General features: G+C 39.6%; 46 protein-coding genes and 1 tRNA gene (2 of these 47 running past the window's edge). 20 read left to right on the top strand and 27 right to left on the bottom strand.

Annotated elements, in window-relative coordinates; genetic code table 11:
- A protein-coding gene (locus JM64_RS07785) for a GH1 family beta-glucosidase (protein WP_082868409.1) crosses the window boundary here: on the top strand, positions 1–229 show its final stretch. Its footprint begins 1,085 nt before the window's first position; only the last 229 of its 1,314 coding nucleotides appear in the window; the start codon falls outside the window, past its left edge; its stop codon occupies positions 227–229.
- 59 nt (positions 230–288) lie between these two features.
- Here JM64_RS07785 and fliY read toward each other — a convergent pair whose 3' ends face one another.
- The 15 genes from fliY to JM64_RS07710 all read right to left on the bottom strand — a co-directional run bounded on the left by fliY (position 289) and on the right by JM64_RS07710 (position 16,700).
- Entirely contained in the window at positions 289–1,389 is a 1,101-nt protein-coding gene (fliY, locus tag JM64_RS07780; RefSeq protein WP_064012153.1) for a flagellar motor switch phosphatase FliY, read from the bottom strand.
- A 2-nt stretch (positions 1,390–1,391) separates the two neighbouring features.
- Positions 1,392–2,387 carry a flagellar motor switch protein FliM gene (gene fliM / locus JM64_RS07775; RefSeq protein WP_064012152.1) on the bottom strand — a complete coding sequence of 332 codons (996 nt, stop codon included), beginning with the start codon at positions 2,385–2,387 and terminating at the stop codon, positions 1,392–1,394.
- Between the two features lie 36 nt (positions 2,388–2,423).
- On the bottom strand, positions 2,424–2,948 hold the full coding sequence (locus JM64_RS07770) for a flagellar basal body-associated FliL family protein (protein ID WP_064012151.1): 525 nt from the start codon (positions 2,946–2,948) through the stop codon (positions 2,424–2,426).
- Positions 2,949–2,977: 29 nt separating this feature from the next.
- Positions 2,978–3,850 carry a flagellar motor protein MotB gene (locus JM64_RS07765; protein WP_064012150.1) on the bottom strand — a complete coding sequence of 291 codons (873 nt, stop codon included), beginning with the start codon at positions 3,848–3,850 and terminating at the stop codon, positions 2,978–2,980.
- The gene (locus JM64_RS07760; RefSeq protein WP_064012149.1) at positions 3,850–4,638 is read right to left on the bottom strand and encodes a motility protein A; all 789 of its coding nucleotides are present in this window, start codon (positions 4,636–4,638) and stop codon (positions 3,850–3,852) included. The genes JM64_RS07765 and JM64_RS07760 overlap by 1 nt, the downstream gene beginning before the upstream one ends.
- Complete coding sequence (locus JM64_RS07755) at positions 4,638–4,841, bottom strand: flagellar FlbD family protein (RefSeq protein WP_064012148.1); 204 nt, start codon at positions 4,839–4,841, stop codon at positions 4,638–4,640. The genes JM64_RS07760 and JM64_RS07755 overlap by 1 nt, the downstream gene beginning before the upstream one ends.
- 38 nt (positions 4,842–4,879) lie before the next feature.
- Positions 4,880–7,195, bottom strand: a complete 2,316-nt coding sequence (locus JM64_RS07750; protein WP_064012147.1) for a flagellar hook-basal body complex protein — start codon at positions 7,193–7,195, stop codon at positions 4,880–4,882.
- Between the two features lie 12 nt (positions 7,196–7,207).
- Entirely contained in the window at positions 7,208–7,864 is a 657-nt protein-coding gene (locus tag JM64_RS07745) for a flagellar hook assembly protein FlgD (RefSeq protein ID WP_082868355.1), read from the bottom strand.
- Positions 7,836–10,592, bottom strand: coding sequence for a flagellar hook-length control protein FliK (locus JM64_RS07740; protein WP_064012146.1), 2,757 nt, complete (start codon positions 10,590–10,592; stop codon positions 7,836–7,838). The genes JM64_RS07745 and JM64_RS07740 overlap by 29 nt, the downstream gene beginning before the upstream one ends.
- Positions 10,589–11,530: a coiled-coil domain-containing protein gene (locus JM64_RS07735; protein ID WP_064012145.1), complete on the bottom strand. Its 942-nt coding sequence runs from the start codon at positions 11,528–11,530 to the stop codon at positions 10,589–10,591. Before JM64_RS07735 ends, JM64_RS07740 begins: the two co-directional genes overlap by 4 nt.
- A gap of 127 nt (positions 11,531–11,657) precedes the next feature.
- Positions 11,658–13,715, bottom strand: a complete 2,058-nt coding sequence (fusA, locus tag JM64_RS07730; RefSeq protein WP_064012144.1) for an elongation factor G — start codon at positions 13,713–13,715, stop codon at positions 11,658–11,660.
- 72 nt (positions 13,716–13,787) lie between these two features.
- Positions 13,788–14,315 (bottom strand): dihydrofolate reductase family protein, encoded by a 528-nt coding sequence (locus JM64_RS07725; protein WP_064012143.1) that lies wholly within the window; start codon positions 14,313–14,315, stop codon positions 13,788–13,790.
- 110 nt (positions 14,316–14,425) lie between these two features.
- Complete coding sequence (groL, locus tag JM64_RS07720) at positions 14,426–16,042, bottom strand: chaperonin GroEL (protein ID WP_064012142.1); 1,617 nt, start codon at positions 16,040–16,042, stop codon at positions 14,426–14,428.
- Between the two features lie 28 nt (positions 16,043–16,070).
- Positions 16,071–16,340, bottom strand: a complete 270-nt coding sequence (gene groES, locus JM64_RS07715) for a co-chaperone GroES (protein ID WP_064012141.1) — start codon at positions 16,338–16,340, stop codon at positions 16,071–16,073.
- 283 nt (positions 16,341–16,623) lie between these two features.
- Positions 16,624–16,700, bottom strand: a tRNA-Ala gene (locus tag JM64_RS07710).
- Between the two features lie 260 nt (positions 16,701–16,960).
- On the opposite strand from JM64_RS07710, the gene JM64_RS07705 reads away from it, so the two are divergent.
- From JM64_RS07705 to JM64_RS07695, 3 genes are all read left to right on the top strand, one after another.
- A complete protein-coding gene (locus JM64_RS07705; RefSeq protein ID WP_064012140.1) occupies positions 16,961–18,598 on the top strand; it encodes a hypothetical protein in 1,638 nt (545 codons plus the stop codon).
- Positions 18,599–19,217: 619 nt separating this feature from the next.
- Positions 19,218–21,902 (top strand): PQQ-binding-like beta-propeller repeat protein, encoded by a 2,685-nt coding sequence (locus JM64_RS07700; RefSeq protein WP_064012139.1) that lies wholly within the window; start codon positions 19,218–19,220, stop codon positions 21,900–21,902.
- Positions 21,903–21,931: 29 nt separating this feature from the next.
- Positions 21,932–22,549, top strand: a complete 618-nt coding sequence (locus JM64_RS07695) for a hypothetical protein (RefSeq protein ID WP_064012138.1) — start codon at positions 21,932–21,934, stop codon at positions 22,547–22,549.
- 74 nt (positions 22,550–22,623) lie between these two features.
- Here JM64_RS07695 and JM64_RS07690 read toward each other — a convergent pair whose 3' ends face one another.
- From JM64_RS07690 to JM64_RS07680, 3 genes are read right to left on the bottom strand one after another with little or no spacing between them, the layout of a single operon-like run.
- On the bottom strand, positions 22,624–23,724 hold the full coding sequence (locus JM64_RS07690; protein WP_231882328.1) for an MFS transporter: 1,101 nt from the start codon (positions 23,722–23,724) through the stop codon (positions 22,624–22,626).
- 6 nt (positions 23,725–23,730) lie between these two features.
- Positions 23,731–25,434 carry a sigma-54 interaction domain-containing protein gene (locus JM64_RS07685; protein ID WP_064012136.1) on the bottom strand — a complete coding sequence of 568 codons (1,704 nt, stop codon included), beginning with the start codon at positions 25,432–25,434 and terminating at the stop codon, positions 23,731–23,733.
- A 22-nt stretch (positions 25,435–25,456) separates the two neighbouring features.
- Complete coding sequence (locus tag JM64_RS07680) at positions 25,457–25,867, bottom strand: secondary thiamine-phosphate synthase enzyme YjbQ (protein WP_064012135.1); 411 nt, start codon at positions 25,865–25,867, stop codon at positions 25,457–25,459.
- 125 nt (positions 25,868–25,992) lie between these two features.
- On the opposite strand from JM64_RS07680, the gene JM64_RS10075 reads away from it, so the two are divergent.
- The 6 genes from JM64_RS10075 (at position 25,993) to JM64_RS07650 (ending at position 34,102) form a co-directional block, all read left to right on the top strand.
- The gene (locus tag JM64_RS10075; protein WP_064012134.1) at positions 25,993–26,943 is read left to right on the top strand and encodes a DDE-type integrase/transposase/recombinase; all 951 of its coding nucleotides are present in this window, start codon (positions 25,993–25,995) and stop codon (positions 26,941–26,943) included.
- A gap of 144 nt (positions 26,944–27,087) precedes the next feature.
- The gene (locus tag JM64_RS07670) at positions 27,088–29,037 is read left to right on the top strand and encodes a CHASE2 domain-containing protein (protein WP_064012133.1); all 1,950 of its coding nucleotides are present in this window, start codon (positions 27,088–27,090) and stop codon (positions 29,035–29,037) included.
- Between the two features lies 1 nt (position 29,038).
- Positions 29,039–29,995, top strand: coding sequence for an HD-GYP domain-containing protein (locus tag JM64_RS07665; protein ID WP_064012590.1), 957 nt, complete (start codon positions 29,039–29,041; stop codon positions 29,993–29,995).
- Positions 29,992–30,630 carry a DUF3307 domain-containing protein gene (locus JM64_RS07660; protein WP_064012132.1) on the top strand — a complete coding sequence of 213 codons (639 nt, stop codon included), beginning with the start codon at positions 29,992–29,994 and terminating at the stop codon, positions 30,628–30,630. Before JM64_RS07665 ends, JM64_RS07660 begins: the two co-directional genes overlap by 4 nt.
- Positions 30,627–32,801 carry a FecR family protein gene (locus tag JM64_RS07655; protein WP_064012131.1) on the top strand — a complete coding sequence of 725 codons (2,175 nt, stop codon included), beginning with the start codon at positions 30,627–30,629 and terminating at the stop codon, positions 32,799–32,801. The genes JM64_RS07660 and JM64_RS07655 overlap by 4 nt, the downstream gene beginning before the upstream one ends.
- Before the next feature lie 38 nt (positions 32,802–32,839).
- Positions 32,840–34,102 (top strand): HD domain-containing phosphohydrolase, encoded by a 1,263-nt coding sequence (locus JM64_RS07650; RefSeq protein WP_064012130.1) that lies wholly within the window; start codon positions 32,840–32,842, stop codon positions 34,100–34,102.
- Positions 34,103–34,163: 61 nt separating this feature from the next.
- On the opposite strand, the gene JM64_RS07645 is transcribed toward JM64_RS07650, so the two are convergent.
- The 9 genes from JM64_RS07645 to dnaA form a co-directional block, all read right to left on the bottom strand.
- Entirely contained in the window at positions 34,164–34,439 is a 276-nt protein-coding gene (locus JM64_RS07645) for an HU family DNA-binding protein (RefSeq protein ID WP_064012129.1), read from the bottom strand.
- Between the two features lie 303 nt (positions 34,440–34,742).
- Complete coding sequence (locus tag JM64_RS07640) at positions 34,743–35,141, bottom strand: secondary thiamine-phosphate synthase enzyme YjbQ (protein WP_014450643.1); 399 nt, start codon at positions 35,139–35,141, stop codon at positions 34,743–34,745.
- Positions 35,142–35,168: 27 nt separating this feature from the next.
- Positions 35,169–36,128, bottom strand: coding sequence for an ABC transporter permease (locus tag JM64_RS07635; protein WP_014450642.1), 960 nt, complete (start codon positions 36,126–36,128; stop codon positions 35,169–35,171).
- Positions 36,125–37,159 carry an ABC transporter permease gene (locus JM64_RS07630; RefSeq protein WP_064012588.1) on the bottom strand — a complete coding sequence of 345 codons (1,035 nt, stop codon included), beginning with the start codon at positions 37,157–37,159 and terminating at the stop codon, positions 36,125–36,127. The genes JM64_RS07635 and JM64_RS07630 overlap by 4 nt, the downstream gene beginning before the upstream one ends.
- Before the next feature lie 11 nt (positions 37,160–37,170).
- Positions 37,171–38,685, bottom strand: a complete 1,515-nt coding sequence (locus JM64_RS07625) for an ABC transporter ATP-binding protein (RefSeq protein ID WP_064012589.1) — start codon at positions 38,683–38,685, stop codon at positions 37,171–37,173.
- 244 nt (positions 38,686–38,929) lie between these two features.
- Positions 38,930–40,030 (bottom strand): BMP family lipoprotein, encoded by a 1,101-nt coding sequence (locus JM64_RS07620; protein WP_064012128.1) that lies wholly within the window; start codon positions 40,028–40,030, stop codon positions 38,930–38,932.
- Positions 40,027–41,901: a hypothetical protein gene (locus JM64_RS07615; protein WP_064012127.1), complete on the bottom strand. Its 1,875-nt coding sequence runs from the start codon at positions 41,899–41,901 to the stop codon at positions 40,027–40,029. The genes JM64_RS07620 and JM64_RS07615 overlap by 4 nt, the downstream gene beginning before the upstream one ends.
- Before the next feature lie 289 nt (positions 41,902–42,190).
- A complete protein-coding gene (locus JM64_RS07610) occupies positions 42,191–42,373 on the bottom strand; it encodes a ferredoxin (RefSeq protein ID WP_064012126.1) in 183 nt (60 codons plus the stop codon).
- 98 nt (positions 42,374–42,471) lie between these two features.
- The gene (gene dnaA, locus JM64_RS07605) at positions 42,472–43,806 is read right to left on the bottom strand and encodes a chromosomal replication initiator protein DnaA (RefSeq protein WP_064012587.1); all 1,335 of its coding nucleotides are present in this window, start codon (positions 43,804–43,806) and stop codon (positions 42,472–42,474) included.
- Positions 43,807–44,235: 429 nt separating this feature from the next.
- Between dnaA and JM64_RS07600 the strand changes: the two genes are divergently transcribed.
- The 10 genes from JM64_RS07600 to JM64_RS07555 all read left to right on the top strand — a co-directional run.
- Positions 44,236–45,069 carry a M55 family metallopeptidase gene (locus JM64_RS07600; RefSeq protein WP_064012125.1) on the top strand — a complete coding sequence of 278 codons (834 nt, stop codon included), beginning with the start codon at positions 44,236–44,238 and terminating at the stop codon, positions 45,067–45,069.
- Positions 45,070–45,107: 38 nt separating this feature from the next.
- On the top strand, positions 45,108–45,989 hold the full coding sequence (locus JM64_RS07595) for a bifunctional enoyl-CoA hydratase/phosphate acetyltransferase (protein WP_064012124.1): 882 nt from the start codon (positions 45,108–45,110) through the stop codon (positions 45,987–45,989).
- 36 nt (positions 45,990–46,025) lie between these two features.
- A complete protein-coding gene (gene arcC / locus JM64_RS07590) occupies positions 46,026–46,961 on the top strand; it encodes a carbamate kinase (protein ID WP_064012123.1) in 936 nt (311 codons plus the stop codon).
- 240 nt (positions 46,962–47,201) lie between these two features.
- Complete coding sequence (gene rsmH / locus JM64_RS07585; protein WP_064012122.1) at positions 47,202–48,095, top strand: 16S rRNA (cytosine(1402)-N(4))-methyltransferase RsmH; 894 nt, start codon at positions 47,202–47,204, stop codon at positions 48,093–48,095.
- A gap of 231 nt (positions 48,096–48,326) precedes the next feature.
- A complete protein-coding gene (locus JM64_RS07580) occupies positions 48,327–48,596 on the top strand; it encodes a hypothetical protein (protein ID WP_064012121.1) in 270 nt (89 codons plus the stop codon).
- Positions 48,593–50,383 (top strand): peptidoglycan D,D-transpeptidase FtsI family protein, encoded by a 1,791-nt coding sequence (locus JM64_RS07575; protein WP_064012120.1) that lies wholly within the window; start codon positions 48,593–48,595, stop codon positions 50,381–50,383. Before JM64_RS07580 ends, JM64_RS07575 begins: the two co-directional genes overlap by 4 nt.
- Positions 50,384–50,641: 258 nt before the next feature.
- Complete coding sequence (rplJ, locus tag JM64_RS07570) at positions 50,642–51,190, top strand: 50S ribosomal protein L10 (RefSeq protein WP_064012119.1); 549 nt, start codon at positions 50,642–50,644, stop codon at positions 51,188–51,190.
- Between the two features lie 67 nt (positions 51,191–51,257).
- Positions 51,258–51,647 carry a 50S ribosomal protein L7/L12 gene (rplL, locus tag JM64_RS07565; protein WP_014452530.1) on the top strand — a complete coding sequence of 130 codons (390 nt, stop codon included), beginning with the start codon at positions 51,258–51,260 and terminating at the stop codon, positions 51,645–51,647.
- A 282-nt stretch (positions 51,648–51,929) separates the two neighbouring features.
- Entirely contained in the window at positions 51,930–55,478 is a 3,549-nt protein-coding gene (rpoB, locus tag JM64_RS07560; RefSeq protein WP_064012118.1) for a DNA-directed RNA polymerase subunit beta, read from the top strand.
- A gap of 53 nt (positions 55,479–55,531) precedes the next feature.
- Positions 55,532–57,671 carry the 5' portion of a DNA-directed RNA polymerase subunit beta' gene (locus JM64_RS07555; protein WP_064012117.1) on the top strand. The gene runs 2,813 nt beyond the window's last position, so only the first 2,140 of its 4,953 coding nucleotides appear in the window; it begins with the start codon at positions 55,532–55,534; its stop codon lies off the right edge, out of view.

Raw genomic sequence — 57,671 nt, 5'->3', positions numbered from 1 at the left:
TCATGATAATTACCGAATTGAATATTTGGAAAAGCACTTTGAAAAAGCACTTGAAGCAATCAATGCAGGTGTTGATTTGAAAGGTTACTTCATTTGGTCTTTGATGGACAACTTCGAATGGGCGTACGGATACTCAAAACGTTTCGGTATAATCTACGTAGATTACAATACGCAAAAAAGGATATTGAAAGATTCAGCGTTGTGGTTGAAGGAATTTCTAAAATCTTAAAAGTTCGAAAGAAAAGAAGCCCCGGAAGGGGCTTCTTTTGTTAGATGGGCTTAATGTTCTTATTTTAAGCTGTAAAGCCTTTCCTTAGGATTCACTATCTCTGTAATACGCACACCAAAATTTTCATCGATGACAACAACTTCTCCACGTGCAATCAATTTGTTGTTTACGTAAATATCAACAGGTTCTCCCGTAAGTTTATCCAGTTCTATTAGAGACCCCACGCCAAGTTCCATAATTTCTTTCAAAGTGAGCTTCGTACGTCCGAGTTCTACGGTAACATTTAACGGCACATCAAATAGCAACTGGAGTCTTTCATCCAAAATTTGTGGTTTTTCGGATGGTTGTTGGGTTCTGCCGAAATCTTCAAATTGGACAGGTCTTGCTGCAACCGTTTGCTTTTCTTCTCTCTTTGGAGTAGGTGGAACAAAACTCGTAGGTTTTGAAGCGGAAGTTTGAGCTGACTCTGGAGCTCGTGCACTTGCTTGCTTTTGCTCTACAGTCGGTGTGCCGAATATTAATTCATATAGTTTTTTGACAAATGAAATAGGCATTGCCAAAAAGAACTTCGCAGGTTGTAAGCCTTCGATAGTCATTGTAAAAGTTGCTTTTGCAACTTTGTCGTTTTCATCACCTATAGGTGGGAATTTCACGCTCTCGTCATCGAAGTTCAGAATCTCCGTCGTTGGTGGAGTAATACTAACGGGTTTTTTTATCATATCGGAAAGTGAAGTAGCAGCCGAACCCATCATCTGGTTCATGGCTTCACCAACGGCACTGAGTTTGAACTCGTCAAGTTCATCACTCTCTGGCTTACCAAGACCGCCCATCATTATATCAGCGAGTTCAGCTGCTAACTGTTTTTCAATAACCAGCGCATTTAAGCCCTCAACTTCGCCTTCAAAGTGTATCGTTACACAAACCTTCTCGCCGCTTATACCTTTTCTTAGTTCGCGAAGTGTCATAACTTCAACTTCTGGTGTTGAAATGTCTACTTTTCTACCCAGAATGTTAGACAGTGCAGTTGCACCTGCACCAAGAATTATATTTCCAACTTCGCCGACCATTGATATTTCAATATCTGAAAGTTCCTCATCTTGCACAACTTGTTTAAGTAAAGCATCCAATTCTTCTTGGCTTAGGAAGTCATCAGCTATCATGCCTATTCACCTTCCTCTTTAGGTTCTTCTATCACTTCGGTAATCTTTACAGCATAGTTCCCTTTGTACTGACCAGGTTTACCTAGGAATTTTGTACGACCGTTTACTTCTACTCTTATCGGTTCGTCGTAGTGTTCTTTCAATCTTATCACGTCGCCTACCTCAAGTGTTAAAATTTCACCTAAGGTTAGCTCAGTTTCTCCAATAATTGCGATAACATCTATCTTTGTTCTTTGCAAGTTTTCTTTGAGCTTCTCGATATGCTCTTCCGTTATTTCTTTTTGCTTGACTTTGAACCAACTCTGTGTTGTGAGCTTTTCTCCTATCGGCTCTATAACAGAAGATGGCCAGCAAAGGCTCATGTAACCCTCCACTTTTCCGAAACTCACAAAAAATGTGATTGCTAAAACCATCTCGCTACTTGGGACTATTTGGACGAATTGTGGGTTTGTTTCTGTGGATTCAACAACAGGGATAAACGGGTGAACAGACATCCAAGCTTGAGAAAGTGCGGTAAGTAAATTTACAACCTCTTTCTTAATTATCCCCATTTCGATTTCTGTTGGAATTCTTTTGACATCACCAGGTTCACCAGGTCCACCAAGTAGAACATCCAAAACCCCATAAAATATTTCTAAGCTCATGTTGAATATTGCGCTACCTACCAATTCTCTTGCCGTGAATATGGTTATGAACGACGGGTTACCTATGGATTTCATGTATTCATCATAGGTAAGTTGGTCTATACCAACAACGTTTACTGAGGTGAAGGATCTCAATTTACCTGATAAATACGTAGATACACTTCGTGCAAAGTTTTCATGTATCATCTGAACAGTTCGAATTTGTTCTTTCGAAAATTTTTGAGGGCGCAAAAAATCATATGTGCGAACCTTTTTCTCTTCGCCCTCTTTTTTCACTTCCTCTATATTAACTTCTCCCTGCGAAAGTGCCGCCAACAATCGGTCTATTTCTTCTTGGCTCAGTACATCCGGCAAAACTAACAACCTCCCATGAAAGGGATTGTGATATTGTTACTGGACAGTACTTATCGCTTTTATGTATATATAAACATTTAAAACCCCAAGTTTTTCTTTCTCGCCAGTAAATCCGGTAATCTCATTCACAGCTTCCCTGATTTGCTTTTTTAATAAGTCTAAACCCGCTGGAGTTACGAGGGCAAACCGCTCTTTGCTCAAGAATATCGTAGCAAGTGCGTCCATTATTTCATCGTTTTTTTCAGCTACAGCTGCTCTGCAAGGTTCACTACCGACAAGCAAGGTTAAAGAATCGACAACCGCAACATCTCTTCCACCTTTAAGCATGAAGGTTTGATACTTACCTTGAGCAATAACAACTGCCTTTATCTGGACCGGCGCCGCAGCAGTTGCTTCTTCTTCCTTAGGCTGGCTTGGTTGCTTATTCGAACCAAGCATGAAGAAAACAACCAAACTTACAACAAGTGAAATAACTAACGGAATTACTAACATCTTTATTAAGTCCATCAAGTTACCTTTCTTCTTAGGTTGCTCTTGCTGTTGTTCAACTTCTTCAGGCATACTTCGCCCTCCTTAACTTTCTCGATTTATCAGTATCCCTTAGTTTCTCTCTTTATTACGATTTCTATTTTCCTATATTTTGCACGTGTTTGTTCAACGTCTCTATAGTATTTCTGGGTAAATTCTGCACCCTGTCTTTGGTACTCTTCTATAGATATTTTACCACTTTCGTAGTCACTTTGTAGTTTCGACATGTCGTAATCGTAATTCGCCTTTATGGATTTCAGTTCTTTGTTTACATCAACATCTCCTTTTCCTATCGGTACGAACCTATCAGGCGAATAGAAATAATCGATATCGAATAATCCAGACCTTATCTCTGCATACCTCAACGCATACCTTTTTTGCTTCAACTCCGTTAGCATGAAATTCACTACCGAAGATGCCCGAGCACTACTAAGGTGCCAGTTCGATGGATATATAGAGTCTGGAGTTGTTGGTCTGTCATCAGCATATCCTCTAACCTCAATTATGTTCGATGTATGCTCTAAAATTATAGCCCCCAGTTTCTCAATTATTTCTTTGGCTTCAGCTGTTAGTCTTGCGCTTCCTGTTTCGAAAATCTTAAAATTAGTCAGTGTGATAAGTGTTCCTTCGTCTCGTTCTTCTATTGTTACCTTACCCTGGTATTCCTCGGATATTCGTAACAGTTCCTGATAAACACCAGGCTTTGAAGATATAAGCGCTTCTTCGCTCATAGTCTGCCCACCGGTTAAGACACTTGGTGGATTTCCACTCAAAGCCAAGCTCATCCCAACTACTATCTGTTGGAATTTTCCAGGACTCAAGCTCGACATTGAGAACAATAAAACGAAGAATGTAAGGAGCAAGGTAACCATATCTCCGTAAGTATTTAACCATTCCGGTACCGATGGACAGACACACTTTTCCTTCTTTGCCATTAGGCACCAGCTCCCTGAACCTGTGCTTCGTACTTAGCTTTCTCAGCGCTTGGTAGATAGGATTTCAGTTTTTCCTCAAGTACCCTTGGATTTTCTCCAGCCTGAATAGACAACACACCTTCCAGAATCATTCTTCTCGCAAGCTCTAAATCTGCCGCACGTTTTGCTATTTTTTCGGCTACTGGAAGACCTACGATGTTAGCAAGAATAGACCCGTACAATGTGGTTATAAGTGCAACTGCCATAGAGGGACCTAATGTCTCTGGGTTGTTCAAACTTTTAAGCATCTGAATAAGCCCGACAAGAGTTCCTATCATTCCGAACGCTGGACCAAAGGTTCCAAGTGAGTCAAAGAATCCCTTCTGGTCCATCATTTCCGCTGTTGCCATCTCAATTTCTATCTCCATCATGGACCTCAAAACTTCCGGCTCTGTTCCATCAACAACCAATTGCACAGCTTTTTTTAAGAACGGATCTTGAATTTCTTCCAAATTCGCTTCAAGCGATAGTAGCCCTTCTCTTCTTGCCTTTTCTGAAAACGACACAAGCGTTCTCAGAGTTCCAACATAATCAATCTTTGGTTCTTTGATAGCGTTCATTATAACCTTAACAATACCAAAAACCACGTTCTTTTTGTTTGCAGTTATAGCAGAGGAAATAGCACCACCAACAGTAATGATAACAGATGGTATGTTGATGAATGTAGCAAAATCACCAGAACCACTTATGATACCATATATCATCATACCAAAACCTAAAATAACGCCGAGTAAAACGGTAATATCCATTATTCCTCACCTACCATCGGGGGTAAGAATATCTTCTTCTTGTATTCCATAACACGATTAACGACTTCTTGGACAGGTTCAAGCACTATGTACTTTTTCCCATTGTATAAGGTTATAGTGGTGTCCGGATTGGCTTCAATTTTTTCTATGTATTCAGCGTTCAGGTAGAACTCTTTCCCGTTCAGTCCTGTCAGTTTTATCACTTTTTTCACCCCTATGGGTTCTAGATTATTTTATCCGATTATCTTCTGAGGTTCACCACTTCTTGGAGTATTTGGTCAGCTGTTGTTATCGTTCTTGCGTTTGCCTGGAAACCTCTCTGGGCTATTATGAGTTTTGTGAACTCTTCGGAAAGGTCTACGTTGGACATTTCCAGTGCACCTGCAACAAGAGAACCAAATCCACCCTTGCCCGGCTGACCAATGCGTGCTGTCCCACTGTTCGCGCTTTCTCCATACAACGAATTGCCAAGTTCAAGGAGACCTGCTGGGTTATTGAACGTTGCAAGGGCAACCTTCCCAAGCACGTCAACCAAACCGTTGGTGAAGGAACCGATTATATCTCCGTTTTCAGAAATGGAGAACGATTCTAGAACACCTTGAGCATTCCCATCTTGTGATTTAACAAATGCGTCTGCCAAAGCAGCAAATTGCGTCATACTGTTCATATCGAGCTTGATTTTTACAATCCCATCACCATTTTCGCCTGCGTTGAACATGATTGCATCAATGTTTTCTCCCTCTGAGATTCGCCCAGTGTTTGGATCAAAGGAATTAACACCGAGTAGTCTTCCTGTTTTATCGAACCTCAATACTCCAAAGCTACCACCGGTAATCTCTGTTCCTGTATCGTAGTTTGAAAGGTATTTTATATTCTCCCCGGTTGCACTTCTAATTCTGAACGCCCAAACATTCTCTTTATCACCGTAAACTGATGCTAGCTTGACAAAATCGATGTACAACGTGTATGGATTTCCAAGAGAATCGTAAACCTGGGTTGATGTTGTGTAGAATGGTGACTTGAACGAAACAACAGAGAAGTTGGTTGGATTATCCGCTTCGTAGAACCTTGGTTCACCGGCACCAGGGATAGTTAGCTGGTCAACTTTCGATGGCTGATAAACAACGTCTTGATATGAATTCCCACTTAAAAGATTTGCATCGTATACCGTGTTGTCACCATTAATCAATAGAACATTATAAGTGCCAATCGCATTACCGGTTACTGAATCTCTAATCACTCTTACGACCCCATATTTTCCCTGTGTATATTCAAAGCTTATTTTACCATTCCCACCATCGTCAACTGCTGTCACAACTTCTGAACCAAGTGTCTTTCCATTGACAACTACTCGCACTCTGTATTGTCTACCCGCGACAAGATTTGCACTTGTTAAACTCTGTGTTCCTGCACTGTTTATGTCTTGCGGACTAATTCCAGTAACTAATGTTCCATCAAGGTTTTCAATAACATATTGAACTGTATAGTTCCTTGTAAGTTGGCCTGCAGTGGTTGATGCAACGTTTGCACTATCAAGTTCTAAATCAAGTGGAGCAACTTCTTGGGTAGAAGCTGCTATTTCCACAAAGTAAGTTTGCCCATCAACAAGTTTTTCACTTGAGATAGCCTCTGTGACGCTTCCATTGAGCACGTTTCGAGAAAGCGTATCAACTATCCTTCCTTGGCTATCTCTTATAATGAACAAGTAATTTCCATCTTGTTGTTGAATAGGTTCTGTAAGTGTAATAGCACCACTTGAAGCTGTTCCGGAAAGTTTTTGTTTAATGGCACCAGCACTTACAACATTCCCAAATTTGTCGAATTTTATGTATATCTTTCCATCAATCTTATCGTCCAAGTTCGCATCTATCTTACCAAGATATATTTGATAATCACTGAACGTATCCTGGAGTCCTCCGAAGTCTCTTTCGAATGTAACCTTTGTGTTGATTGTCCTGCCACCGTATCCATTTATCGCAATAACAAACTTTTCAGGTCCCACCCTTGCATCAAGGTTCCCTGCCAATGTCATTCTCGATGTTTGTTTCGCTGCCATGCTGAGACCTGCTGATATTTGGATACTGCCTATTGGTTTGTTGGTGTCGACATACCTTCTTCCGCTTGTGGGGTCTACTTCTGCAACCCATCCTTGGAGTTTCAAACCTGTTGTTGGCTGGACAATGGTTCCATTGAGGTCCAAGTCAAAGTTACCTGCCCTTGTGTAAAAATATCTCTGACCATTGGAGAGGATAAAAAATCCTTCACCTTGGATTGCCAAATCTGTCTTCTTTCCAGTGTTTTGGAAACTACCTTGGTTCATTATCTTGTCAATGGATGCAACACGTATACCGTACCCAATTTGTTTTGGGTTCGTTCCACCTGTTCTATCGGTTGCCCTTCTGGACATATCAAGAATCTGAGAAAAGTTAGTCGCATAGGTGACTCTTGCACCTTTGAAACCTATCGTATTAACGTTCGCAATGTTGTTGCTTACAACGTCAATCTCTTGCTGGAAGCCCTGAAGTCCAGAAACACCACTGTAAAGAGACCTCATCATATATCCTCACCCCTACGCATAGATTTCTGATATTTCTGAAATTTCGTATATCTTGCTATTTACAACAACGTTGATTCTACTTCCATCAAACTGGACACCTGAAACCACGCCACTTTCAACACTTGGAATTTCTTCGTAATCTCCGTTACCTGTCAGCTTAAGTATTTTAAAAGTGTATTTTCCATCCTTTACCTTTATTCCGTTCTCACCTTTCCCATCCCATGCAATCAGTTGCATTCCAGCATCAACGTTTCCTAGCTTTTGTTCTTTTATAAGCTTACCGTTTTGGTCGAAAATTCTAACAACTATCGTTGCTGGAGCGTCCAATTTGAAGACCTTTGTTTCCGGAACCCCGTTTGACACTGTGATTGTGTTTGTCTTGACAACAGCAGTCTTTCCTATCATGGAAACTGCTTGTGTTCTATAAAGCTGAGCAGCAGTATCTACGAATTGTTGGACCGATTTACTCATGTTCATTATCTGTTCGAGGGATGAAAGTTGAGACATTTGGGCTATGAAATCCCTATCTTTCATTGGTTCAAGGGGGTCTTGGTTTTTAAGCTGTGTAATAAGCAATCTCAAAAAGGCTTCTTTGTCCATGTCTTTTTTTGTTGTTCTTTCAGTCACTTTAGAGAATAAATTAGCCGTTGCGTTTACGTTCATTATCATCTTCCATCACCTCTTCACTGAATGCCTTTCTTTTATTTTCATGATTTTGTTCTCCATGTTTTTGGTTTTGCTGGTTCTGGTAGTGTCTTGCGTCTTCGTGATAGCTACTTTCTTCTTTCATCTTCACTTCCATGTTCCTCACATCGAAATCTAAAGCTGTTAATCTATCTCTCAGTATGCCGATGTTTTTCTCGAGTAACTCTTTGCTTTTCTCGTTTTCCGCAACAAAGACGATGGTTATCGCTTTTCCTTCTTTTCTGAGTTCAACATCGATGTTTCCCAGTTGCTCAGGATATAGTTTCATCCTTACGTTTTCTTCCAATCTATTCGAGAATCCGAAATCTCTAATTTTTTTATAAATTTCTTCGAGGTTCTGGGAATGCTGTAAACGTTCTACAAGTTCGAACCTGTTATTAGTTTGGTAGGTCTGATCGGTTTTAGCCTCAGATGATTTGTAAGTCAACTCTGCAAGTCTTTCTAAGAACTTGTTTGAGATATTTGGGCGTTCTTGAAATTCTTCTTTCTTACTTTCTTCTTTCATCTTGTACTCAATTTCGAATGACTTTATTTCTAATTTATTCTTCGACGCCTGGGCTATTCCATTCCTAAACTCTCGAGCATCGTATTCTTCCTTAGCTAAGCTTTCTGTATTTCGGGAATCACTTTGCCAGTCACTATGAACTTGCTCTACCACATCTTTTTCAATCTTCGATTGAAACACGTTTGTAAGGAGCGTTTTATCCCCAACTTTTAAAGAATTTTCGCTGTCGATGCTTTCAATGTTCTCCATGGTTTGGTTGTCGTATATTTTAGGTTTTTCTGCTACAATATTTTTAACAAGTTCAGCTGCGAAAATCATCTGACCATTGGTGAGCTTTGGGTCAGCTGAGTTTACCGTTTCTACAACTGGGGCTTTTTCATTTTTGTTTTCCAAATCACCAATCGTTCGTAAGTGCTCAGAAGTGATTACCTTTATGGAATTAATCATTTGCAGGATGTTATCATCTACACCTTTATTAGAGCTCTTCTTGCTACTATTATCATTCAAAACTTTCTGTGAATTTGTTTGAACTATTGGGAAAGATAATACCTCTTGTGAACTGACTTTTTGCGTTCTTTCAGAATATCCTTTTTCAACAACGGTCAGTGGTATATCGGCTTGAATCTGAAATGTGAAATTCTTCTTTTGCTCTGTCTGAACCTGGACTATTTGATGAAAACTTAGAGCGTTTTGTCCAGCATGGTTTACGTTTGATAAACTCGCGCTGACTGCTTGTTGTTTTTGGATAATACGTGAAATCTCAACAGTAAGAGCGTTAAGTATCTGTGATTTGTTACTCAAATCAGTTCTAAAGTTATCTTTATTAGTTGTTACTATAGTTGTAACTCTGTTCGGGATTCCAACCTCTCTTTTTTCTCTTTCCTCGGTCCCTGCATCAACGAACTTAGCTCCAGACCTCAATGAATCTTTTTGAATATTCGCTCCAGGTATGTTTTGAGGATTATTAACCACCATCCCAGAACTTGAACTTTGAAAAGCTAAGCCTTTCAAAACATTTTTTGTTTCCATCGATTCGTTCTCAACACCGAAATTTTGGTGAATATTTAATGTTTTGTTGCCATCCTTTGAAGTGTTTGGAACATTGTTGGCATTGTTACCCTTTGCTTCAGCTGTGTTTTCGATTACCTGCTGCGGTTGTTTTGATTGCAGAGCTTGGTATGATTTCACATCTTGGAAGGCTCTTGATGCTTGAGACTGAGATGATATACGCCATTCGTTATACGTTTTGCTATTAGGCGATTGTTCACTCAATTGACTAACTTGCCTTTTCCCAGTTAGTTCCCCTGTCGATTTACTTGCTCGAATTGACAGGTCTGGTTGGTTTGGTTGTAGAGAACTGTTTGGTTTAGTTGTTTGTTCTTGTTTGTTTGATGCTATAGTTGGTTCTACAAGGGCATTTTCAGTGCTGAACGTCTTTTGTAAGTTAGAGAGATATTCAGTACCGTCGTGAACAATAGCATTTTCCTTTCCATTGTTGTTTTGAATTTTCGCACTGGCATCCACAACGGTAATTTTCTTTTCATTTTCTTTTGGAACATTCGGAGAGAATTTTTCTATAAACTTTTGTTTTAGTTCTGAAGCCGTTTCTTTGTTCTCTTTGTTGAGAACAAGAGACTCATTGTTTTCTTGCGTACCTCTTATAACTTCCGCATTCTCCGTCACAGTCAGTGTAGTATCTCCATAATCCTGTGTGCTTTTCTTTGAATCATCATAACTTGCTTCCACAATTGCTTCTGCTGGCTTCAAACTGTCCAGTGGCTTATCCTCTTCATGTTTAGTCATTAACTGTGTTTTGTTTAGCAATTTAAAATTGTCCTTTTCTATTTCTGCTTCTTTCAATTCTCCTTTTACATTATCAAGCCCTCTTTCAATTCCATCACCGGCAGTTATTTCTTTAACCTTTCTTTCGCTTAGACCGTCCACATTTTTAAGCGCTTCTTCCGACCTTTTTACATCCTGTTTTGGTAGTCCGTTTGTAGATTTTTGTGTTGAACTTTCGTTGATCGGATTACTCTCTACTTTGCTTTTTGAAAGCTCTTCAATAACTCTTTGGAGAATCTTTTCAAAAGATTCTCCATTTTGGGAATTTTTGTTTATTTGAGAGAGCACATCTTGTATCTTTTCAGAATTGCCGAGAATCTTCGTAAGGTTAATCAGATCTATCAAAATCTCGCCCCCAAGTTCAATACTTCGATAAAGAGCTCTTCATTTTTGTCTTTTATATCTTTCAACAACCTGATTCGTGTCTGATCATCAACATTTGACAAGATGTAAAGCACCAAATCTGGTTTCTTGCTTATCTTTTCAACCATACTCCATATCTCTTCGTATGGCATGTCAGACAGATACGCTGAGAGTCCTTTCCTAAAACCATCAACGGTTATTATCTGAGCTTCATATGAAACCAATTCGTTTATTTTTTGCTCTAAATCTTGTATCTTGTTCTCTATGTCACTGATTATTTGGTCCACACCACCCATTTTTTCAATAACTTGAGCTGCTTTCACAGGGTTAACTGATGTAAGTTCTTGGACTAACTCTGCTCTTGTGTCCGCTGGTAGTTTGGAAAATACCAGTGCAAGCGTCTCGACAGACATGTTATCTGCATTCATCAATCTTCTAAGTTGCGCTGGTTCAGAGTTGAGGAATGTATCCACAATATCCTGTAAACGCTTCAACGTCGTAGTATCTTCGACTTTGTTAAGTTCTTCTTTTAACCTTTGTTCTTTCCAATTGTTCTCAACGGTTCTTAAAGCTTCCAAGAGCTTATCGATTTGAGCTTCTTTTTGGGCTAAGAGCCTATCTTTTTCTTCAAGTTCTTTCAATTTGGCATCTAATTGTGAAGCGTATTCTTCGTATGCTTTTTCAAAATACTCCTTTGCAGTGAAAACACTAATTGGTTCATATTGAATAAAGTTCTTTAAAAAAGGGACTTTAGAAAATAGGTAGCCAAAATAATTCCTCCATGCCTGAAAAGTAGAGGCTTGCTGACCGTATATCTGACTTACGAGAAAGGAAGAATAACCGTAAAAAAATAACAGACCCACTAAGAGTACTCCAAAGATTATGCCTAATATAATAAACAAAGCCTTTTTTGATTTCATTACTCCACCTCCAATTCAATATTTCTCTCGTTTTGTACATTTTTCCTAAGTGTAAAAAGTTTTTATTAAAAGCAAAAGGGTCGGCGTATTAGCCGACCCTTTTGTTTCTCTTTGCGAGGATAATCTATTACTCTTCAGCTTGCTGTTCGAGATATTTCTTGCGTTCTGCTATTATCTTTTCCTGGATGTTTGGTGGAACGATATCGTATTTTGCAAACCTCATAGTAAAGTAACCTCTACCACTTGTGATGGATGACAATCTACTCTGGAAGTCGAGCATTTCTGCCAAAGGAACTTCTGCTTTAACAACGGTCATACCTTTTCCGGCAGGTTCCATACCCATGGGTCTACCTCTTCTGGAGCTAATATCACCCATGACATCCCCTGCGTTTTCATCCGGTGTGAAGACTTCAACATACATAACGGGTTCCAGAAGAACAGGTCTTGCTTGTTGCATACCTTTCTTGAACGCCTGAATTGCAGCAATCTGGAACGATATATCTGAAGAGTCAACTTCGTGGTATGAACCATCAAAGAGCGTTACCCTGACATCAACAACAGGATAAGCTGCAAGAACTCCTTTCTTCATAGCTTCGCGAATACCCTTTTCAACAGATGGTATGAAGTTTCTTGGAATGACACCACCAACGATTTTGTCGACAAATTCGAAACCAGCACCCCTTTCGAGCGGTTCTATTTCAATTTTGACGTGACCATATTGACCGTGTCCACCTGTCTGCTTTTTGTGTTTGTGCTCAGAAATTGCTTTTGTCGTTACTGTTTCTCTGTAAGCAATCTTCGGTTTTCCAACTTCAACATCAACACCAAATATGTTCTTCAGCCTTTCAACCATAACATCGAGGTGCATGCCACCGATACCAGAGATAACAGTTTCGGAAGTTTCTGGGTCAAACTCCCACGCAAACGTTGGATCCGAATCCGCCAATCTGCTCAAGCCGTTGCTAATTTTGTCGATATCTGATTTCGATTTCGGATTGACGCTCTTTGAAATCATCGGTTCTGAATAGACCGGTGGAACTATCGTGAGTTTTCTGTCTTTGTGTGTCAATGTATCTCTGACGGAACTTTCCTTGAGTTTTGGTAGAACTACAACATCACCACAGGATACTTCTTCAACTTCGTACGTTTCCTTACCTTTCGCAAAGTAAAGGTGACCAACCTTTTCCTGAGAACCTCTGGTCACATTAACAAATGTGTCTCCCGGTTTTAGAACACCAGAGATTACTTTGATGTAGCTTAATTTTCCAACGAATGGGTCGACAACTGCCTTGAACGTATATCCAACAAATGGGTCTGTTTCAGAAGCCACAACTTCCACTTCATCTCCGCTTTCAAGTCTTGCTTTGTAAGGTCTTGCATCGAGCGGCGATGCTCCTATGTTGTTTATTGTTCTAAGCAATATATCGACACCTATATTCTTTTCGGCGGAACCTGCCAAGACAGGGACTATTTGTCTTTCGATAAATCCCTTTCTGAGAGCTGCCCAGAGTTCTTCAGGTGTGATAGGTTCTTCCGCGAAGTATTTTTCCATAAGGGTATCGTCAAGTGAAACGATGTCCTCCATTATGGACATCTTTATTTCTTCAACTTTATCCTTAACTTCCGCTGGAATTTCTGTTTCCTTCGCTTTGCCATTTTCGTAAACGTATGCTTTTCCGGAGACGAGGTCAACCACACCTCTGAAGCTTGCTTCCGCACCAATCGGGTAAACTATTGGTACAATCTTCGCCTCAAAGCGTTCTTTAAGAGAGGCAAGTGAATTATCAAAGCTCGCCCTTTCTTTGTCCATCTGGTTGATGAAAACCATAATCGGTTTTTCCATTTCTGTTGCAATTGCCCAGGTTCTCTCCGTTTGGATTTCCACACCAGCAGTTGCATTAACAACACTTACAACGTTTTCGGAAACAAAAACAGCACTAATCACTTCACCAATAAAGTCGCTGAAACCTGGAGTGTCAATCAATGTAATCTGTTTGCCTTCGAACTTGAACGTTCCAACGTGCGAATTTATACTTGCACCTCTCTGTGCTTCTATTGGATCAAAATCAACCTCTTTCTTTGTTACGTTCATACCACCAAGGTTAAGAGCTGTTACTATCAAAGCAGATTTTCCTGAACCGTTGTGGCCTACCAAAGCCACCGTGCGTTTGTCCTTCGCAACCATGTCCCCACCTCCGTATATGATAAAAAATGTCACTGTGGTATATTTTACCAGAATATTTCGGATTTTCAAACCCTATATTTTGCTTTCAACTTTCTCAATCCGATAATGGATGTAGATACTTCCCTTAGAATTCAAAATATGCGCTTTTTCAAGGTGTAACGAGAATTGCTTATCTATATTCGAAAAAAGGTTCAATCCGTCGGGTAGAACCATAGGTTCTACTGTCAGATGCAAATCTGTCACCATTCCAGATTTCAAAAATTGCGAGAAAATCGATTGCCCACCGATAACGCATATGTCCGTGAAACCTCTTTCGAAGAGTATTTTCACCACATCGTTTATGCTCCCACTTAGTACCAAATCCGGTGCTTCGCAGCTAAAATGACCTTTCGAACTCAAAACAACATTGTATCTCCCTGGCAACTTTCTGCCTATTGTCTCGTATGTTTTTCTCCCCATCACGACAACACCAGACTCGGTTGTTATTTCTTTGAAAAGTCTTTTATCTTCCGGACTACCCCATTCAATTCTGTCATCCTCAGCAATAGCGATTGTGCCGCGTATATCTGTTACCGCAAGTAACCTTATCTTCGTATCCATCACCAATCCCTTATAGTTATTCCTAAGCTAAATTTTAACACAGGAATGCGAACAAAAAAAGCGGTACCCTTTTCGGGTACCGCTCTTATTTGCTTTATTTAGCGAACAGATTAATATTCTGGCATTTCTGGGACTGAAGATTTCTTTTCTTCCGGTTTTTCAACTACGAGCACTTCCGTTGTCAAGAGCATTCCAGCAATTGAAGCTGCGTTTTGGAGTGCGCTTCTTGTAACCTTTGCTGGGTCAATTATACCGCGTTCATACATGTTGCAGTATTCACCTTTGAGAGCATCGAAACCGTATGCTACATCATCTTTGCTAAGGACGTTGTGGATAATGATTGCACCATCGTAACCAGCGTTGAGAGCTATCTGCTTAATTGGTGCCTCGAGTGCATTGTAGACAATTTGTGCACCAAGTTTTTCATCGCCAGTTAGTTCGTTGAGGAGTGGTTCTATTGCTTTTCTTGCTCTCAAGAGTGTAATTCCACCACCAGGGACGATACCTTCTTCAACAGCTGCCCTTGTTGCGCTAAGTGCGTCCTCAATTCTGTGTTTCTTTTCTTTGAGTTCTGTTTCTGTTGCAGCACCAACTTTGATAACTGCTACGCCACCAGCAAGTTTTGCCATTCTTTCTTGGAGTGTTTCTTTTTCGTATTCACTAGTTGTCTGCTCGATTTGGGCTTTAATCTGAGCGATTCTCTTTTTGATTTCTTCAGGTTTACCTTTACCACCAACAATTATCGTTTCATCTTTCTTCACTCTGACAACGTCTGCTCTTCCAAGATCCTGGAGTGTGAGGTCTTCGAGATTAATTCCTACTTCTTCGCTTGCAACGATACCACCTGTCAAGATAGCAATATCTTGGAGCATTGCTTTTCTTCTATCACCAAAACCAGGAGCTTTAACTGCAACCGTATTGAGCGTTCCCTTAAGTTTGTTGAGAACAAGTGTTGTAAGAACTTCTCCTTCTACATCTTCAGCGATGATTACGAGTGGCCTACCTGTTTGAGCAACCTTTTCAAGGATTGGGATAAGTGGTTTTACGTTTGAAAGTTTTCTGTCTGTGATGAGTATGAATGGTTCATTGTATACAACTTCCATCTTTTCTGGGTCTGTTACAAAGTATGGTGAGATGTAACCCCTATCAAATTGCATACCTTCTGTGAATTCAACGTATGTATCTATTGTCTTGCTGTCTTCAACTGTGATGACACCATCTTCTCCGACTTTTTCCATCGCTTCTGCGATGAGCTTACCTATTTCTTCACTATTTGCACTGATAGCAGCAACATGTGCAATGTCCTCTGTACTAGAGAGTTTCTTAGATATCTTTTTTATTTCCTCAACGACCTTTGCTACAGCCTTATCGATTCCGCGCTTTACAAGGATCGGGTTTGCACCCGCTGCAACCATTTTGAGACCTTCTTTAATCATTGCTTGAGCAAGGACTGTAGCTGTGGTTGTACCGTCACCAGCAACATCGTTTGTCTTACTTGCAACTTCTTTAACAAGTTGAGCTCCCAGATTTGCGAATTTGTCTTCAAGTTCTATTTCTTTTGCAATAGAAACTCCGTCATTCGTAATTGTTGGGCTTCCCCAAGATTTTTCAATAACAACGTTTCTACCTTTTGGACCAAGTGTAATTTTCACCGCATTTGCAACCGCATCAACACCAGCTTCGAGTGCTCTTCTTGCTTCCTCACTGTATTTCAACAACTTTGCCATATCTCACACCTCCTCTAATTTTTTTATTTTACTCTTCTATTTTTGCTAGAATATCGTTCAAATCGATGATGATGTAATCCTCATCGTCAATTTTTATCTCTGTTCCTGAGTATTTGTTGTAAATTACCTTGTCACCAACTTTAAGTGTGCAATCTTCTGGAAGTTTGCCAACTTCAACTATCTCTGCCTTCATAGGTTTTTCCTTAGCAGCATCTGGAAGAACAATTCCACCTGCTGTTTTCTTTTCTTCAATGATGGGCTTTATCAAAAGCCTTTCACCGAGTGGTTTTACCTTCATAATCTAACCCCCTCCTGTCGCGTTTTTGTGTTTGATTATCACTCTTATATCCTGTGTGCTAATTTTAGTATAACAGAAAAATGGAATATGTGAATAGCCATAATTGGCATTTAGTAGCTTTTAACCGGATTTAATGGCGAAAAAATGTAGTTTTCTTATTCTTTCTCATCATTTTACCAAACTTGCATTAAATAAAACATTACCTAGAGTTGGAGAGCGAAAAAAGTCATTCCAGAAAAAAGAAAAGCCCTGGTTTATTTCCAGGGCTCAAGAGGATTAGTTTTGGTGGAGCCGATGGGACTTGAACCCACGACCTCTACCGTGCCATGGTAGCGCTCTCCCAAGCTGAGCTACGGCCCCACGCGTACATTTGCCTTCACAACTGCATTACGCATCAGAATTATACCATTCAAGTGGCAAAAAATCAAGAAGGTTTTTTCCAAAGGATTTCTTCATAAAATGTTAAACGAAATTCTGTAATCGGAGGTCTGAATATATATAACAGTGCGAGCAAAACTGCAAACGTGATTTAGGAAGAAGCACGCCTCAGACAGAATAAAAAGATGGAGAAATCTACTTTCCAGAAGAAAAATAAAAAAACATAGAGTGGAGGTGTGCATATGAAAGTTCTTGATTTTAAGAGATGGTTTGGGTTGTTTGTGAAAAAGACGTCCAATCATTTTCAGCAATTAGCAACTCATAGCTTTTATTTATTGTTTCTACTTGTTGTGTTTATTATTATACTCCTATCTTCCTGCACCTCAAACCAATCAACATCAAATGTTCCAAAGTTCAGTATTGTATACCCTGAAAAAACCTTCGCAAATACGAACGTTACGATCTCGGTCCAACCACTTGAACCTGGGCTGACAAATATCCGTATCAAATTAAAAAATGCCGATAGCCAAGTCTATGAAGAAGAGATTCGTGTTTACAAATACCCTTATGAAATTCCTTGGGTTTTCAAAAAACCTGGCATTTATTCGTTGGTTGTCGAAGGATATTCAATTAGTGAGAATAGATGGTATACAGCAAACGGAACGATAACTGTCTACGATGTGATTCCACCTATAATCGAGGAAGTGCGGATTTTGCCAGAACGTCCTTATGTTGGTGATGAAGTAATGTTACAAATGAAAGTCAAGAGTCAAAATCCGATTGTGAATTATTACATAGATGGCAAAACCAGTGACAGTCTCTGGATAAATCAAACACTTGTTGAAAAAGCAGGATATGTGTACAAAAAACTCTCTCCTATCAATTCCGCTGGAAAAGTGGAGCTTTTCTTAAAGACCGCTGCATACAACATGGAAGATGCCACCAAAGTAACTTTCGAAGTTAACCAAGTTGATAGAGTGAAACCTGTTATCAATGTCTTTACAAAGACCTTCTATCCAGAAAACTCTGACATCAGTTTCGAAGTTAAATTCTTCGATGACCAAGAGTTAAGCAGTTACCAAATCGAATTTGACGGCGAAGTAATTGAAGAAGGGTCTATAAGAGGTAAGACTTTCGAAAAAGCTGTGCGGATAGGAAAAAGGGAGCTTGGAACTCACACTTTAAATATTAATGTGAGAGACAAAGAAGGTAATCCAGCTTACTATTCAAAAAGAATCTACGTCGGTTCTGCTGCACTTAGCTTTGATGTTGAGGTTAGTCCGGCAAACCTTACCGCAGGTGGAACGGCTGTTATAGCACTTGTGTCTCAAGAAACAAACGTGAAGTATACAAAGATTGTCTTTTTTGTGGACGGTAAAGCAATTGATACAAGCATTGCGTCTGAAGGGAAAGAAGCAAAGCGATTTACACTTTGGGATGTAGAAGAAGGGTCACATATCATTACAATTTACGCGGAATCGGACGATAATAGAGGTGGGATAGCAGAAACAATCGCAAGCGTACCTGATTACAACGGTCCGAAGTTCATATCTTTAACAGCAAACGATGTTGAACTAAAAAAGGATAAGCCCGGATATGTCTTCCCAGGGCTTGTTACTTTTAAGATAAAGGTATACGACCCAGGTGGGGTTAACACGGGTGTGAAACCGAGGTTATTGATAAGGGAAAATAATTTTGATTACTACTACAAAGACCTGCTAATGGAGGCAGAAGAGATTTCTTCAGACGGGAAAACAGTGGTCTTTTCGGTAACAACAACAATGGGACTTGGGTATTATTACATAACCGTTTTGAATGTCCAAGATCTATCCGGAAACGTGATGCGTGACATTGGTACTTTCCTGTTGTATGTGCAATGATTGTTGCTGTGTCTACTCAACATGAGGAAAAAAGACACAAGGAGGTGGTTAGCAGTAAGAAAGTGCTTTACTTGCTATGGGAGAACCGGGGAACTAGGTGTGTCCGTGGTATTGTTGTCGGATTTTTTGTAGGTACTCTATTACGACCGAAAAGTTTGAACGCTTCTTTAAAGTACGATAGTGTTAAATTGTAGTGATGAAAGAGTGTAAGTGTGAAAGAATGAGATTGATATTACCATTGTGCGTTTTCCAAAGATTCTTCACTACACAAAGCCCTTAGACTTACCACAAGAAGTGCATTTGGGATAAGGGAAAGGGAAGTTTTTGCGTTGATACTGTTAACTTGTAGTGATGAAAGAGTATAATCGTAAAAGAATGCGATTGATATTGCCATTATGCATTTTCCAAGGATTCTTCACTACACAAAAACCTTTGAATATATATCACTAAATTCTTCGTATTCTTCTTAGGCAAGAAAGCATTGGGTTATGCATTTTGGGAAACCTGCTTTTGTTAAGAGTTGGTTGGGGGGTGGTCCCTATTTAAAGGATAATGCGGTTTTTGGAAAGTTTCAATACTTTTAGTTAACATTATCTAAAGTACACAAGGAGGTGTTGTTATGAAAACTCGAATAATATTTTGGTTAACTTTGTTGTTTTTAGTTTCCGCAATAGTTGAAGTTGGTTTTTCGGCGCTTAACATTTCTGGACTATGGGCAGACACTATATTCACCAAAAATATCCCCGACAAATCTGGTCCAGCAATCATAGCGAAAAACGGCGGTAACTTACTTTTCCTTGCAAAAGACGGTGCACTCTATGAAATTACGATGGCAGGAGCAGTTATCACAAAAGGTCAGCCAAGCGGAGTCGTAAACATCGTCGCACCACCGGCATATATCAGTGCCGGTAGTAATAACTATTACATTATATATACCACAGCGCAAGGAACAGTACAAAATAAACTAGTTGTACATAAATTTAATTCTGGTTCAGGCGGAGTAGTAGTAAAATCAACAGGTATTGATAACGCAGCTTACGGTGTGAATGCGTATTTAGATGGTAGTAACATAATTATTTTCTTCGGAACAATGAGCGGGAAATTGTACAAAACAACGTATAGTACTTCGAGTAATGATTTTACTACTACAGACACTGCAAACCTTGCTGGACCTATCAAAGTTCCTCCTGTTCTGAGCCCATCAAAAACCGAATTGTACGTTCTTACACAAAATGGTAAGTTTTACACGGTAGATACGACCTCGATGTTTGCTTCCTTGAAGATAGAACTCGGAGGCGATTTCACAACGCCTATGGCAATGGATGAATCAGGGTTCTTGTATGCTCTCAACATGGAAGGAATTATATACAAAATCGACCCATCTGGTAGTGAAAACCACGCAAGATTTTTGTCTTCTGCAAACTCATCCGGACCACTCATTGATGGCGACGGGATTATATACATATTCGGAGATAACGGCAAGGTTGTTGCTTTGAACAGCAATTTAGTAAAACTTGGAGAATACACAATAGGTCAGCAGATAACAACAACACCTGCTATTGTTAAAGGTGTTGATGGTGTTACTTACCTTATTGTTACATCATCTACAACTGCGGCTGGAAAGATAACGATTCTGTCGTTTGATGCCCTTACTGGTGTGTTTACAAAGGTATGGGAATACACTGTTCCAAGCACCTTCCCGCTAAGTGCTGCAGTAAACGTTGCACCACTTGGTGCACTATACGGTGATAACTACTATTTCGTGACAGCTACAAATAACGGCACCGTTTACGCATGGCAGTTCAATGCAAGAGGTCCATACGGAATTTGGGCAAAGTATGGTCAGAACATAAATAACACAGGTTTTATCGATTCGACTGCAAACGCGTTCAGAACCAGGATTTACTTGATAGCAAAAGAAGGTTACTACGGAAGAGAACTTTCTGATGCGTTGTTTGGTTCTACAACTGATTATGGTTTGCTTTACGATGCAACAGTCGTTGATGCCAATAATAATCTTGTAAGTACTTACAGAAATTACAGAACAAACGAAAGAAACCTTGCTAAGGTAATAGAGGGAATACCTGGTTCATACAAACTTATAGTCAACTTCGCAACACCAACTGATGCAAAACTTCTGATAGGAAGATATATCACTCCTAGCGGTGGTACTCCGCCTTCAACAGATTCAAGATTTAGATTCAGATTCTGGAAAACAGGTCCAAATGATTACGAAGGAAGTGAGGGCGATAATCCAGCTACAATAACGTTCCGCTACAACGACAGAAGACTGGAAATTTTTACCGACGCTACTTATACGTTCTATTTGTATCACAAATACCCCCTACAATCTAACGCCGAAGCAACGCAAATCGATTATGGTTTCTTCGATTACAACTCTTTTAGAAATAATCCTAATACAGCTATTAAAACAATAAACGCAAGTCCTACACACGCTGGTAAGACTTTCTTCGCATATAAGTGGAACGTCTACACCTGGAATCCGAGTGAATCAACCGGATACACGAAAAAAGTGTATTATGATCAAGACAGTGTAACACTACCTCTTTCTGGTCCTGCATATCTTGAAATCTTCTATGCCGAGCTTAACGCAACTGTAACACTATTGCTGCCAGAATTCGCCTATGGAAAAACTCGCGCTTACTTGTTCCTCGATGCAGCAACGAATTCTGTAGCGGAAACGATAAAACTGAAAACGTTGCAAGGTATAACTATAGATGGTATCGTTTCGGAAGAATACGCACCAGACGTTTCTAAATTGGGAAATTTGAGTTCTGTGACGTCAAACCTTTTACAAATAGTGTTAAGAAGTTTCGAAAGACCGTTAACAAGTACTACAAGGGTTGCAACAATAGCCCTTAACTTAATGTTCCCAGAAAGGGTCCGGTTTACAGGTGTAGATAATAGTTATTACATGAATTTCTTTGACCTGTATGGTTACGCGCAAATGCTTGGTCAAGAAGTTGATCCTGACCAATTGGGAGCTAAAAAAGTCTTTAGAACAAACAAATTCTTGTATGTTGTTGGTGACTTCGACGAAGATTTTGATGTAGATATAAACGACTGGAATAAGTTTGTTCTCAAGCTTGGAACTACTGTAAGTGGAACAGATATCATTTATAATATAGGTCCTCGTGAAGATTTTCGCCAACCATATCCAAATTACAACAGTTATAGAGCAGGTTATCTAACAGATAATACAAACGCTGTAAATGTAGAAGATCTCTACATATTCGCAAGTATGTTCGGCTTTGCTGTTCCTGATTCTGAACGGGTACGGTAACCACACATCAGTAAAGAGAGGTGATAAGTATGAAGAAAACCATAATTTTGATAGGTGTGCTTTCCTTGTTGGTTGTAATTTCAAGTTGTAATATATTCAATCCAGGGTCAAACTCTTCATCGCCAAAGGTAAAAACTCCTGTTAATATATTTGACCCTTACGGAAATAAGCTATTTGTTGACGGAACAATTAATAATTTCCCGTTGAAAGCCGATAAAGATGGCGTTTACATCGAAGCAAAGATAAGCGCTGTGGAAAAGTATTCGTTCAAAGAGCCAATTGACCAATTGTTCGTTGTGAAATCAGTGGAGTTCGACGGTAAAGAAGTTAACATCGTTCTCGAAAAGAAGGCTTCAAAAGGTTATGGAATCTTCAGAACAGCGGATGGTGAACTCATGTTCTACGCATACGGCTATGCAGATACACCTTACTTTCAAATTTGGCTCAAAGATAGGCTCTCGAGTTATACGTACGTTTATCTCAACGAAAATCAAACGCTTCTGGCAGGTGGCTGGCTCATTGGTATTGGAAAAGGCGTAGGTGAAAAAGGGCTGAACAGGTCACCAGATGAAATCTATGTTAAGCTACCTATCGCTGCAACTTCCGCACCAAGGATTGAAAGATTTGAAAAAATTGATGTGAAATAAGTTCACATAAACGTGCGAGGAAATCGTTAAGTTAACAAAAGCCCCCAGGTTCTTGCCTGGGGGTTTTTTACTTTTCACTTTATTTTTCCTGTTTTTAAACTTATCAATTCCATCGAAGTAAGGATGACTAACGGCACAATCAAAGCCAAAAAGATGTTTCGTTCTATTACCATTCCCATGAGCATGCTAACAACACTACCTCCAAGCGAGGTGAAGGCATACGTTGCACCATTGAATAATGTGAGATGTTCTTTCTTTATCTTGCCAAGTGCGTTCTTTTGCATGTAAGGAAAAAGTGGACCGAAGAAAAAACCAGAAAGAGCAAAGAAGAGAGGATTTCTTAACCAAAAGAAGAGAAACACGGTAAACCCCAAAATTATCGCATTGGTTCTTAAAAGTGATGACATAACCTTTTCTAAGAAATCTGTAAAGAACCTACTGAGTGTAAATGCGAGCCAAAAGAGCGCGTAAGCAACATAAGAAGAAATGATGACATTTTTCATAACTATCCCAGCCCACGTTATCACACCTATTTCAACAGAGGAGTACAGTATGAGAAGTAACAAGAATGTTGAAAAATGTGTATCCCTGAACGCATTTGATATGCCTTTTAACGAGAACCCACCTAGCGAATTTTGAAGTATAGGGAAAGTTTTTATAACTGTGTATAAAGTCAACAGCAGAAACATTATCGCATACATTAGATAAACGTTTCTGAAATCACCAAAATTTTTCGTCGCCCAGGATATACAAAACGGCGCAAGTATACCTCCAATTCCATAAGCTCCATGGTAAAATCCAAAATTAGGATTTTTAGCTTGCGAAAGAAGTGTTGTCGAACCTGTGAATCCAAATCCAGTTGAAAGTCCGAATATAAAGAGTCCAAGGATTGAAAGTAAATAGTTACCGGAGAAAGCAACTATAAGAGCTCCTACAATTGTTAAAAAGTAACCTGTAAGCAACGCTCGTTTGATGCCCAGTTTGTTGAGAAAAATACCTGTGAAGATGTTGGAAATTACAGTACCTGCCAAAGAAAAGAATGGCAAGAAAGAAGATAACGCTATCGAAATGTTAAACAGTTCCCTAAACGAACTTAACAACGGCGGCATTGAGTTTAAGACAAGTGAATAAGAGAATATGACGAGCATGGGATAAAGATTCTCCAAATTCCTCACTCCTTTCTAACCATCTATTCCATACCGCTCCATTTTGTAATACAACGTCCTAATACTTATATCAAGCATCTTTGCGGCTTTTACTTTATCTCCACCTGTTTGTTTTAATGCCGAAAGGATAATCTTTTTTTCGTATTCCTCAACTAAGTCTTTGAGAGACTTTTCACCTATGTCCGAAAACTCTTCCTCTTTCTTTTCAACCTTTAAGCCGCTATCTTCTGGAAGATGTTTGAGTTCGATATATCTTTCCTCAGGTCCCATGTTTATCATAACCCTGCCAAGGAAGTTTTCAAGTTCTCTCACATTCCCGGGCCAATCTTTTGAAACGATGTACTTTATCACCGCTGGGCTTATGCCTTCTACCATTCTTCCGTATTGTTGATTGAGCTTTTTCACAATATGGACAGCAAGCTTGGGAATATCTTCTTTTCTATCTTTTAGGGAAGGTAGATATATTGGGAACACATTGAGTCTGAAATACAAATCGGGTAAGAAGTCCCCGTTTCTTACCATTTTCTCGAGTTCCATATTCGTTGCAGCAATGATTCTCACATCAACCTTTTTCACGTTTCTTCCACCAACAGGGACATATTCTTTCGTTTCGATAAATCTCAGCAATTTGGGTTGCAAAGACAAAGGCAATTTTCCAACTTCATCGAGGAACAACGTACCACCATCGGCTTCTTCTACAAGTCCCTTTTTACCACCATGTAGTGCCCCTGTAAACGAACCTTCTTCGTACCCGAAGAGCTCTGATTCCAAAATGCTTTCTGGTATAGCTGCACAGTTCACACTAACAAATGGCTTGTTTCTTCTCGGACTTGCGTTGTGAATCGCATGTGCAAAAAGCTCTTTACCTGTTCCACTCTCTCCCCTTAGAAGCACTGTTGCCGGTGTTTGGGCAACTTTCTTTGCTTGCTCTTTCGCGATTTGAATTAATTTACTATCTCCTATGATATCATCAAATGTATATTGTGCACGCATATGACGGATTAACCTTTTCACTTCTTCAAGTTCGTTTGTTAGTTTCAATATCTCTGAAACGTCATGGACAACCGCAACACTACCTTTGAACTTCCCTTTTACAAATAATGGAGTAGCGTTCACGATTACTTCTTTCTTTGCAGGACCAACCTTTAACCTTGCGTTGTATATTGGTTGTCTGAGTTTGGCGATGAGCATATGTATGCTCTCGCCTTCCGCTATATCGACTGTGGCAGGCTTACCGATAACATCCTCTGGTGAATATCCTGTAATTTTTGTGTACGCTTTGTTGACCAACCTTACTATTCCATTTTCGTCGGCGACACTTATTGCATCGTTGGTAGAATCAATTATCGCCTTGAGCTGGGCTTCTATTTCTTTCAAATTTGTTATCTCTTCAGCAAGTTTCCTGATACTTGTTATATCCCTAAAGACTGCAACCGCGCCTACGATTTTTCCATTTTCATCTTTGATGGGTATTCTCGAAGTGATAATCACCGCGTTCTCCGTATGTTGGACTTGGTCAATCTCAGGGATACCAGTTTGGACAACGATATGTAGACGTGTGTTCTTAACGACCTCGTCAACTTTTTTGCCGATTATGTCTGAAGGTAAGTTCAAAAGTTTTTGCGCGTTTTTGTTGATGTAAAGCACTCTTGCATCTCTATCAACGATGATTACACCTTCAATTATTGAATCAAGGACTATCTTGTAAATCCTTTCCATTCGCTCATCTCCATCGCATTTATTATTCACCAATCACCTTGACGACGACCCTTTTTCTTCGTTGACCATCGTATTCTGCATAGAATATCTCTTCCCAAGGACCTAAGTCTAACTTTCCATTTGTTACAGGCAGGATGACTTGATGGTGGGTTAGTATTCTCTTCAGATGAGCATCTCCGTTCGTTTCACCAGTCCAGTGATGTTTGTAATTGCCCGCTGGTGCAAGTTTTTCGAGCCATTCCCAGATGTCTTGGTGTAAGCCTGACTCGTTGTCGTTCACAATTATCCCAGCGGTGATATGCATTGCAGAAACCAAGCAGAAACCTTCTTTGATGCCACTTTTTTCAACAATTTCCTGAATTTTATCAGTTATGTGGACGAGTGCTCTCTTCTTACTGGTGTTAAACCAAAGGTATTCAGTGTATCTCTTCATATAAAGACCTCCCTTTATGATTTTGATAATGTTAACTAAAAGTATTGAAACTTTCCAAAAACCGCATTATCCTTATAAAGAGGGGACACCCCCCAACCAACTCTCGACAAAGGAGGTATCCCGATATGAACAACTCAACGCTCTCTTGTCCAAAATGCGGTTCCACCAGCTTATACAAAAACGGTCATGACAAATACGGTAACCAACAATTCCTTTGCAAACTCTGCCATCATTCTTTCAAACTCTCCCATTCTCACAAACGCAAAAACTTCTCTTTCCCTTATCCCAAATGCACTTCTTGTGGTAAATCTATGCAAATTTACAAAGTCCATCGCTCTTTCGTTGTCTTCCGTTGTAGAGCTTGTCGTACCAAAGATAGAGTACCTTTTAACCTCCCCGAACCAGTCACCCTTATTCCTGAGAAATTTAAATATTTCCGTTTTCCTCTATTTTTCATCTTAAAAGCTTTCGTTTTGTATATGAAACACAATATGTCTTATCGCTCTCTTGCTCATTCTCTTAATATCAAAGTATCTCATGTCACCATATATAAATGGGTTATTAAATTGTGTACTTTATTCTCTGTACTTTTTCCAACATTTACCATCGAAAATGTTTTCTCAGTTCATGCTGATGAAACTGTTCTTGTGTTCAAAGAACAAAAGTACTATGTTTGGCTATTAGTTGATCACGAAACTAACTTAATTCTTTGTTGGCATGTCTCAAAGTATCGTGATATGGGACAAGTCAAAGTATTGCTCGAGAAGTTCTTTGGTAATTCAAAACCTAGAAACATTGAACTTATTACTGATGGACTTGGTGCATATGAAAGTGCAGTAAAGCTGTTGTTCAGAAATATCAATCACGTAGTGGTACCGCTCGGTAAAAACAATCAATGTGAATCTAAGTTTTCATTGTTGAAAGACTTTTTCCGACTCAAGCGAGGGCTGAAGAATACGAAGAATTTAGCGAAATATATTCAAGTATTTTGTGTAGTGAAGAATCTTTGGAAAACGCACAATGGTAATATCAATCTCATTCTTTCACACTTACACTCTTTCACCACTACAAGTTAACACTATCATGATTTTTTTAAATTACTCAACGTTTTTGACTGTCCCGTGGTCTAATTAGTAGAGACTTCTCATAAAATTATACTAGATAAACTTACTTTTTGAAACCATCAACTGACAATTTGAGACAAAACCACAGGGGGACGCATGAAAAAGCTACACATTCTGAACATACTGCTGACACTCTTTATGTTGTGGGCAATCATGTTTAAGTTTGAAATGACAGAAGTTTTAGACCTCAAAATCTCCGATTTATTTTACAAAATGCGTGGTGAGGTTGTTATCTCCCCTCAAGTTATTGTCGTTGGAATTGACGAGTATTCACTAAGTACTCTGGAAATCGAGGGTGATACTTGGCCATGGAATCGTGATGTTTACGGAAAGTTACTCCAAAAAGTCTTCGAAGATGGAGCAAAAGTCGTAGCTTTTGATATCTCGTTTACCGAACCAATGGACGAAGAAACAGACGCTTACTTTGCCAGCACGCTCCTTATGTACGGAAACGTTGTTCTTGGAACTTATCTTATAAATGATAAAAAAACATACGAACTATTCAATCGAAAGCTTAGGGAAAAGATAGAACAAAATCGTACGTATCTTGACTACGCATACAAAATGAAAAACTTTCGAGAATTTTCGTTGATGAAACCATTTAAGGTTTACAAAATACGCCCTGTTTACGAACCTTTTGCGGTAGCTGCTTACAGTGCAACCTACGAAATAGGCGCCTTAGATTCGGATGGGACTGTGCGGAGAATACCACTACTCATCGTTGAGGAATGGTCAAGTGAAAATGGAATCTCTTCCGGTATTTTACCACACATGAACGTTATAGCTTGCGCTCTTTATCTTGGGGCAAACCCTGAAGAAATGTTACTTGATTTTTCAAAACGTTTTGTGGAGTTGAATGGTAAAAAAGTCCCCTTTGATAATTCAGGATACATGCATCTGTGGTATTATGGTAAATCATCCAGCGTATTCAAAGAAGTTCCGTTTTACGACGTGATAACAGGAAATTTTGAAAAAGGAATGTTTAAAGACAAAGTTGTGCTTGTTGGATACACGGCAACTGCAAAGGGACTTTATGATTTAAGGATAACCCCTTTTTCAAATGAAGAAGCAGGGGTTTTCATCCATGCAACAGCGATACAAAACATACTGAGAGGTGATTTTTTAAAACTTTTGTCACCTTTCTGTAATGGTGTACTGTTAGTTTGTTTAATGACGTTACTTGGAATCTTGGCGAATTTTAAGAACAGGTTTGTTAACGTAGTAATTCCAACTATACCGGTTTTGTTTGCATCAATATCGTACATCCTTTTTTTAAAACATGTTTACGTATCAACCTTCTACCCAGTATTTGGATACATCGTCGTTGGTTCCGTTAAGCTGGTAAGTGACTTTCTCTCAGAAAGTGCTGAAAAAAGAAAGATGAAGGAATTTCTTTACAGGTACGTTCCAGATAGAGTTGCGCAAGAACTGGTGAGTAAAGGTGAACTGAAACTCGGTGGGGAAACGAGAAACGTTGTGGTTTTGTTTTCGGATATAAAGGGATTTACAAGTATTTCTGAAAAGATGAAACCAGAAGAAGTAGTTGCATTCTTGAATGTTTACTTAACAAGAATGAGCGAGATTATACGTTACAAGTACGATGGAACAATTGATAAGTTCATAGGCGATGCGATAATGGCAATATTCGGGGCACCAGTTTCTTACGAAGATGATATCGAACGTGCTCTTTCTTGTGCCTTGGATATGAGAATTGCTTTGAAGGAACTTAACAAAGAGTACGGATTCAATCTTGACAGTGGGATTGGTATACACTATGGACCGGCAATTGTGGGAAATATCGGCGCACCTTTTAGAATGGATTATACATGCATCGGAGACACGGTAAATACCGCTTCGAGGATTGAGCATCTCACACGAGAACTTAATGCGGAAATTATAGTCTCGGAAGAAGTTGTAACTCGCACTGACAAGTTTTCATTTGAATACCTCGGTGAATTTGCCGTGAAGGGAAAAAGCGAGAAGCTGAAACTTTACAAACTTGTGGGTAAAAAACATGCAGAAAACAAAGAAGATAGGGGGAGTTAAATTGAAAAGCTCCAGTGAGTTGATTATTGAGCTCAGTAACACTAAGTTCTTTCTTAAAAACGACGGTACATTCCGAATATCAGGTAGCTTACCAACTCAAGACGAGATTTATGAGTTAGCGATGAACTATAGTTTGCCAATAAATGAGAAACTGTTCGATATGGTGTACGAATTATTAAAGGCGGAAGATTTAACTAGTGTAAAAAAGAAAGTTGAGAACTTTTTCAAATCAAAATTGCACAAAGACGTTAAGGTAATCTATTCAGAAGAAGGTTCGCAGATGGATATTCAAAATAACTATGCCTCTTTACCAATAGTGAGCAAAAATTCCGGCGATTTAGGGATGATAACTTTACAAGGTTCTCTAATGCTCGATGAGGTCTTAGGTTTACTCGCATTTTACGATTCTTTCGTTTCGATTGTAGAAGGCATAATAATAAACTACCGTTTAGAACAACTATTAAAAAGTTCACTTGATACGTTGTTCGTCGCTCTGAACAAACGCGTTCGATTAAATAAAGGTGACTTAGATAGAATGGAAGCTATAGCATCGAAAATTGCGCAACTAGAACAATTAAGTCAAGAAGAGGTACGTCTTGCTCTAAGAATAGCCAATGTCGGCTTTGTGGGTTTAAGGGACGAACTATTTGAAAGAATCTTCACCGGAGATTTTACAAATGAGGATTACAGAGAGTTTCTGAAGCACGTTGATTTCGGCTATGAGATTCTCAAAGAAATGGATGTTCCCCACTTTATTTTGGACGCTTGTGTGTATCATCACGAGTTTGTAGACGGTTCTGGTATAACGGGGTTGAAAGGGTATGAAATTCCAAAAATAGCCTTAGCAGTCGGTTTCGCTGAACATGTTGTAATTTTAAAGTGGGATGTTTCAAGGCTACAAGGCAAATATCCAGATACTTACTTAGCTGTAATAGATTCCAGAGGTGAATTACAATGAGTCTTATTTTCCCATACCTTTTCCTAGGACACCTTTTTGGAGATTACTTTCTTCAAATAAGTTATATAGCAGCTAACAAGTCGAAAAACTTAAAAGTTCTTGGACTTCACATAATTTTAGTATTTCTTTCTCAAGTTCTATTCATTGTGGGTAAAAATTTCGATGCTCAAAGTTTAACCATGATTGGAATTCTTTCCGGTATTCATTTTTTGATTGATTTACTCAAGTTTTTATGCAAAAAGAAATTTTGCAATACTTGGTATTATTATCTCTTTGACCAATCTTTACATGTGGCATCTTTACTTTTAATAAGCTCGCAGTTAACCTATTTGGAACCTTTTCTTCCAAGAACTTTAGCGGTTCTCCTATCAGTGATGATATTCAATGGGTATTTTGTAAGTATACTTGTACACCTTATAACATCCCGTGGTAAGTACCAACGAGACTACATCGGATATGCACTACGAATGATAGCACCAATTGTTTATCTGCTGAACCCACTCTTTTTAATAATCTATGCACTATTTTGTTTGATTCCCGTTTTCAAGTTCAATAAACGGGGTTTTAAGTTCAACATATTGAACTACATCACAACAATAGTTTCTACGATAATACTTATGGGGGTGATGTTATGAAGAGAAGTTTCAAGTTGCTAATTTTAACAATTCTTACAGTTTTTGCTATTTCAGTCTTCGCGGAACTAAAAGTCACTTTGCAAAGTGATACTGTTGTTATCGGAGGAAAGTTACCGATTACCGTAGAAGTAACCGGAAAAGATGGAAAAGATGCTCAATTCACTTTGAAAGCCAAACTCAACTTCGGTGGATTCGACAAACCGGAAGTATTGACAAAAGGGCTAACCGGAAACGGGAAGTTAGTCTTAAACTATTTGGCTCCAAAGAAAGCGGGTGAAGTAAAAATAACGTTTACAGCCGAGACAACGGACAAGAGCATATTTACTCAAGAAGTTTCTATAAAAGTAACGGAAAAAGATGAGAGTGAATTCTCAGAACAGTTGAATGCTCAGATTGATTCGTTCAGAGGGAGTGTCGCAATAAAGAAATTTAACAAGAAAACTTGGGAATCGATAACGAAAAACACAGTAATTCAAGAAGGTGACGAGGTTCTTACTCTTGAAAAATCTTACGTAGTTATAAAATTCCCAGATGGTTCCATGACAAAGATAACCGAGAACACACAAGTTCTTTTTGAAAAACTCAGAGTATCAAAAGAAGGAAAGATTCTAGTATCTATAGTTATCCAAAAGGGTGGAACGTACAACATCGTTCAAAAGATGATGGCTGGTTCCTCTTTCGAAGTTAAGGCAGGTAGTGTCACAGCTGGCGTGAGAGGAACAGAATTTGGCGTTGAAAATATCGATGATAAACCCGTTATAAAGGTTTGGAGTGGAGAGGTATTTGCCTTCTTTGGAAATGACTTTGTGCTTCCGGTAACGGCAGGTCAAACACTCATCTACCAGCTTGGAACTGAACTTGTTCAAGATATTTCTCAGCTTTTTGATTCGACTACCTTAGAACCTCTTAAAGAGTTAATGCCTGAAGTAGAAAAAATGTTCGAAGAAACCCCCGAAAAACCAGAAAAGCAAGAAGAAAAACCTTCGACAACTAGAGAAGGGCAGCAACCTCAGCCACAACCCGAACTGCAACCAAAGGCATACATACCACCTCTGGGCGTTGAAACAGCAATCAAAGATAACCAAAAATATATCGTCTACAGCATTTCTCCAGAATTTACGATAGGTCCCGTCACATTGGGCATAGGACTAACCGCTTACGCTACTGAAGTTGGTGGAACCTTGTACTATGGTATACCCTCTGAGAATCCAAGCACAGATATAATAAACATGATAACAATCAACCACGTTGCCTTGAATCTTGGAAATTTATATTTGAGATACGGAAATATGCCTCCGATTTCATTAGGTATGGGCTTTTCCGTTAGGGACTATTTCAAACCATACGCTAAGTCTTTTGATACCAAAATATCCTTTGGTAGTTTTGCCCTCTTTTTGCATATTCCATACGAGCTTACAAAATTGTGGATACCGGAAATTGTTCAGTCAGACTCTGTGATTGCAGGAGAAGTGGAAGTGAAATCAGCAGTTTTTGGTATGGATTTGGGAATTGCCGCACTGTATGATACTAAAGTTACCAACGAAAATACGAAACCTACGGTTGACGATACGCCAATAAATCTTTCATTGTCAACATTTCTGAGATACCCATTACTCAACAACTTCTACCTTGGTCTTGAAGTTGGTTCGCAATGGTTAGCTGATATGTCTAAGTTCGGTATTGGTGCGTTCGCTGGTTTGAGTGGAAAGATAGGAATAGCAGATATCATTATCGGCGGCTATGGTACCTGGAATGGTTTTAGACCCTTCCACTTTGGCAGGATTTACACTGTTCAAAAACTCAAAAATGAACTACCAACACTGGATAATGTTGAAACCTCGTTTGGTTTCTTGGCAGGTTTGAGTTTCTACCACGATATCGCTACTGGTAGATTCTATATTTATGGTGACTTCAGTGGAGACATGGACGCACTTGGTGAGTTTAGAATAACAATACCACAGATAGGGGCCGTGGCAGGTCTATTTATCTACGGATATTATTTCGACCAAACACCATTTTCAAACGGCGAGTTCTTTGATAGCGATACTATATCGTTCTTGAGAATTACATACCCAATTATGGAGCGTAACCTTGTTGCAGGTATTGTGTACAATTGGGATGGTACAAAATGGGTGCAGAGTGTCTATATCGGTAGTGAGATTAGCTGGTAAGGTATCGTTTTTAAGCGTCAAAAAGGAGGCGCCAAACGTTGTCTAATCTTAATAAAGAAAAACTTGTAGAAGCTCCAACTTGGCTTTGTGGGTATAAGTACAACGGACATTTAGTAGGAAGGGTATCTAAAAACAAAGTGGTTGTCGAAGATATAGAATTCTATGTGCTTGGCAATTACTCTCAAAACTTTTTAAAAAGGCTTGCAGAGATGATTGAACATGGTGTAAAGATTAACCCTGCGAGCTTGCGTGACCAAGTTGTGTACATCGCAGCTAAACTAAACAGCAACCTGAGGTTGAACGAGCTTTTAAAAGATATCCAGCAGGAAATATGCACTATAATCAACGCTGAAGCCGCTTCTATTCTTATGTACGAGGCTGACCATCTGCGGTTTCTTGTGACCGTTGGGAAAGCGAGCGGTAAGATTGAAAGTATACCTGTTCCTATGGAATCGATCGCAGGGAAGATTTTTCTAGAAGGAAAAGCTCTTGTTTTTAACGACTTGGAAACAAATCCCGTTCATTTTAAGGGCGTCGATAAAGTGGCAAAATTTAAAACAAAAAACATAGTTGGTTCACCCATCTGGGTAGAGGATGAAAAGATAGGTGTTATAGAGGTGCTAAACAAAGATGGTGGTTTTTCCGAGGAAGACGCTGAAACGGTAGAGCTTTTCGCCAAGTTGATTGGACGAAAACTTCTTAGCGCATGGAGATATGAAAAGTTTTCTGAATCATTTAAGAAGATCCTCTTAGCAATAGCAACTGCGATAGATAAGCGTGATAATTACACACACCAACATTCGAAAAACGTAGCGAGGATATCTGTGGAAATTGGTAAAAGAATGGGACTTAGCCAACAAGAATTAGAAAAGCTTGAATTCTCGGCTATACTACACGATGTTGGAAAGATAGGCATCCCTGATAGCATATTACTGAAACCAGGGAAACTTACTGATGAGGAGTACAAAATAATAAAAAACCACACGGTTTACGGTGCAGAAATATTAGCTCAAGTCAAATACGTTGACGAAGACATACTCAAAGGCGCTTTAGAACATCATGAAAAGCTCGACGGAAGTGGATACCCTTATGGAAAAAAAGGCGAAGAGATATCCTTATTCGGAAAGATTATTGGTATCGCAGATGTATTCGATGCACTCTCATCCAAAAGAACGTATAAAGAAGCCTGGGACTTCGGAGAAGTTCTGAAAATAATTGAAGCCGACGTGGAAAAAGGAAAATTTTCAAAAGAAGTTTTTGAAAAATTACTTGAGAGTGTTAAAGAGCTCAGCGAGAATTAAAAGATAGGTCAAAAACAAAAAAGTCGGGGCAAAGCCCCGACTTTTGGTTGTACTTTTACAATTATTTGTTGACTCTTGTCTTGAGAACTTTTCCAGGTCTGAATTTTGGAACTTTTCTTGCAGGAATCTTAATCTTCGCTTTTGTTCTTGGGTTGACGCCTGTTCTGCCTTCCATCTTCTTAACTTCAAATGTACCAAAGTCGACAAGCTGAACTTTTTCGCCTTTTTCAAGAGCTGCTGCTATCGTTTCAAAGAGTGTGTCAATAACGAGTTTTACGTCTTTTTTCCTGAGTTGTGTTTTTTCAGCTACCGCGTTGACAAGTTCTTTTTTGTTCATAAATCCCCCTCCTTCTCATGATGGTGTGGAAAATCAAATATATGATAGCACTTTCGATGAGTTAAAGTCAAGACCATGATGAATACTAATTCTATGCAGATTATACCACAAAATATGCGAAGAAATCAAGTATTTTGACACTGAATTTTATCTTTTGCATAAAATCGGCTTTTATCAGAATCTTAAAGACCACTTAAAATGAGGCTGATAGAACTATGTTTTGCTCGCTTTTATTTTATCACAACTTCTTGCGGTTTTGTCAACACTTTATTCATTCCACAAAAAAGTTGTCAAACATACTTCTCATCCTTCAACAACTTTGACAACAACCTCACGTGTTCTCGGACCATCAAATTCACACAGGAAAATACCTTGCCATGTCCCTAACAAAAGGTTTCCATTGTTCACAATTACCGTCACACTACTACCCACGATTGAAGCCTTAATATGGGCATCCGAATTTCCTTCCAAATGATGGTATCCTCCGTTTGTGGGAACTAAGTTGGATAGCTGGTTGATGATATCTTCGACAACAGATGGATCCGCATGCTCGTTTATAGTTATCCCACAAGTTGTATGAGGTACATAAACAACTACAACACCTTCCTTTACACCGCTTTCCATTACTAATGTTTTAACTTTGGCAGTTATATCAACAAATTCAACCCTTTTTGAAGTTCTCACAGAAAACTTGCGAAGCACTTTCTCACCACCAAATTGTTTGAAAATTTACTCGCTTTTTTCGTATGGCACACCATCTGCAGCAGGTGGTCTTGATTTACCAACAAATCCAGCAACAACAATTATTGTCAAAACAAACGGAATAGTATCGAAAAGTGACTTAACATTAGCTGCGACAGTTATCTCTTGCAAACTTTGGAGCTGGTTTGAGAACGCACCAAACAAGCCAAAGAATAAGCTGGCAAGCATCGCTCCAACAGGATTCCATTTTCCGATAATCATAGCAGCCAAACCTATAAAACCTCTTCCGCCAGACATAAGCTCCTTGAATTGACCAATTTCGCCAACGCTTAGGTAAGCACCCGCAAGTGAAGCAAAGACTCCGCTCATTATAACTCCAAAGTATCTTATCGCATAAACATTAACTCCAAGTGTATCCGCAGCTTCGGGATTTTCACCAACCGAACGCATCCTCAAACCAAGTTTAGTTTTGTAAATCAGCCACCAACCGAAAGCAACACAACCAAATGCTATATAGACAAACGGGCTGATTTCACCAATCACTTGTCCTAAAAATGGAATATCTACAAGTCCGGGAATGGTAATTTCGTCCACCTTTCCAACAAAATCTGTCTGACCTGGCTGACCAAAGATGGGTTCCATTAGAAAACCCGTTAAGCCTTGAGAAAGTAATATTATAGCCGTTCCCAAAACTACCTGGTTTCCTGCCCATTTTATACTGCCCCATGCATGCAATAATGCAAGCAATATACCGCTGACAATCGCCATCAAGACTCCAAACCACACGTTTCCTGTCAAATAAGTGAATACAACAGACGTAAACGCACCCATAAGTATAATGCCTTCGAGTGCAATGTTGACTACGCCTGTAATTTCACTGAACACCCCACCAAGGGATGCAAAAATCAAAGGTGTTGCCGCCGTGAGAGCTATTTTGTAAAATTGTGGGTTCACAAATATCGAAAGTATAGCTGTTAAAACTCTCATTCTTTCACCTTCTTTCTCGCGTATATTGCCTTAACGATTCTGTCCGCTGCTACTAAGAAGATAACAATACCTTGAACGATGATGACAATATATTTTGAAACACCCATGAACTGCATCTCATTACTGCCAGTTCTCAGTGCACCTATCAAGAGTGCTGCGAAGATGATACCTATCGGATTATTTTGTCCTATGAGTGCAATACTAATACCATCGAAACCTTTACCGCCAGACAGCTCTCCCAAGAACCTATGATGAACGCCCATAAGCTCGGTAACACCTGCAAGCCCCGCAAGTGCACCGCTGATTGCCATTGCAAGCACCACGTTTTTCGCCACACTTATTCCACCGTATTCCGCAGCATACGGATTGAAACCTACCGCCTTTATTTCATATCCCGTTGTTGTCTTATTGAGAAAAACATACATAAATACGGCAGCCGCTATAGAGATAAGTATTCCAGCGCTCAATTCCATTGCACCAACTCTCATTAAAATGGGGAGTTGTGCTGACTGCGCAATTTCAGGACTCTTCGGTGTTCCTGAGCCCGTTGCGAGAGGTCCTGTTACCATGAATGAAGCTACGTAAGTTGTTATCCAGTTCAACATTATTGTTGTAACAACCTCGTGTGCTCCGGTCTTTGCTTTCAAAAATCCAGCTATAGCAGCCCATCCAGCACCTGCACCCATACCAATTAACATTGTAAGTGGAATTGCTACAGCAGGTGGTAATCCTCCAAAATTACTAGCAAATGTGGCAGCCATCAAAGCGCCCATTGCCATTTGACCTTCGGCACCTATATTGAACACACCTGCTCTAAATCCAAACCCAACAGCCAGACCTGTTAAAATCAGAGGGGTTGTCTTTATAAGAGTATCAATTATCGCTTGCTTACTACCAAAAGCACCGTGTAATAGAACACCGTAAGCCTTTATCGGGTTCTTTCCAATAGCAAGAATGATAAATCCAGAAATCAACAGGGCAATCAATACAGCAAGAACAGGAACCGCAATACTTTCTAACAACTTCTTCATTTCCGGCTTCTTCATCTCTTACCACCTCGAATTTCTTCTAGTCTTTTACCTGCCATCATCAACCCAACTTCCTCAACTGTCGTTTCTTCTGGTCTCACTTCTCCCATTATCTGACCCTCGTACATAACCAATATCCTATCGCTCAGTGAGAATATCTCTTCTAATTCCATCGATATCAAAAGTATACCCACGTCTTGCTCTCTCATCCTCAGAATTTGCCTATGGATAAATTCAATTGCACCAACGTCCAAACCCCTTGTTGGTTGGGCGACAACCATAAATTTTGGACCAGCTTTTATTTCCCTTCCAACAACTAGCTTCTGTTGGTTACCACCAGAGAAATTACCGCCTAAGTGTTCTATTATCCTCGGTCTTACGTCGAACTCTTCCATCAATTCCGCTGTGTATCTCTTTATCTCTTGGTGATTCAGGAATGCACCATTCGCAAACGGACGTTTGTAATGTCTACCGAGGATTACATTGTAATAGGCAGGAAATTGTTTTATTAAAGCATGCTTCAATCTGTCCTCCGCTATATGCGTCATCCCCATCTCTCGCAATACCCTAGGATGTTTATTTGTCACATCTATTCCTTCAAATAGTACCTGCCCTTTTTCTGCTTTTCTCAAACCGGTGATTGCCTCAACTAATTCCGTTTGCCCGTTTCCTGCAACACCAGCAATACCCACTATCTCTCCCTTTCTCACCTGGAAAGAAACTCCTTTTACAGCATCAAGATGCCTATTATCTTTTACCCAAAGGTCTTTGACTTCAAATACAACTTCCTTTGGCGTATGCGGTGCTTTATCGAGTTTCAATACAACATCCCTACCAACCATTGCACGCGCTATTTCACGTTCGTTCGTTTCTTTCGTAATAAGCTCAGCAGTTACCCTTCCACCGCGCATAACTGTTATCCTGTCACTGATTTCCATAACTTCGTTGAGTTTGTGAGAAATAAAAAGTATAGTTTTTCCACTCTTTTGGAGGTTTCTCATAATTTCGAATAGTTCTTCAACCTCTTGAGGGGTTAGAACAGCCGTTGGTTCGTCTAAAATAATTATATTGGCACCCCTGTAAAGTGTCTTTATTATCTCCACGCGTTGCTGCATTCCTACAGGTATGTCCTCGATTTTTGCATCGACATCAACGTATAAACCATACTTTTCGGACAGTTCCTTTACTTCTTGCCTTGCCTTCCTTATGTCAAAATTAACACCTTTCACAGGTTCGTTACCAAGCACAACGTTCTCAGCTACAGTCAATGTATTCACAAGCATGAAGTGCTGGTGAACCATTCCAATACCGGCTCTTATTGCATCCCTTGGACCTGTAAAGACCTTTTTTTGACCGAAGATGCGTATCTCCCCGCTATCTGGATGATAGAGACCGTAAAGTTGGTTCATCAACGTACTCTTCCCAGCACCGTTTTCCCCAACTATTGCATGGATTTCGCCTTTTTTGATTCTTAACGTCACTCTATCATTTGCAAGAACACCAGGAAACCTCTTTGTAATCTCTATCATCTCAACAGCGTACTCAGAATGGTCATCATGACCTCCAAGTTTAGAATGTCTTGAATCTTTTCTCAATTCGTCCACTACGAGTCCACCTCCGGTTAGTAATGATTAATATTTAAGCAATTGAACACTTTCCCGCTTTGATAGACCAACGGATTTCGCTATCCGTATAGTCTATCAAAACGGGGGCATATCGCCCCCGGCTTGAAAAAACGAGAAGAGAAAAGATTATTGCATTTCTCTATGTGGATTACTTTGGAAGTTTTACACCCTTAACTGTAAATGCCTTGAGTGCATCTTCCGAATCTGGAATAACAATTTTACCCTCGATGACAAGTTGTTTAAGATAATCAAGTTCTTTAAGAACGCCTGGAGCAAGCTTGTCGATGATTTCTTTTGTGTATTTCAGTTCAGATATTCTAACACCATTTTCTTTAAGACCGAGGTTTTTAATTCCGCCCTTGAATTGTCCTGTGAATGCCCACTTGACTCCGTAGTACCCTGCCATATCGACACCTTTCATTGCACTTGTAAGGACAACACCAGGTGCCATGTAGTCTTGGTCAACGTCAACACCGATCGCATAGTAAAGTGGTTTTCCAGAAAGTGCGTATTTCTTAATGTTTTCGTATCCTTTACCTGCGAGCTTTTCTGATCTTTCTTTTGCTGCCTCAATAACTCCGTTACCGCAAGCACCAGCTGCTGCAAAGATAATGTCTGCACCCTGTGAGAATTGTGAATTTGCAAGGTCTTTACCCTTCTTTGGGTCGCTGAATTCGTTTGTGTATCCTCTTAAAACTGTAACCTTCTTTCCTTTGAGATCTTGGTAAGCCTTTATACCTGCTTCATAACCATATCTGAATCTTTCAACTGGAGGTATTGGAATACCACCGACAAACCCAACTTTTCCTGTTCTTGTCATAGCAGCTGCTATGTAACCAACCAAAAATGCAGATTCCTGTTCTTTGAACAAAAAGTTAATAACGTTTGGAAGTTCCTTGTCAAAAGCAATATCTATACCAGCGAAGTAAACTGTCGGATACTGCTGAGCAACTTTCATGAGAGCATCGGTCATCATGAAACCAACTGCGAAAACAATTCCGCCGTCTTTTTCTTTCATAACTTCTTCAGCTGCTTTTGTAAGGTTAGGAATGTAGTCTGACTGTTCTTGTGACATGATAACTTTAGCTTCTACTTTGAGTTCTTGAGCCGCTCTTTGTACACCTGCCCATGTTCCATCGTTGAACGACTTGTCGCCAAGTCCACCAGTGTCAGTGACCATGATGGCTTTGAATGAGAATCCCAATGTTAAAAGAACCGCAAGAAGTGCAAATACGAAGAACTTCCTCATACTCTCTCCCTCCTTTTAAGGATGATATGGTTTTTTCTCAACCAGTAATAACCCAGGATAACCGCCAGGATTAAGGTATACGGAATTAGCCAACTGATGTAAACACTAATAGAAGGGACACCAACTTGGATGAATACAGTTTGCGTTTTGAATAACGTGAGAACTGAGACGGTAAATGAACCCACAAGAGGTATGAATGCTTCGTCTCTTTTGAGCGCAATTAAGAACAAAGCAAGGGATATCAATATAACTGCCGAAAGTGAATAGTAGATTTTGTAACTGGGTAATAAGATATAAGGTTTTCTTTGAGTTGAGGATATAGCCTTTAATAGTCTGTCTTTATGTGCACCGTTGAAGTGTGATTCAACAAATTCAACTAATGTATCTCTAAAACCCTTCGAACTAACAGAGGCAAATCTTCTGAAATCTTTTTCGAATTCCGAGATGAGTTTTTCTACTTTTTCGTATCTTTTTGTTTCGAAATAGACAAAATCATTTGCTTCTTTTACCAAAGCTTTGTCTGTTACGTTGCCTAACAAACTCTTTGCATACTCTATCCTTTTTTCAAAACCTTCTGGAGCGAAATACTCTTCTGAAAGGTTGAACGTATCAATAGCTGCGTCGTTTAGAAGAATGTTGAACTTTTCAATGGATTCGTTTACCGTCGTGTTGTAGTTTTTTAGTCGTCTTTGCACAATGCTCAAAGGTTCTTGAAGAACCTCAGAAACCAACGAGCTGTAAAAAGGAGATTCACCAAAGGTTTCTGGCATTAACAAGTCTTTCGTTGCAAACGAGGGTAGAAATACTACAAGTGCTGTGGCAAGACTTATTAAGAAAAGTGTGAACTGTTTCTTAAATAAAAAGTAGAACATCGAGAAAAGCAAGGCTATAGCCATAACTATACCATAAATCATTCCATCCGATGTTGATTGAATATTCATGAATGCACCTATATAAACTGTTTCAGAGGCTATTATTAACAAAAGCGGAACACGGATGTCCTTAAAGAAATAGAACCAGATAAAGAATACAATCGTATATACTACCCATCTAATCCATGCTAAGTTTGATTCTTTGGGAGTTATCATCGCAAACTCTCTGGCTATCTCATCTTTTATACCCGCGATTAGAGCATACGTACTTCTAAAGATTGTTCCACGTGTTCTTAAAATTAGCATCTCTGGATCTAAATCCTTTGCAGATTTTGCAGCTTCTAAAATTATCCCTTCCAAAGTTTTTAATACTTCTGGTTCTTGCATTATTAAGGTTATTGCTTGCAGTTCTTCCCCGTTGTAAACGGGAGTGTATTCATAATCTCCTATAACGTTGGTTCTTAACTTTTTCAATTCTTCTGGAATATAAGCCAAGTTAATATCCGCACCGAAAAGGTAGGCAGCAAGGTCTTGGGCGTAATTGCCAAAGGCATCTATAAGACGTATTTGATACTCGTTAAAGAAGGAGTTAAAAATAGGAGAGCTCTTTATAAGTTCTTTATCGAAAGACCGGTTGTTCAGTTTAGATTCCCAGTATGAAAGATATACGGCACGGGCTAACTTTTCTTCATCAGAATTAGCACCTTCCATTGGTTTGAGCGCCTCCAAATAATCCCCCGTCTTTTTCGTGGTTTCTGTTTTCTCCGTTGAACCTACCATGTAAATCTTCAAAAATCTGTACAATGGAAGGTCACCCTTGATGTGTGAAATAACAAACTGGTGAAAATCAGAAGAAGGCGAAAAATAGCTTTTGTAAATCTCCTGAGCTTTTGTCATGTCCAAGCCGAAAACCAACGAGGCAAAAACCAAAATCAAGGTGATAGTTATAAGTAAATAAGAAAACTTCTGTAACCGCTCCAAATACTTTGCTACGTGCACTCCTTTACACCTTCCTTTTCACAAGCTTTCTCATATTTATCATTGTTGATGTATTTATTTATTTGAATTTCGAAATTCAAACACCGCTTGTTGATTATATTATATCACAACAATGCTTAGCAAATGCAATAATATGCGAAAAATAAGGAAAATTCTGTATTTCTCTTCTTATTCATTTCTTTTTCTCAACTCTAACCATGTTTTAAACACAGTTGGGTAAATAAGCGTATTAGAAATAAAGGGGGCTTCCGCCCCCTCTAAAGAACTCTGAACGTGATTTAACCCCAAGTTACTCTTCGACAGTGATAGCAGCTGTCGGACAGCTATCAGCAGCATCCTTTGCGCAGGAAAGGTCTGTTTCTGGTAGCAAAACCTTTGCCTTCATGTCATCGCCAAGTTTGAATACGTCTGGACAAAGGTTTTCACATACACCGCATCCGATGCATGTTGCTTCATCTACTCTAACCTTCATTCCTTATCACCTCCTCTTCGATGTCATTGTTGATTATAACACAACTGGTTTAATTTTTCAACAGACTCTAAACCTTCACTCTCAAGTGCCATGTCCTATTATGAATAAGCTTTTCCAACACTTTTTTGAAGTTCCTTTTCCACAGTTTTCAAGAGTAATTCAAAATCCTTTTCATTCTTCATTTTTTCTTCAACAACTTTAACGGAATTTATCACCGACGGATGTGTCTTGTTAAATATCTCGCCGACTTTCCTTGTTGATAAGCCGTATTTTTTAACCATAAAGTACATACATACCTGTCGTGCCAGGGAGGTGTTTCTGTCCCTTGAACCTGAAAGAATATCATCTTTCGTTGTTTTAAACATCTTAGCAATAATTTCTATGATATCTCCATTTGAGCCTGTGTTAACATCTTCAGTAAGTACGTCCCGCAGTATGGATTTTACAACTGAAATGTCTAACTCTCCATACATACTTTTGTAAGCGATTAATTTTATAACGGCACCTTTCAAAATTCTTATACTTCCCTTAATATGTGTAGCAACGTATCGCAACACGTCATCGTCGATATCCGCCCTCTCATCATCAACAACTTTTTTTGCTATTTTGTACATCGCTTCTTGGGAAGGTGTCTTAATTTGAGCAACGACGCCCATTTGGAACCTTGAAATGACCCTATCTTGGAAATCTTTAAGTTCTTTTGGCGACCTGTCGGAACATACGATAATTTGTTTTCCAGCTTCGTAAAGTGCATTGAAGGTATGGAAAAGTTCTATCTGGACTCCCTTTTTTCCTGCTAAAAACTGGATATCGTCAATTACAAGGACATCGATTTTCTTTCTGTACCTTTCGCGAAATTCCTCCATATTACCAGATTTTAGTTTTGTAATGAGCTCGTTCATGAAACTCTCACTAGTCAAGTAAGCAAACCTCAGGTCGGGGTTTTGAGATAGTAGATAATTGCCATAAGCTTGAACTAAATGAGTTTTTCCCATACCAGCTTCGCTGTAGATAAATATCGGATTGTAAGTGCCTGGTTTTTTTGCTGCTTCAAGAAGTAAGTTGTAAACAAATTGGTTGAACTCGTCAACCACAAAATTGTCGAACCTGTACTTGGGATTGAGTGGGGTTATTAAAATAGGCTTTTTCCTAACCAACGCAACGTTGTCTGGAACCTCATCTTCGAAATTCTCAGGATTGACAACCTGGGCGTAAACAATTTCATAAGTTGCTCCCTGACCAACAACTTCACTAATGGTTTTTCTAATAACCTTATCAAACTTCTTTTCGATGTAACCTTTAAGAAAGAGGTTACCCACTTCAAAGACAACGTGGGTTCCTTCTACACGTTTAACATAGAAGTCTATAAACCAGTGTTCCCATTGTTGTCGGCTGACCTTCTCCTTAAGTGTGGACAAAATCTTTTCCTTGATTTCTACGTTATCCATAAGTACACCTCGAGACGTGCAATTGTAAGGAAAATAAATCAAATAAAGCAATAACAAGAACAAGGCGGGGGTGGGGTAAGGTTACTGTGCATTCAGTATTATCTCATAAGTCTATGTTAAAAATCAAGACAAACTTTATGTTAACTCATGAATGATATTTTACTCACAATAAATGGTATATGAAGTTTTGTTTCGAAATTGTTTACTGTAAAGAATCGACTAAAGACCATTAAGTAATCACTTACTGCGCACTTTGAAAATTGCTACTATTCAGTTCAAACCAATGTTCATTTCTTAATCCTAATGAATCCTAATTAATCCTCTTGTATGCTTTTTTATGCTTTAGTATGCTCTTTTTTCTCCAACTTCATACTAAGCTTGATTTGTTTTATAATACCAACAGGGGTGGATGGTATGACTAAGAAGAAAATCTTTATATCGTTTGATTATGAAGGACTTGCTGGTGTAACTAGTTGGAATGATGTTGAAAAGAAAAGTTCCGACTTCAAAAGGTATGAAATGTTGAGACAGCTGAAAGCGTTTTTAAAAGGCTTAGAAGGGTGCGAAGTAACGCTAGTCGATTCACATGCCGCAGGTGATAACATTCCTTGGGAGATTACCGAGGAATTTCCATACGTAACATTGGTAAGTGGTGGCGTTAGGCAATATTATATGATGTACGGCATTGATGAATCCTTTGATTTTGCTGTTTTCTTCGGTTACCATGCTGGTATTGGTACCCTTCATGCAAATATGGACCACACGTACTCAAGTTCTTCCATACACAATATTTGGATAAATGGAGTGGAAATGAACGAAGCACTCATCAACGCGGCATTTGCTGGTTTATTCAACGTTCCGCTTGGGTGTCTAATCGGTGATGACAAGGTTATCACCCAAACCTCCAAAATTCTACCAAAGGTTCTTTCTGTGGAAACCAAAAAGTCTATTGGAAGACACAGCGCTATTATGAAACCTATGGGGACCCTGCTCAACGAACTGGAGCAATGTGCTAAGGAGCTTTCAACAAAATCCAGAGAAGATTTCGAGATTTTCAGATTTTCATCACCCATTGAAATGGTTGTAGAATTCAGTGATACCCTTAGGGCAGACCTAGTCTCTTCTATGCCTCTCGTCGAAAGAGTTGATGGTAGGAAAGTTAGAATTAAGCATGACGACTACAAAGTCATCTTTGAAGCATTGTTGGCTATGACATATATTTGTGCAGCCGCAAGGATATTAGTTTAAATAACTTCAATAGCAGACACTTTTGGAGGTGTTTAACAATGGTAAGAACGCTCTCTGAAATCATCGAAATGGCGAAAGGAAAGGGGAAAGTCATCGCCATTGCTGGAGCAGAGGATAAAGAAGCCATAAAAGCAGTTGTCGAAGCAAAGGAATTAGGAGTTTCCGCTATTCTTTTCGGAAAGAGAGAATTAATTGAAGAGAATTTGAAAGAACTCAACACCGATTTTCCCATTGTTGATTGTCGTTCTGAAGAAGAAGCATCCAAAGCTGCCGTAAAAGCAGTTGTCGAAGGGAAAGCACACATAGTTATGAAAGGGCTTGTAAAAACCTCCATGTTGCTGAAAGCTGTCTTAGACAAAGAGCAAGGGCTCAGAACCGAAAGATTACTTTCACATGTTGCAGTTGTTGAAGTTCCTGGTGTGAACCGTTTGATTTTTATCACAGATGGTGGTATGGTAATTAGACCCACTTTGGAACAAAAAGTGCAGATTATAGAAAACGCAGTTGCTGTTGCCAGAAAACTTGGCTACGAGATGCCTAGAGTCGCACTTATAGCTGCTGTTGAAACAGTAAATCCCGACATGCCAGAGACAATGGAAGCTGCTATTATCGCCAAGATGAACGAGCGTGGTCAGATAAAGAATTGCAAGATAGATGGACCTCTTGGAATAGATAACGCTCTGAGCGTTTACGCAGCAGAAGTCAAAGGTGTTAAGGGAGATGTTGCAGGTCATGCCGACATACTAGTTGTTCCAGACATTCACAGTGGAAATTTCCTTGGCAAGTCTGCCGTATACTTTGCAAATGGAAGAATTGCTGGTATCATAGCTGGAGCAAAGGCACCAGTTATTGTCATATCACGTGCTGATACAAGTGAGTCAAAATTTGCATCTATCGCTTTGGCAATTGCACTTTCATAAATCTAAAATTCCATATCCGTAGTTGGAGGTGTGCACATGAAGAAACTAGCAGTTGTAGCTATTGGTGGCAACGCGGTCAACAGACCTGGTGAGGAAGCAACAGCAGAGAACATGATGAAAAACCTTGCCGAAACTGCCCGATTTTTGGTTTCTATGCTCGATGATTACGACATAGTTATAACTCATGGAAACGGACCACAAGTAGGTAATCTATTAGTCCAACAAGAATTAGCAAAGCACGTTATACCACCGTTTCCTCTCGACGTTAACGATGCCCAAACGCAAGGTAGTCTTGGTTACATGATAGCATTAACTCTTGGTAATGAGCTAAGAAAAAGGAATATACAAAGAGATATCGCCGCCGTTGTCACACAAATTATCGTCGATAAGAACGACCCTGGCTTTCAAAAACCTTCTAAACCAGTCGGTCCATTTTATTCAAAAGAAGAGGCAGAGAAGCTACAGCAAGAAAAAGGTTGGATAATGAAAGAAGATGCCGGACGAGGTTGGAGACGTGTTGTTCCTTCTCCAATCCCACTCGACATAGTTGAAAAGAACGTCATAAAGACATTGGTTGAAAAAGACATGATAGTCATAGCTGCTGGTGGGGGCGGAATACCTGTGATACAAGAAAACGGAACATTGAAAGGTGTTGAAGCTGTCATCGATAAAGATAGAGCAAGCGCTTTGCTTGCTAAGGAAATTGATGCAGATATACTGATAATTCTTACCGGAGTTGAAAAAGTCTACATCAACTATAACAAACCGGATCAAAAAGCGATAGACCACCTTACAGTTGAAGAAGCGAAAAAGTACCTTGCCGAAGGTCAATTCCCATCAGGTAGCATGGGACCAAAAATCGAAGCAGCTATTGATTTCGTAACCTCAACTGGGAGAGAATGTCTAATCACCGATATGGCAGTACTCGATAAGGCACTAAAAGGACTTACGGGAACAAGAATAACGCTTTAAAAAATAGTAGTATCTCACTCTTACCATGTATGTCAATAACAAACAGGGGAGTCCCCCCTGTTTGTTTTTTGAGAAATGTTAAATTTTACTATACTTAAGTATATAATCACGATCATTCCAAAATTGGCTTAAATAGATGTTTTTGCAACCGTCATTTTTTTCGGAAAAAATTGCAAAATTTACACATTTTGTTCTACAATGTAAGTAGTCTTTTTCTAAACTAGCGGAGCGGAGTGAAGCATGAATAGGATTTATAGTGAACGACACATCCCGGTACTGTTGAAGGAAGTTGTAGACAACTTGGTATGGAAGCCGGACGGGGTGTATGTGGATTGTACGGTAGGAGAAGGTGGACACACCAAAGCGATAGCGGAGCGGATATTGGAAACGGGTGGCAAGGTTATAGGAATAGATGTTGACAGCGAAGTTTTACAAATAGCGGAGCGAAACCTGGAAGCCTACCCCAATGTTCAGCTCTTCAAATTCTCCTACGTGGATTTACCCGTCTTGCTTAACCTATTACAAGTCCATAAAGTTGATGGACTACTTGTTGATTTAGGGGTCTCTACCTACCAATTAAAAGGAGAAGGTAGAGGATTTTCGTTTAATCAGGATGAACCTCTCGATATGCGAATGAACCTCGAGAGTGAATTAACTGCCCACCATGTTGTTAATACCTACCCTGAGGATAGATTAGCCGATATTATCTATAATTACGGTGAAGAACGCTTTGCTAGAAGAATTGCCCATTCTATTGTTCAAAATAGGCCAATAAATACTACTCGAGAGTTGGTTGAAGCCATTCGAAAAGCTCTACCTTACAAGGAAATTCACAACCGAAAAAGGCATTTTGCAACCAAAACTTTCCAAGCAATACGGATAGAAGTAAATAAGGAACTTGAGAACTTAGCAAAGTTCCTTTCGTTCGCACCTGATTTGTTAACACCTGGAGGTAGAATTGCTATAATTTCGTTCCACTCACTGGAAGATAGATTAGTAAAACACACATTTAAAAATGACCCGAGATTAGAACCTTTAGGTGACTTTATAGCACCAAGCATGGAAGAGATAGCGGAGAACCCAAGGTCGAGGAGTGCGAAGTTAAGGGTAGCTAGGAGGGTTGGAATTTTTTAATTGTTAGAGAACAAATAATAACTTAATTCAAGTCAAAGCGGAGAAAGTTAGCATTTTTCTGGAAAGTTAGGTTACACTTTCTGCTTTTGCTTTTTACATTTTCCGAATGTTCAATATTTTACTTAGCGGAGCAGGGGAGAGCCGTAGTTCATAGGCTTACGTTTTCGTTTCCGTTAGTAAGTTCTCAATCTTAGTTTTTTCATAACTTAGCGGAGCGAAGGGGGATAGAGTATGACACTCGTAAGAAGTAAGCGGAGAGAAGTCGCGCTTGAAGGGTTACAAGAGCAGCATAAAACCTTTTCTCGTGTATTGAAGTACATCTTTGCATTTTCTTTGTTCACGGGTCTGATTCTCGGTGCGTATCACCTTAACTTGAGAACAGCGGAGATGTTAAGGCAAGTTGAGATGTATAGAGAAAGTTTATCGAATTTGAGACAACACAACGAAGTTTTAGATGTTCAAATAGCGAAACTGGTATTAGGACGTGATGTAATCAATTGAGAAGAAGTAAATACCGCTATAGACTAGTATTATTAACTGTTTCGGTCTTGATAATTATCTTACTTGTAAAGGTTTATACAAATATATATACTAACCGGTACGCGGTTAAAAGTTACGTTCCTGCACTGCGTGGTAATATTTACGATTCTCGCGGGCGTCTGCTCGCTACAAGTGAGATTGTTTATGGTGTTTATTTGGATTTGAATTACTTGCGGAGCTTCGCAGGCAACGCGTTCAAGAAATCACCAGATTTCCTAAGGTTGTTAAACGCTTTTGGAGCATCTGAACAGCTAAGCGAACTCGATAAAAAAAATATTCTCAGACTCGGTATCGTCAATAGCAGACAGGAAGCAATAAAAAAGATTCCAACTCAATTTTTGAAATTTGTTGCGATAGTTCCAGAGGAACGCCGTATTTCCTTATCAGATTTTGGTCTCTCTGCAATCGTTGGTAAAACTGATCAAAGACACGGAATCAGTGGTGTAGAAGCTTATTTCGATAAAATACTGAGACCTATCAGAGACGGTGTTGTCTCAGTAACTTATTCAGGAATAATTGGCAGACCTTTGAACTATGTAAAAATTGAGCCCGAAAATGGAAAAAATGTCAGGATTACGATAGATAGTGAACTCCAAAGACAACTTTACTTATTGGCACAGGATTACAAGGCGAAAAAACAAGCAACAGAAGTCGGAGTGCTGGTAATGGAAAGTAATACAGGGAAAGTGAGAGCCGCTTTAACCACCCAGAGTTGGCCTACCTATTATATGGGGTATATTGAACCGGGCTCCACAATTAAACCTATTATATTTTCAGCAGCACTAGAACTAGGCCTTGTCACACCAAATACTAATTATTACTGTCCTGGTTACGTGAAACCTATCGAAGATTTGAATTTGACAATTAAGGACCTTGAAGTTCATAAGGATATCAATCTTTACGATGGGCTAGTTCACTCCTGCAACGTGGTTTCCATCTTTACGACAAAGAAAATCATTGATTCTTTCGGTATTGAAAAGCTTTACGAAATTTTCCAGTCTTTTGGTTTCGGTAGGGAGACAGGTATAGAATTACAAGGGGAGATTCCAGGAAAACTTAACCCTCCAGATAAGTGGTACAAAGCCGACTGGGCATTTATGGGCATCGGGCAATCAATAGGGGTCACCCCCATCCAATTACTAGCTGCTTTTAATACTATAGTGAATGACGGAATCTACGTTACACCTACTATCGATGAGGGAAAAGAAGTGACAAAGAAACGAGTTATATCGAAAGCAACTGCCGATATTGTAAAACAAATGCTCGAAGATGTCGTGGAAAGAGGAACCGGTATAAATGCAAAGATAGACGGAGTAAAAATACTTGGAAAAACTGGTACAGCGCAAAAGAACCAGAAAAAGGATGTCACTGCTGTTTTCGTAGGGCAAGCTATCTTAGATAAGCCTTACACTATAATGGTCTGGGTTGATTCCCCCCAAACCGAAAAACTAAGTAGTATCGTTGCTGCACCGTTCTTTAAGGAAGTTGTTTTGAAATTAAAACAATATCAGGATGATTTGATAAATCCTAAGAAACCATCTTATACAACTCTTCCTGATATCACTGGTTGGAATATCTCACAACTCAAAGAGCTTGCCGAATCAACAAGTGTTGTGTTAAAATTAAACGGAACGGGTTTGTATGTAGAGAAGTATGCGACAGCCACAACATCCGACGCAACAAATGTAACAGTTGTCGAAGTCTGGCTGACGGATACCCCAATAACTTTGAAACATATCGTTCAATAAGCTTATTTCTTTACACAGATGTTACTCATTGTTCACTACAGAACAGAAAACTTTGGTAAAATAAACGATGTCCTAAAATAAGTGATTGCCGTAGATTGCAGGTTAAATAAAGCCCTAAACAAACCAGGGCGCCTGCAGGAGGCACGGAAGGGATAGAAAAGCACCTACTTGGCGTTTTATCGTACACGTATTGGTGCTATTTTCCCTCCGCTGTGCCTCGTAAAGAGGCATTTTTTATTTGATTAGGGAGGTGACGACGTGCTTAAGAGACCTGAGAAGGAACAACTTGTTAACGAGTTAACAGAGACTTTTAAGAATTCTTCATTGGTACTTTTCGCGGACTTTACCGGACTTACAGTTGCACAGATGACAAAACTTAGAAGAGGTTTAAGAGAAAAGCTTGGTAACGACGCAAGATTTACGGTTGTTAAGAACACTCTCTTAAGGATGGCTCTCAAAAATGCAGAGTATGACCTCGAGGGTCACGACAATGCGCTTTTTGGACCAACCGCAGTTCTTTACGTGAATGCTAAAGCAGACCCTGTTGAGGCCATCAAGATATTCTACAACTTTGTTAAAGAAAACAAAGGAACACCTGTTTGCAAAGGGTTGTACCTGGAAAGAAAGTTCTTTGCAGGAGACCAACTCGAAAACTTGTCCAAGCTCCCATCAAGAGAGCAACTACTTGCAATGGTTGTTGGTGGTATCCAAGCACCTATTCGCGGCCTTGTCAACTCTCTCGCAGGTGTGCTTAGAAGTGTATTGTATGCTCTTAACGCTATTAAGGAACAAAAGGAAAAACAGTAATTTTAAGTATTTAGTACTAGTTGGTTAGAACAAAAACATAAGGTAAACTTATCAGGAGGTGTATATTATGACATTGGAAGAACTCGTAAAAGCTATTGAGTCATTAACAGTTGCGGAACTTGCAGAACTTGTTAAGATGCTTGAAGAAAGATTCGGCGTTAGCGCAGCAGCCCCAGTCATGGCAGCAATGCCGGTTGCAGCGGCAGCAGCAGCCCCAGCAGCGGCAGCAGAAGAAAAAGACACATTTGATGTTCTCCTCAAGAGCTTTGGTCAGAAGAAAGTTGAAGTCATCAAGGTTGTCAGAGAAATCACAGGACTCGGACTCAAGGAAGCAAAAGACCTTGTTGAAAAAGCTGGCGCACCAGATGCATTCATCAAACAAGGAGTTAAGAAGGAAGAAGCAGAAGAAATCAAGAAAAAGATCGCAGAAGTCGGCGGAGAAGTTGAAATTAAGTAACATATTTTTCAAAACAAAGAATATTGTGTATCAAACCCCGCACAGTACTACACAGTGCGGGGTTTTTATGATTTAATATATAATTGCGGTATTATTGTCTAACATGACCCAAATGACGAACATAAACATGCATAAACATTCTAAAAAATTCCCTAGAGTTACAGCATCGAATAGGTTCATTAGAACCCTACGTTTTTTATTTATATACTCAGCTCTTTTAGCCCCTCACAGTGCGTAATTTCCAACCATTCTGTATCGACACTTTAGGAAGAGGTGATCAGATTGAAAACTTATCAAGTGGGCAAGAGGATAAGGTACTCCTTCGGAAAGGTTGATGAGATTCTCAACGTCCCAGACCTCGTAGAAATCCAGCATAAATCCTTCAAGGAGTTATTGGACCATGGTATTTTGCGTATCCTCAAGAAGTTCAGCCCCATAACGTCAGTGAAGACCGAGGGTAGAAGAGACAAAGGTTTCAGCCTCGAATTCGTTGGATTTCGTGTAGGTGAGCCTCTTCACTCGGTCGAAGAGTGTAAACAGCGTCTTCTCACGTATGTCGCACCGTTTTACGCAACGGTGAGAGTTACTGATTTGTCAACAGGAGAAATGCGCGAAGAAGAAGTAAGTCTTGGCAATTATCCTATCATGACTGAAAATCAAACGTTCGTGATAAACGGTGTTGAAAGAGTTGTCGTCAGTCAGCTCGTAAGAAGCCCAGGAGTCTATTTTGTCGAGGAACCAACCAAAAACATAGGAGCAAAGCCGATATATGTAGCACACTTCCTACCAGTCAGAGGTGTGTGGCTTGAAATATTGCTCAATCTCAATGATGAAACCTTGTATGCAAGAATCGATAGAAGGAAAAAGCTGAACCTTTTCTTGGTCTTAAAAACCCTTGGTTATCAAAACGATATCGATATCCTTTCTCTATTCCCAACTTACATAGACGTTGAAGATGATTACTCATTGAAACAAGCAGAAGGGGTTATAATTCTTGAAAAAGTTGTTTCAAAATCTGGAGAGGTCCTCGCTGAAAAAGGTTCAGTATTAACGCCCACACTTGTTGAGATATTTAGAGAACATGGGATTGATAGAATAAAAGTTGCAAATAAATACATACATAAGACCTATCTGAAGCTTAAGGAAAGGCTAAAAATGCCTCTTGAAGAGAATATCAGCGAGCTTAGGGCTTACATGGAAATATACAAAGAACTGCGCCCTGGCGAGGTGTTTAGATACAACGCTGCAAAATCCTTCTGGAATAATCTTTATTTTAATCCTGAACGCTTCGAACTTACCGAAGTCGGTAGGTACAAAATGAACAAAAAATTGACAAACACGTACAGAAAATACCTTGTTGAAATAGAAGGAAGAAATCCAAAGAGTGTTGAGAATGTTGAGTACATGGAGACTTCCGATGCTCTTACACCGATGGATATAATCTTGGTTGTTAGAATGCTACTTGAAGTTGAAAAACACCCGGAAACTCTTGATACAAAAGACCACCTTTCAAATAAACGGGTCAAAACAGTTGGTGAATTGATAGGTTCAGAATTCGAAAGAGCGTTCTCAAAATCTGTCCATCAAATTCAAGAAAAACTTGCAACCTATACAAGCTTAGATAAGATATCGATTCCAAGTTTGATTAATTTGAGAAACGTCGTCGCTTCGCTTAACAGTTTCTTTGCAACGAACCCACTTTCACAATTTATGGACCAGGTCAACCCAATCGCTGAATTAACACACAAACGAAGGCTTACAGCTGTCGGACCTGGCGGATTAAAGAGAGAAAGGGCAAGGTTTGAAGTTCGTGACGTTCACCACTCTCACTATGGAAGGATGTGTCCAATTGAAACACCAGAAGGTGGTAACATAGGTCTTATCACCTCTCTCGCTGTTTATGCCACAATCGATAAATTCGGTTTCCTTGTGACACCATACAGAAAGGTTGTCAATGGTAGAATAACTGACGAAGTCGTTTATCTTGCTGCAGATGAAGAAGAAAACTACAGAATTGCGTCATCAACAATACCAAGAGATGAAAATGGTAACATATTGCAAGAAAAAGTCCCAGTTAGATATCTTGAAAAAGTAGTCTACGTGCACAAAAACGAAGTCGACTTTGTCGATATATCACCAAAACAAATTGTCAGTGTTACAACATCACTGATACCGTTCCTCGAACATGACGACGCTAACCGTGCTTTGATGGGTTCTAACATGCAAAGACAAGCGGTTCCACTTATCAAATCTGAAGCTCCACTTGTTGGAACTGGTATGGAATACCCAGCTGCTATCTATTCTGGACATGTCGTATTGGCAAAACACGACGGAATTGTCAAAAAGGTCGATGCCAGAAAAATAGTCATCCACAGAACAGACGAAAATGGCACCCCACTTTATGACAAGAAAGGAAATCCAGTACTCGATGAATATACACTTTTGAAATACGTTAGGTCAAACCAAGATACCTGTATCAATCAAAAGCCTATTGTTAATGTTGGAGATTTTGTAAAGAAAGGTACACCAATTGCTGATGGTCCAGCGACAGATAACGGAGAACTTGCACTCGGTAAGAACGTGCTCGTTGCGTTCCTTCCATGGGAAGGTTACAACTTCGAAGACGCTATACTGGTAAGCGAAGAACTACTAGAAGAAGAAACGTTCACATCTGTACACATCGAAGTCTATGAAACAACAGCAAGAGAAACAAGGGTTGGTCCAGAGGAAATCACTGCGGAAATACCAAATGTCTCGAAGGAAAATTTGAGAAATCTCGATGAAAACGGAATTATCCGAATAGGTGCCTACGTTGGTAAACAAAAATACTTCACCTCGCAAGATATCCTTGTTGGTAAGGTAACACCAAAAGGTGAAAGTGATGCAACACCGGAAGAAAAAATTATGAGATCCGTCTTCGGAGAAAAAGGTAAAGACGTCAAGGATTCGTCACTCAGAGTTCCGCACGGTGTTGAAGGTAGGGTCATCGGTGTACACGTATTCCACAAAGAAGAAGTCGGAGACCTTGGTCCTGGTGTGAATACACTTGTTCGAGTCTATCTTGCAACCAGAAAACCTCTTGAAGTTGGTGACAAACTTGCCGGTAGGCACGGTAACAAGGGTGTCGTATCAATGATTCTTCCAAAAGAAGACATGCCGTTCCTACCAGACGGAACACCGGTCCAAGTAGTCTTAAGCCCATTGGGTGTTCCATCACGTATGAACATTGGTCAAGTGCTCGAAACCTCTCTTGGTTGGCTCGCAAAGTTAACAAACAGACACTTTGCTACACCTGTTTTCGATGGTGCTAAAGAAGACGAAATATTGCCAGAACTATACAAAGTTCGCGAAAAACTTAATTTGCACCTTGGAGATGACCCAGAAAATCCATCAGGTAAGGTTATTCTCAGAGATGGAAGAACAGGTAAGGAATTCGATTCACCGGTGCTCGTTGGTTACATGTACATTATGAAACTCATTCACATTGCAAGGGACAAAATTCACGCGAGGGCAACAGGACCTTACTCATTGATACACCAACAACCACTCGGTGGTAAAGCTCAGTTTGGTGGACAAAGGTTCGGTGAAATGGAAGTCTGGGCACTTGAAGCATACGGTGCTTCCTACACATTGAATGAAATGCTTACAGTAAAAAGTGACGATATCAAGGGTAGAACCGAAGTTTACAAAGCTATCATGAAAGGTAAGAACTTACCAGAACCAGGTCTACCCGAGAGCTTCAAGGTCCTTGTTAGAGAGTTGAAAGGTCTCGCACTCGATGTCCGCGTTTACGACGAGCACGGTAATGAAATAGATATCGAAAAACTGTAAGGTTTGGTAAGTTCTATAAGGCTTTTACCCGACGTTAAGAGGAGGGAAAATGAATGAGTTCTTCTTTCAAAAGGAAAATTGCGAAAGTAAAAGTGGCGGTGGCATCCCCCGAAGTTATCAGAAGCTGGTCAAGTGGAGAAGTGAAGAAAGCAGAAACGATAAACTACCGTACCTTCAAACCAGAAAGAGATGGACTATTTTGCGAAAGAATATTTGGACCTGTAAAAGACTATGAATGTGCTTGTGGAAAGTACAGTGGTAAAAAGTACGAAGGTACAGTTTGTGAAAAATGTGGAGTTAGGGTCGAATCAAGAGATGCAAGAAGGCGCCGATTTGGGCATATCGAATTGGCTGCTCCTGTTACGCATGTCTGGTATCTTAAAAACACTCCAAGTGTCATCGCCACGTTACTTGACATGACAGTAAAGGATATAGAAAACATCGTCTATTTTGGTAGTAGAAGGGTAAACGAAAGGGTCCTTATAGTCACCGACCCAAAGAACACACCTTTTGTGAAAGGCTCTATATTGAACCAAACTGAATACGAAATCTACGCGAAAAAATGGGATTTTGAAGTGTCACCTGCATATATAGTAAAAGAACCAAGGACTCCGCTTGTAGCTGATATAGATGGTGAGGTTCATATAAAGCATGAAAGAACACACACAGACAGAGATATTTATTGGATAACAATAAGGAACATTATAAGAACCGAACTACGTGTTTACAGCGGAATGGAACTCAGGGTTAAAGATGGAGATTTCGTCAACCAAGGTGATGAAATAGTCTCAGAAAAAAGGGTCGATGCCATTTTCGCACCATTTGACGGAACCGTAGAAGTCGACGAAGTTTCAGAAACTATTACTCTTAATCCTCTCCCAACAAGTAAAAATACACCGATAACATTCACGCTACCATACGGTGTAAGAGCATTAGTGAAGAATGGAGATAAAATAAAGAAAGGGCAACAATTGACGACAGAAACTATATTGCCTCGTATCATAGCACCGTTGTCAGGAACTGTGAAGTTTAGCAGGAACCTTAACCTGAGACCTCTTGAAAACGGAAGCTACGAAGTCATTACAACTGGAACAATATACATTGAGAATGTCCAGTCATCCAAAACGTATCCTGTTTTTGAAGGAGCGACTATATATGTTCAGGACGGGGAAATGGTAAAAGCTGGCGATGTTATTGCCGACAGATTCCTCTTCGAAGATGAGAAACTATCTATTGAAGAGTACAAAATCTTCAGCCAGCACTACCATGGCATGTTTGTTGTTGAAGAACAAGTTGAAAACGATAAACCAATAATGGTGGTCACATACATTGACCCACAGATTGCGGAAGAAACTGGTATCACAAGAGGTCAAATAATCACTCAGCAAGATTACGAAGCTTACAGCATGATATACCCAGGAAAGATTGAAGCTGAGACTGGAGCTGCAGCAATCAAGAAGCTGTTGCAACAACTTGATCTCGAAGTTATGAAAACCGAGCTGGAAAACGAACTTAACAAAATTCCAAAAAGCAGCGTAAGAGCCAAGAAATTGTTAAAAAAACTAAGAATAGTTAAAGATTTAATGGAAAGTGGAACAAAACCTGAGTGGATGGTTCTGGAGGTCTTGCCAGTTGTTCCACCAGAAATAAGACCAATGATACAGATAGATGGTGGACGTTTCGCAACAACAGACCTCAATGACCTTTACAGAAGGGTCATAATGAGAAACAATCGACTCAAGAGATTGTATGAAATGAATGCACCTGAAGTCATAATCAGAAACGAAAAGCGTATGTTACAAGAGGCCGTTGATAATCTGATATACAATGGAAAAATTGGAAAAGCTTATACAGATAGAAATGGTAGACCTTTGAAATCACTTACTGATCTCATTAGAGGAAAGAAAGGACGCTTCAGAAGAAATCTACTTGGTAAACGTGTTGACTATTCAGGTCGAGCCGTTATTGTCGTTGGTCCTCATCTGAAGATACACGAATGTGGTTTGCCAAAGAAGATGGCTCTTGAACTCTTTGAACCGTTCGTTATTGCCGAACTTTCAAAAGAGGAAAATGCGGAAGCTACACAGACAAAAGTTAAAAAATACAGAAAAGAACTCCAAAGAGAAGACCCGAAAGCTTGGGAAAAACTTGAGAAGGTTATTCAGGGAAGGGTTGTCTTACTCAACAGAGCTC

It is taken from the genome of Fervidobacterium pennivorans (assembly GCF_001644665.1).
GTDB classification, from domain to species: domain Bacteria; phylum Thermotogota; class Thermotogae; order Thermotogales; family Fervidobacteriaceae; genus Fervidobacterium; species Fervidobacterium ngatamarikiense.
This window is presented reverse-complemented; position numbering and strand designations above follow the sequence as displayed.

Bases quoted from the DNA above. Each gene is read 5' to 3' on its own strand.
- fliY (WP_064012153.1), bottom strand. From the start codon at position 1,389: ATGATAGCTGATGACTTCCTAAGCCAAGAAGAATTGGATGCTTTACTT.
- JM64_RS07770 (WP_064012151.1), bottom strand. From the start codon at position 2,948: ATGCCTGAAGAAGTTGAACAACAGCAAGAGCAACCTAAGAAGAAAGGT.
- JM64_RS07765 (WP_064012150.1), bottom strand. From the start codon at position 3,850: ATGGCAAAGAAGGAAAAGTGTGTCTGTCCATCGGTACCGGAATGGTTA.
- JM64_RS07760 (WP_064012149.1), bottom strand. From the start codon at position 4,638: ATGGATATTACCGTTTTACTCGGCGTTATTTTAGGTTTTGGTATGATG.
- JM64_RS07750 (WP_064012147.1), bottom strand. From the start codon at position 7,195: ATGATGAGGTCTCTTTACAGTGGTGTTTCTGGACTTCAGGGCTTCCAG.
- JM64_RS07745 (WP_082868355.1), bottom strand. From the start codon at position 7,864: ATGATAATGAACGTAAACGCAACGGCTAATTTATTCTCTAAAGTGACT.
- JM64_RS07735 (WP_064012145.1), bottom strand. From the start codon at position 11,530: ATGAAATCAAAAAAGGCTTTGTTTATTATATTAGGCATAATCTTTGGA.
- fusA (WP_064012144.1), bottom strand. From the start codon at position 13,715: ATGGTTGCGAAGGACAAACGCACGGTGGCTTTGGTAGGCCACAACGGT.
- JM64_RS07725 (WP_064012143.1), bottom strand. From the start codon at position 14,315: ATGGATACGAAGATAAGGTTACTTGCGGTAACAGATATACGCGGCACA.
- groL (WP_064012142.1), bottom strand. From the start codon at position 16,042: ATGGCAAAGTTGTTGAAATACAGTGAGGAAGCAAGAAGAGCACTCGAA.
- groES (WP_064012141.1), bottom strand. From the start codon at position 16,340: ATGAAGGTAAAACCACTCGGTGAAAGGCTTTTGATAAAGCCCATCATT.
- JM64_RS07705 (WP_064012140.1), top strand. From the start codon at position 16,961: ATGAAAGTTCTTGATTTTAAGAGATGGTTTGGGTTGTTTGTGAAAAAG.
- JM64_RS07700 (WP_064012139.1), top strand. From the start codon at position 19,218: ATGAAAACTCGAATAATATTTTGGTTAACTTTGTTGTTTTTAGTTTCC.
- JM64_RS07695 (WP_064012138.1), top strand. From the start codon at position 21,932: ATGAAGAAAACCATAATTTTGATAGGTGTGCTTTCCTTGTTGGTTGTA.
- JM64_RS07685 (WP_064012136.1), bottom strand. From the start codon at position 25,434: ATGGAAAGGATTTACAAGATAGTCCTTGATTCAATAATTGAAGGTGTA.
- JM64_RS07680 (WP_064012135.1), bottom strand. From the start codon at position 25,867: ATGAAGAGATACACTGAATACCTTTGGTTTAACACCAGTAAGAAGAGA.
- JM64_RS10075 (WP_064012134.1), top strand. From the start codon at position 25,993: ATGAACAACTCAACGCTCTCTTGTCCAAAATGCGGTTCCACCAGCTTA.
- JM64_RS07670 (WP_064012133.1), top strand. From the start codon at position 27,088: ATGAAAAAGCTACACATTCTGAACATACTGCTGACACTCTTTATGTTG.
- JM64_RS07660 (WP_064012132.1), top strand. From the start codon at position 29,992: ATGAGTCTTATTTTCCCATACCTTTTCCTAGGACACCTTTTTGGAGAT.
- JM64_RS07655 (WP_064012131.1), top strand. From the start codon at position 30,627: ATGAAGAGAAGTTTCAAGTTGCTAATTTTAACAATTCTTACAGTTTTT.
- JM64_RS07645 (WP_064012129.1), bottom strand. From the start codon at position 34,439: ATGAACAAAAAAGAACTTGTCAACGCGGTAGCTGAAAAAACACAACTC.
- JM64_RS07635 (WP_014450642.1), bottom strand. From the start codon at position 36,128: ATGAGAGTTTTAACAGCTATACTTTCGATATTTGTGAACCCACAATTT.
- JM64_RS07630 (WP_064012588.1), bottom strand. From the start codon at position 37,159: ATGAAGAAGTTGTTAGAAAGTATTGCGGTTCCTGTTCTTGCTGTATTG.
- JM64_RS07625 (WP_064012589.1), bottom strand. From the start codon at position 38,685: ATGATAGAGATTACAAAGAGGTTTCCTGGTGTTCTTGCAAATGATAGA.
- JM64_RS07620 (WP_064012128.1), bottom strand. From the start codon at position 40,030: ATGAGGAAGTTCTTCGTATTTGCACTTCTTGCGGTTCTTTTAACATTG.
- JM64_RS07610 (WP_064012126.1), bottom strand. From the start codon at position 42,373: ATGAAGGTTAGAGTAGATGAAGCAACATGCATCGGATGCGGTGTATGT.
- JM64_RS07600 (WP_064012125.1), top strand. From the start codon at position 44,236: ATGACTAAGAAGAAAATCTTTATATCGTTTGATTATGAAGGACTTGCT.
- JM64_RS07595 (WP_064012124.1), top strand. From the start codon at position 45,108: ATGGTAAGAACGCTCTCTGAAATCATCGAAATGGCGAAAGGAAAGGGG.
- arcC (WP_064012123.1), top strand. From the start codon at position 46,026: ATGAAGAAACTAGCAGTTGTAGCTATTGGTGGCAACGCGGTCAACAGA.
- rsmH (WP_064012122.1), top strand. From the start codon at position 47,202: ATGAATAGGATTTATAGTGAACGACACATCCCGGTACTGTTGAAGGAA.
- JM64_RS07580 (WP_064012121.1), top strand. From the start codon at position 48,327: ATGACACTCGTAAGAAGTAAGCGGAGAGAAGTCGCGCTTGAAGGGTTA.
- rplL (WP_014452530.1), top strand. From the start codon at position 51,258: ATGACATTGGAAGAACTCGTAAAAGCTATTGAGTCATTAACAGTTGCG.